This window comes from Nocardia transvalensis, from assembly GCF_015477765.1.
In the GTDB taxonomy this organism is placed as follows: Bacteria; Actinomycetota; Actinomycetes; order Mycobacteriales; family Mycobacteriaceae; genus Nocardia; species Nocardia transvalensis_A.
On sequence record NZ_JADLQQ010000003.1, the window covers coordinates 633,424 to 689,746 of the forward strand.

General features: G+C 68.2%; 53 protein-coding genes and 1 riboswitch (2 of these 54 running past the window's edge). Of the genes, 31 read left to right on the forward strand and 22 right to left on the reverse strand.

Translation table 11 applies throughout. The features are described from left to right. From dnaK to IU452_RS10975, 5 genes are all read left to right on the forward strand, one after another. Window positions 1-491 carry the 3' portion of a molecular chaperone DnaK gene (dnaK, locus tag IU452_RS10955; RefSeq protein ID WP_195108823.1) on the forward strand. Its footprint begins 1,354 nt before the window's first position, so only the last 491 of its 1,845 coding nucleotides appear in the window; the start codon falls outside the window, past its left edge; the stop codon is at window positions 489-491. Next, window positions 488-1,183, forward strand: coding sequence for a nucleotide exchange factor GrpE (gene grpE, locus IU452_RS10960; protein ID WP_195108824.1), 696 nt, complete (start codon window positions 488-490; stop codon window positions 1,181-1,183). Before dnaK ends, grpE begins: the two co-directional genes overlap by 4 nt. Window positions 1,184-1,204: 21 nt before the next feature. After that, window positions 1,205-2,377, forward strand: a complete 1,173-nt coding sequence (dnaJ, locus tag IU452_RS10965; protein ID WP_195108825.1) for a molecular chaperone DnaJ — start codon at window positions 1,205-1,207, stop codon at window positions 2,375-2,377. Continuing rightward, window positions 2,377-2,775 (forward strand): heat shock protein transcriptional repressor HspR, encoded by a 399-nt coding sequence (locus tag IU452_RS10970; protein WP_195108826.1) that lies wholly within the window; start codon window positions 2,377-2,379, stop codon window positions 2,773-2,775. The genes dnaJ and IU452_RS10970 overlap by 1 nt, the downstream gene beginning before the upstream one ends. A 516-nt stretch (window positions 2,776-3,291) precedes the next feature. After that, window positions 3,292-4,461 (forward strand): globin domain-containing protein, encoded by a 1,170-nt coding sequence (locus IU452_RS10975; protein WP_195108827.1) that lies wholly within the window; start codon window positions 3,292-3,294, stop codon window positions 4,459-4,461. Between the two features lie 18 nt (window positions 4,462-4,479). On the opposite strand, the gene IU452_RS10980 is transcribed toward IU452_RS10975, so the two are convergent. The 3 genes from IU452_RS10980 to IU452_RS10990 all read right to left on the reverse strand — a co-directional run bounded on the left by IU452_RS10980 (window position 4,480) and on the right by IU452_RS10990 (window position 7,552). Next, a complete protein-coding gene (locus IU452_RS10980; RefSeq protein ID WP_195108828.1) occupies window positions 4,480-5,262 on the reverse strand; it encodes an FAD-binding oxidoreductase in 783 nt (260 codons plus the stop codon). Between the two features lie 23 nt (window positions 5,263-5,285). Further along, on the reverse strand, window positions 5,286-6,461 hold the full coding sequence (locus tag IU452_RS10985; RefSeq protein WP_195108829.1) for an FAD-binding oxidoreductase: 1,176 nt from the start codon (window positions 6,459-6,461) through the stop codon (window positions 5,286-5,288). 167 nt (window positions 6,462-6,628) lie between these two features. After that, entirely contained in the window at window positions 6,629-7,552 is a 924-nt protein-coding gene (locus IU452_RS10990; protein WP_195108830.1) for an NADP-dependent oxidoreductase, read from the reverse strand. Window positions 7,553-7,858: 306 nt separating this feature from the next. Here IU452_RS10990 and clpB point away from each other — a divergent pair, with 306 nt between their 5' ends. The 7 genes from clpB (at window position 7,859) to IU452_RS11025 (ending at window position 15,869) form a co-directional block, all read left to right on the forward strand. Beyond that, entirely contained in the window at window positions 7,859-10,414 is a 2,556-nt protein-coding gene (gene clpB / locus IU452_RS10995; protein WP_195108831.1) for an ATP-dependent chaperone ClpB, read from the forward strand. Between the two features lie 209 nt (window positions 10,415-10,623). Next, window positions 10,624-11,430, forward strand: coding sequence for a DUF5666 domain-containing protein (locus IU452_RS11000; RefSeq protein ID WP_195108832.1), 807 nt, complete (start codon window positions 10,624-10,626; stop codon window positions 11,428-11,430). 83 nt (window positions 11,431-11,513) lie between these two features. Next, window positions 11,514-12,623, forward strand: a complete 1,110-nt coding sequence (locus tag IU452_RS11005) for a hypothetical protein (RefSeq protein WP_324192548.1) — start codon at window positions 11,514-11,516, stop codon at window positions 12,621-12,623. Window positions 12,624-12,642: 19 nt separating this feature from the next. Further along, complete coding sequence (locus tag IU452_RS11010) at window positions 12,643-13,455, forward strand: SDR family NAD(P)-dependent oxidoreductase (protein ID WP_195108833.1); 813 nt, start codon at window positions 12,643-12,645, stop codon at window positions 13,453-13,455. A 3-nt stretch (window positions 13,456-13,458) separates the two neighbouring features. Next, window positions 13,459-14,004, forward strand: coding sequence for an orotate phosphoribosyltransferase (pyrE, locus tag IU452_RS11015; protein ID WP_195108834.1), 546 nt, complete (start codon window positions 13,459-13,461; stop codon window positions 14,002-14,004). A 111-nt stretch (window positions 14,005-14,115) separates the two neighbouring features. Further along, a complete protein-coding gene (locus IU452_RS11020) occupies window positions 14,116-15,174 on the forward strand; it encodes a beta-ketoacyl-ACP synthase III (RefSeq protein ID WP_195108835.1) in 1,059 nt (352 codons plus the stop codon). A gap of 5 nt (window positions 15,175-15,179) precedes the next feature. Continuing rightward, window positions 15,180-15,869: a lysoplasmalogenase gene (locus tag IU452_RS11025; RefSeq protein ID WP_324192549.1), complete on the forward strand. Its 690-nt coding sequence runs from the start codon at window positions 15,180-15,182 to the stop codon at window positions 15,867-15,869. A 15-nt stretch (window positions 15,870-15,884) separates the two neighbouring features. On the opposite strand, the gene IU452_RS11030 is transcribed toward IU452_RS11025, so the two are convergent. Genes IU452_RS11030 through IU452_RS11040 form a run of 3 tightly spaced genes read right to left on the reverse strand, consistent with a single transcriptional unit; the run spans window position 15,885 to window position 18,401 of the window. Then, a complete protein-coding gene (locus IU452_RS11030) occupies window positions 15,885-16,331 on the reverse strand; it encodes a hypothetical protein (RefSeq protein ID WP_195108836.1) in 447 nt (148 codons plus the stop codon). A 58-nt stretch (window positions 16,332-16,389) separates the two neighbouring features. After that, complete coding sequence (locus tag IU452_RS11035; RefSeq protein ID WP_195108837.1) at window positions 16,390-17,040, reverse strand: LuxR C-terminal-related transcriptional regulator; 651 nt, start codon at window positions 17,038-17,040, stop codon at window positions 16,390-16,392. Further along, window positions 17,037-18,401, reverse strand: coding sequence for a sensor histidine kinase (locus tag IU452_RS11040; RefSeq protein WP_228817125.1), 1,365 nt, complete (start codon window positions 18,399-18,401; stop codon window positions 17,037-17,039). Before IU452_RS11040 ends, IU452_RS11035 begins: the two co-directional genes overlap by 4 nt. Window positions 18,402-18,596: 195 nt before the next feature. On the opposite strand from IU452_RS11040, the gene IU452_RS11045 reads away from it, so the two are divergent. Continuing rightward, complete coding sequence (locus tag IU452_RS11045; RefSeq protein ID WP_195108839.1) at window positions 18,597-19,280, forward strand: TrmH family RNA methyltransferase; 684 nt, start codon at window positions 18,597-18,599, stop codon at window positions 19,278-19,280. 19 nt (window positions 19,281-19,299) lie between these two features. Here the strand turns inward: IU452_RS11045 and IU452_RS11050 are convergent, their stop codons facing one another. Beyond that, window positions 19,300-21,540, reverse strand: a complete 2,241-nt coding sequence (locus IU452_RS11050) for an ATP-binding cassette domain-containing protein (RefSeq protein WP_195108840.1) — start codon at window positions 21,538-21,540, stop codon at window positions 19,300-19,302. A gap of 62 nt (window positions 21,541-21,602) precedes the next feature. On the opposite strand from IU452_RS11050, the gene IU452_RS11055 reads away from it, so the two are divergent. After that, the gene (locus tag IU452_RS11055; protein ID WP_228817127.1) at window positions 21,603-22,568 is read left to right on the forward strand and encodes a helix-turn-helix transcriptional regulator; all 966 of its coding nucleotides are present in this window, start codon (window positions 21,603-21,605) and stop codon (window positions 22,566-22,568) included. 84 nt (window positions 22,569-22,652) lie between these two features. Then, window positions 22,653-23,813 (forward strand): glycoside hydrolase family 76 protein, encoded by a 1,161-nt coding sequence (locus tag IU452_RS11060; protein WP_228817129.1) that lies wholly within the window; start codon window positions 22,653-22,655, stop codon window positions 23,811-23,813. Here IU452_RS11060 and IU452_RS11065 read toward each other — a convergent pair. Together IU452_RS11065 and IU452_RS11070 are read right to left on the reverse strand one after the other, a co-directional pair. After that, window positions 23,810-24,532, reverse strand: a complete 723-nt coding sequence (locus tag IU452_RS11065) for a DedA family protein (RefSeq protein WP_416382301.1) — start codon at window positions 24,530-24,532, stop codon at window positions 23,810-23,812. The genes IU452_RS11060 and IU452_RS11065 overlap by 4 nt on opposite strands. Window positions 24,533-24,537: 5 nt before the next feature. Further along, window positions 24,538-25,200 carry a DedA family protein gene (locus IU452_RS11070; protein WP_195109027.1) on the reverse strand — a complete coding sequence of 221 codons (663 nt, stop codon included), beginning with the start codon at window positions 25,198-25,200 and terminating at the stop codon, window positions 24,538-24,540. 203 nt (window positions 25,201-25,403) lie between these two features. On the opposite strand from IU452_RS11070, the gene fbaA reads away from it, so the two are divergent. Both fbaA and IU452_RS11080 read left to right on the forward strand, forming a co-directional pair. Continuing rightward, complete coding sequence (gene fbaA / locus IU452_RS11075) at window positions 25,404-26,441, forward strand: class II fructose-bisphosphate aldolase (RefSeq protein WP_195108841.1); 1,038 nt, start codon at window positions 25,404-25,406, stop codon at window positions 26,439-26,441. A 221-nt stretch (window positions 26,442-26,662) separates the two neighbouring features. Beyond that, entirely contained in the window at window positions 26,663-27,766 is a 1,104-nt protein-coding gene (locus tag IU452_RS11080; protein WP_324192550.1) for a BTAD domain-containing putative transcriptional regulator, read from the forward strand. Between the two features lie 3 nt (window positions 27,767-27,769). On the opposite strand, the gene IU452_RS38870 is transcribed toward IU452_RS11080, so the two are convergent. Then, the gene (locus IU452_RS38870; protein ID WP_195108843.1) at window positions 27,770-28,099 is read right to left on the reverse strand and encodes an excalibur calcium-binding domain-containing protein; all 330 of its coding nucleotides are present in this window, start codon (window positions 28,097-28,099) and stop codon (window positions 27,770-27,772) included. Window positions 28,100-28,325: 226 nt separating this feature from the next. On the opposite strand from IU452_RS38870, the gene IU452_RS11090 reads away from it, so the two are divergent. After that, entirely contained in the window at window positions 28,326-29,789 is a 1,464-nt protein-coding gene (locus IU452_RS11090; protein WP_195108844.1) for a DUF4185 domain-containing protein, read from the forward strand. A 108-nt stretch (window positions 29,790-29,897) separates the two neighbouring features. Here the strand turns inward: IU452_RS11090 and IU452_RS11095 are convergent, their stop codons facing one another. Continuing rightward, entirely contained in the window at window positions 29,898-30,089 is a 192-nt protein-coding gene (locus tag IU452_RS11095) for a hypothetical protein (RefSeq protein WP_195108845.1), read from the reverse strand. A 204-nt stretch (window positions 30,090-30,293) separates the two neighbouring features. Between IU452_RS11095 and IU452_RS11100 the strand changes: the two genes are divergently transcribed. Further along, window positions 30,294-31,238, forward strand: a complete 945-nt coding sequence (locus IU452_RS11100) for a hypothetical protein (RefSeq protein ID WP_195108846.1) — start codon at window positions 30,294-30,296, stop codon at window positions 31,236-31,238. Window positions 31,239-31,244: 6 nt separating this feature from the next. Here the strand turns inward: IU452_RS11100 and IU452_RS11105 are convergent, their stop codons facing one another. The 3 genes from IU452_RS11105 to IU452_RS11115 form a co-directional block, all read right to left on the reverse strand. Next, a complete protein-coding gene (locus IU452_RS11105) occupies window positions 31,245-31,925 on the reverse strand; it encodes a class I SAM-dependent methyltransferase (RefSeq protein ID WP_195108847.1) in 681 nt (226 codons plus the stop codon). A gap of 183 nt (window positions 31,926-32,108) precedes the next feature. Beyond that, window positions 32,109-33,149, reverse strand: coding sequence for a fused (3R)-hydroxyacyl-ACP dehydratase subunits HadA/HadB (locus IU452_RS11110; RefSeq protein WP_195108848.1), 1,041 nt, complete (start codon window positions 33,147-33,149; stop codon window positions 32,109-32,111). Window positions 33,150-33,349: 200 nt separating this feature from the next. Next, window positions 33,350-34,618 carry a hypothetical protein gene (locus IU452_RS11115; protein WP_228817131.1) on the reverse strand — a complete coding sequence of 423 codons (1,269 nt, stop codon included), beginning with the start codon at window positions 34,616-34,618 and terminating at the stop codon, window positions 33,350-33,352. Window positions 34,619-37,256: 2,638 nt separating this feature from the next. On the opposite strand from IU452_RS11115, the gene IU452_RS11120 reads away from it, so the two are divergent. Both IU452_RS11120 and IU452_RS11125 read left to right on the forward strand, forming a co-directional pair. Next, on the forward strand, window positions 37,257-37,712 hold the full coding sequence (locus IU452_RS11120; RefSeq protein ID WP_195108849.1) for a DUF3151 domain-containing protein: 456 nt from the start codon (window positions 37,257-37,259) through the stop codon (window positions 37,710-37,712). Window positions 37,713-37,726: 14 nt separating this feature from the next. Next, entirely contained in the window at window positions 37,727-38,878 is a 1,152-nt protein-coding gene (locus IU452_RS11125; RefSeq protein ID WP_416382302.1) for an FUSC family protein, read from the forward strand. 276 nt (window positions 38,879-39,154) lie between these two features. Here IU452_RS11125 and IU452_RS11130 read toward each other — a convergent pair whose 3' ends face one another. After that, window positions 39,155-39,952 (reverse strand): site-2 protease family protein, encoded by a 798-nt coding sequence (locus IU452_RS11130; protein WP_195108850.1) that lies wholly within the window; start codon window positions 39,950-39,952, stop codon window positions 39,155-39,157. Then, window positions 39,949-40,572: a hypothetical protein gene (locus IU452_RS11135; protein ID WP_324192551.1), complete on the reverse strand. Its 624-nt coding sequence runs from the start codon at window positions 40,570-40,572 to the stop codon at window positions 39,949-39,951. The genes IU452_RS11130 and IU452_RS11135 overlap by 4 nt, the downstream gene beginning before the upstream one ends. 316 nt (window positions 40,573-40,888) lie before the next feature. Here IU452_RS11135 and IU452_RS11140 point away from each other — a divergent pair, with 316 nt between their 5' ends. Next, the gene (locus IU452_RS11140; protein ID WP_195108852.1) at window positions 40,889-42,178 is read left to right on the forward strand and encodes an adenylosuccinate synthase; all 1,290 of its coding nucleotides are present in this window, start codon (window positions 40,889-40,891) and stop codon (window positions 42,176-42,178) included. Window positions 42,179-42,263: 85 nt separating this feature from the next. Here IU452_RS11140 and IU452_RS11145 read toward each other — a convergent pair whose 3' ends face one another. Continuing rightward, window positions 42,264-43,766 carry a PLP-dependent aminotransferase family protein gene (locus IU452_RS11145; RefSeq protein ID WP_195108853.1) on the reverse strand — a complete coding sequence of 501 codons (1,503 nt, stop codon included), beginning with the start codon at window positions 43,764-43,766 and terminating at the stop codon, window positions 42,264-42,266. Between the two features lie 61 nt (window positions 43,767-43,827). Here IU452_RS11145 and IU452_RS11150 point away from each other — a divergent pair, with 61 nt between their 5' ends. From IU452_RS11150 to IU452_RS11160, 3 genes are all read left to right on the forward strand, one after another. After that, window positions 43,828-44,001: a hypothetical protein gene (locus IU452_RS11150; RefSeq protein ID WP_195108854.1), complete on the forward strand. Its 174-nt coding sequence runs from the start codon at window positions 43,828-43,830 to the stop codon at window positions 43,999-44,001. An 88-nt stretch (window positions 44,002-44,089) separates the two neighbouring features. Then, window positions 44,090-44,419, forward strand: coding sequence for a hypothetical protein (locus IU452_RS11155; protein WP_195108855.1), 330 nt, complete (start codon window positions 44,090-44,092; stop codon window positions 44,417-44,419). A gap of 4 nt (window positions 44,420-44,423) precedes the next feature. Continuing rightward, on the forward strand, window positions 44,424-44,984 hold the full coding sequence (locus tag IU452_RS11160; protein WP_195108856.1) for a methylated-DNA--[protein]-cysteine S-methyltransferase: 561 nt from the start codon (window positions 44,424-44,426) through the stop codon (window positions 44,982-44,984). Between the two features lie 31 nt (window positions 44,985-45,015). Here IU452_RS11160 and IU452_RS11165 read toward each other — a convergent pair whose 3' ends face one another. The 3 genes from IU452_RS11165 to IU452_RS11175 form a co-directional block, all read right to left on the reverse strand. After that, window positions 45,016-45,384 (reverse strand): hypothetical protein, encoded by a 369-nt coding sequence (locus IU452_RS11165; protein ID WP_195108857.1) that lies wholly within the window; start codon window positions 45,382-45,384, stop codon window positions 45,016-45,018. Window positions 45,385-45,516: 132 nt separating this feature from the next. Then, window positions 45,517-48,132, reverse strand: a complete 2,616-nt coding sequence (locus IU452_RS11170) for a helix-turn-helix transcriptional regulator (protein ID WP_195108858.1) — start codon at window positions 48,130-48,132, stop codon at window positions 45,517-45,519. Between the two features lie 159 nt (window positions 48,133-48,291). After that, the gene (locus tag IU452_RS11175) at window positions 48,292-49,392 is read right to left on the reverse strand and encodes a CaiB/BaiF CoA transferase family protein (RefSeq protein WP_195108859.1); all 1,101 of its coding nucleotides are present in this window, start codon (window positions 49,390-49,392) and stop codon (window positions 48,292-48,294) included. Window positions 49,393-49,543: 151 nt separating this feature from the next. Here IU452_RS11175 and IU452_RS11180 point away from each other — a divergent pair, with 151 nt between their 5' ends. Further along, a complete protein-coding gene (locus IU452_RS11180) occupies window positions 49,544-50,503 on the forward strand; it encodes a purine-nucleoside phosphorylase (protein ID WP_195108860.1) in 960 nt (319 codons plus the stop codon). 81 nt (window positions 50,504-50,584) lie between these two features. Here IU452_RS11180 and IU452_RS11185 read toward each other — a convergent pair whose 3' ends face one another. Then, complete coding sequence (locus IU452_RS11185) at window positions 50,585-51,448, reverse strand: amidohydrolase family protein (protein WP_195108861.1); 864 nt, start codon at window positions 51,446-51,448, stop codon at window positions 50,585-50,587. A gap of 35 nt (window positions 51,449-51,483) precedes the next feature. Continuing rightward, window positions 51,484-52,872: an FAD-dependent oxidoreductase gene (locus IU452_RS11190; protein ID WP_195108862.1), complete on the reverse strand. Its 1,389-nt coding sequence runs from the start codon at window positions 52,870-52,872 to the stop codon at window positions 51,484-51,486. 272 nt (window positions 52,873-53,144) lie between these two features. Between IU452_RS11190 and IU452_RS11195 the strand changes: the two genes are divergently transcribed. From IU452_RS11195 to IU452_RS11215, 5 genes are all read left to right on the forward strand, one after another. Continuing rightward, window positions 53,145-53,579 carry a hypothetical protein gene (locus tag IU452_RS11195; protein WP_195108863.1) on the forward strand — a complete coding sequence of 145 codons (435 nt, stop codon included), beginning with the start codon at window positions 53,145-53,147 and terminating at the stop codon, window positions 53,577-53,579. A 56-nt stretch (window positions 53,580-53,635) separates the two neighbouring features. Continuing rightward, window positions 53,636-53,750: riboswitch (SAM riboswitch) on the forward strand. Window positions 53,751-53,801: 51 nt separating this feature from the next. Further along, on the forward strand, window positions 53,802-54,224 hold the full coding sequence (locus IU452_RS11200) for a rhodanese-like domain-containing protein (protein ID WP_195108864.1): 423 nt from the start codon (window positions 53,802-53,804) through the stop codon (window positions 54,222-54,224). After that, the gene (locus tag IU452_RS11205; RefSeq protein WP_195108865.1) at window positions 54,221-55,441 is read left to right on the forward strand and encodes an O-succinylhomoserine sulfhydrylase; all 1,221 of its coding nucleotides are present in this window, start codon (window positions 54,221-54,223) and stop codon (window positions 55,439-55,441) included. The genes IU452_RS11200 and IU452_RS11205 overlap by 4 nt, the downstream gene beginning before the upstream one ends. A 124-nt stretch (window positions 55,442-55,565) precedes the next feature. Next, a complete protein-coding gene (locus IU452_RS11210) occupies window positions 55,566-56,204 on the forward strand; it encodes a type 1 glutamine amidotransferase family protein (protein WP_195108866.1) in 639 nt (212 codons plus the stop codon). After that, on the forward strand, window positions 56,204-56,323 hold the 5' portion of the coding sequence (locus IU452_RS11215) for a MarR family winged helix-turn-helix transcriptional regulator (protein WP_195108867.1). The gene runs 333 nt beyond the window's last position; the window shows 120 of its 453 coding nt (coding positions 1-120); the start codon lies at window positions 56,204-56,206; its stop codon lies off the right edge, out of view. The genes IU452_RS11210 and IU452_RS11215 overlap by 1 nt, the downstream gene beginning before the upstream one ends.

Here is a 56,323-nt window from a genome sequence, read left to right on the forward strand (position 1 = left end):
ACATCGACGCCAACGGCATCGTGCACGTGACCGCGAAGGATAAGGGCACGGGTAAAGAGAACACGATCAAGATCCAGGACGGCTCCGGCCTGTCCAAGGAGGAGATCGACCGGATGGTCAAGGATGCCGAGGCGCACGCCGAGGAGGACCGCAAGCGGCGCGAGGAGGCGGAGACCCGCAACCAGGCCGAGTCGCTGGTGCACCAGACCGAGAAGTTCATCAAGGACAACGAGGACAAGGTCCCGGCCGACGTCAAGACCAAGGTCGAGGCGGCTATCGCCGACGCCAACGAGGCGCTGAAGGGCACCGACATCGCGGCCATCAAGTCCGCGGTGGAGAAGCTGGCCACCGAGTCGCAGGCCCTGGGCCAGGCGATCTACGAGGCCAGCGCGTCGGATGCGGCGGCCTCCGGAAACGGTGCGGGCCCGACCCAGAACACCGATGACACCGTTGTCGACGCCGAGGTTGTGGAAGAGCCGGAGAAGAAGTGACGGATAAGAGCCCGGAACAGGAACCGGTCACCATCGTGGACAAGCGAAAGGTCGATCCGGAGACGGGTGAAGTCCGTGAGCCTGCGGCGGCGTCGGATGGCGCCGCCGCGGCTCCGGCCGCCGATTCGGCTGCGGCCCAGGAGCCTTCGGCCCCCGCCGAGGCTCAGGCCCCCGCCGGAGAGAACGGATCCGCCACGCTTGCCGACACCATCAGTACGGAACTCGCCGAGCGCACCGCCGATCTGCAGCGGCTGACCGCCGAATACGCCAACTACCGTCGCCGCGTCGAACGCGACCGCAAGTCCGCGGTGGAGACGGCCAAGGCCGCGGTGGTCACCGAACTGCTCGGCGTGCTCGACGATCTGGATCGCGCTCGTGCGCACGGCGACCTGGAGTCCGGACCGCTGAAGTCGGTCGCGGACAAGCTGGTCGACGCGCTGAAGAAGCAGGGCCTCGAGGAATTCGGCGCCGAGGGCGAGCCCTTCGACCCGACCCTGCACGAGGCCGTGCAGCACGAGGGCGAGGGCCACGATCCGGTGATCGGCGTGGTGATGCGCAAGGGTTACCGCTTCGGTGACCGCGTGCTGCGGCACGCGCTTGTCGGAGTCACCGACGGGGTAACAGATCTGGTGGGCGAGAGCTCATCGGATACGGCGAACGCTGGCTCGGATGCCGGCACAGGCGAGCAGTAAGAAGAAAGGAGGAGATGCCCGGTGAATCGGGAGTGGTTGGAAAAAGACTTCTACAAAGAACTGGGTATTTCCTCCAGCGCCACCCAGGACGAGGTCAAGAAGGCCTACCGCAAGCTGGCCCGTGATCTGCACCCGGACAAGAATCCGGGGGATGTCAAGGCCGAGGAGCGGTTCAAGGCCGTCAGCGAGGCACATGCCGTGCTGTCGGATCCCGAGAAGCGCAAGGAGTACGACGAGGCGCGGCGGCTGTTCGCCAGCGGCGGCTTCGGTCGTGGCGGATTCTCGCCGGGTGGTGGCTACGCCGGACAGGGCGGCTTCAGCGAGTTCAACCTGGGCGACATCTTCGGCGGCGCGGCCGCTGCCGGGGATGGTGGCCTGGGTGACCTGCTGGGCGGCCTGTTCAATCGCGGCGGCGCCGGGACGCGCGCATCGTCGCGGCCCCGGCGCGGCAGCGATGTGGAGACCGAGACGACCCTCGGCTTCCGCGAGGCCGCGCAGGGTGTGACCGTCCCGCTGCGCATGACCAGTCCGTCGCCGTGCACCACCTGTCACGGCAGCGGCGCCAAGCTGGGCACGAGCCCGCGAGTCTGCCCGCACTGCAATGGAACCGGCGTGATCAGCCGCAACCAGGGTGCGTTCGGATTCAGCGAGCCGTGCGACGACTGCCGCGGGACCGGGTCGATCATCGACGACCCGTGCTCGGACTGCCGCGGCACCGGCATTCAGAACCGGACCCGCACCATCACGGTGCGGATTCCGCCGGGTGTGCGCGACGGTCAGCGAATTCGGTTGGCGGGCCAGGGCGAAGCGGGCCTGCGGGGCGCCCCGGCGGGCGACCTGTATGTCACCGTGCACGTCAGCCAGGACAAGGTCTTCGGCCGCAACGGCGACGACCTGACCCTGGTGCTGCCCGTCAGCTATGCCGAATTGGTGCTGGGCACAACGGTTTCCGTGCCGACGCTGGACGGCCGGGTGGGCGTGAAGGTGCCGCCGGGCACCGCCGACGGCCGGACCCTGCGGGTGCGCGGGCGCGGTGTGCCCAAGCGCGGCGGTGGCGCCGGTGACCTGCTGGTGACCGTGAAGGTCGCGGTGCCGCAGAAGCTGGACGACAATGCCTCCGAGGCGCTGCGGCGCTATGCGGAGGCAGAGAAGGCCAGCGGGTTCGACCCGCGTGCCGGATGGGCAGGTGCGTGATGAACGGTGATCCGAAGAAGGGAACGGGTAGTAGCACCGAGTACTTCATGATCTCGGTGGCGGCTCAGCTGGCGGGTATGCACGCGCAGACGCTGCGTACCTACGACCGGCTGGGTCTGGTGACGCCGCAACGCACTTCGGGCGGCGGCCGGCGCTACTCGGCGCGGGATGTGGAGCTGCTGCGCGAGGTGCAGCGACTGTCCCAGGACGAGGGCGTGAACCTGGCCGGTATCAAACGGATCATCGAACTCACCAATCAGGTCGAGGAGCTGCAGCAGCGGGTCCGCGATCTGACCGCCGAGGTCGAGCGCCTGCGCTCGCGCTATCTGCCCGAGTTGTCGCCACCCCAGCGCAGTACGGCGCTGGTGGTGTGGCAGCCGCGCAACAAGCGCCGGTAGGTTCGATCGAGAACATCTGCGAGACAGCACCTCTGGAAGCAGGGGTGCTGTTTCTTTTTCTCCTTCGCCCGAGTGCGTTTTGTTGCGAGGTATGTGCTGCGATTACATTCGTATCGAACGGATTTGGGGGAGTGGGACGTTCGTGCCGATATGGCGGTGGTGATGGCGCGAGTGTTGCCAGAAGGTCCGTTTCGGTGCCATTGTCCGGTTGTGGCACCGCCATTTTGGTAGCTAACGGATAGCTGCAAATCCGAGTTTTTCAAATAGAACCGTGCAGAACTACTGAGCCGCAGCACAAAAGAAACGGCGTGTCGTTTGACGGACGGTCTGTTTCCTGGGGGCTTCACGCTCCGGCGCCTGGTTTAGAAGGAATTACACACGTGTTGTTTAAACATCACGTTCCGTAGCTGGCAAACCTCGCTTACACTCGTCTGCATCGGCTGCTGTCGAGTGTCCCGCAGCACCTCACTCGCCGGCACGGACCGTGTTCTCGTGCGAAATGGGGTTGTGAGACAAATGGATTCGCGGACCGTCGCATTGATAAGAACGACGTTCAAGGCGGTTGCTGCGGAGGAGGGGGGACCGGAGAGGCTGGCACGATCGTTCTACGCCGTTCTGTTCACCGAACATCCGCAAGTTCGCGACTTCTTTCCGGCCGCCCTCGACGCGCAGCGTGACCGCTTGGTCAAGGCCATCGCCTATACGGTCGATCGGCTGGAGGAGCCGAACAAACTGCTCCCCTTCCTGGCTCAGCTCGGGCGTGACCACCGCAAGTACGGTGTCTCCGCGGAACACTATGTGGCGGTGTCGAAGACGCTGAAGACGGCCATGTGCGCCTACGCGGGTACCGAACTGTGGACCGACGAGGTGGATCGCGCGTGGGACGAGGGGCTCGGCGTCATTACGCAGACCATGGCCGGGGCCGCGGAGCAGGAGGACACGCCCCCGTACTGGACCGGCACCGTGATCGAACATCGTGAGGTGCTCCGCAATCTGGTCGTGGTGCGGCTGAAGCTGGATCAGCCTATGCAGTATGCCGCCGGGCAGTACACGAGTGTGCAGATCCCCGCCCGGCCGCGCATGTGGCGGTATCTCTCGCCCGCCATTCCCGCGAATGCCAATGCAGAGATCGAATTTCATATCCGCAGCGTCACCGGCGGCTGGGTGAGCCCGGCGATGGTCGGGCATACCGGAGTCGGCGATCAATGGTTGCTCGGTTCACCGCTGGGCGGACTCGGCGTCCCCCGCAACACGCGGCGCAAAATGCTGATGGTCGGCTGCGGCACCGGCATCGCGCCGCTGCGTGCTCAACTGATGGCGATGACGCGGCGGCGATCCAATCCGAAGGTGCATCTGTTCGTCGGCGGCCACCACCCCTGCGACCTCTACGACCTGCAGACCCTCAGCGAACTGGCCGTCGCCAACAAATGGCTCACCGTCACCCCCGTCGTAGAGACCACCGAAAACCCGTGGTGGTACTACGATCCCGGCGACCACCAACCGGAATACCCGGGCCTGGAACCCCGCCGCGTCGGACAGATAGGCAAAGTGGTCGCCGGTTGCGGCCCCTGGAAGGACCACGACGTCCAAATAGTCGGCTCCCCGTCGATGGTGCAGACCACCAAGTTCCGCCTGATGGCCGCAGGCACACCAACGAAGAACATCCGCCACGATCCGCTTTTTTGACCCTGCTTTCGGCCGGGATCAAACCCCTTCGTAGCGAATGGCTTCCGCGGGGGTGCCGGTCTGGATGAGCCGGTCCACCGTCGCGCGGGTCATGCCCGGCGAGCCGCACACGAGTACTTGGTGATTCAGCAGTGGCCCCATATCGCCGATGACGTCGGGCAGGGTGCCCTCGAGCATTTCGTCGACCTCGAAACCCACGTCCACGCGGCAGTTTTCGTACCACTCGTCGACCCAGTTGGGGTCGTCGGCGCTGTCCACCACGGGAACCACGGTCAGCCAGGGTAATTCGCCCGCCAGCAGGTACAGCATGTCCGAGGCGTAGAGGTCGCGGGGGGAGCGGCCGCCGATGAACAGGTGGGTGCGGGGCGGTTCGGGGCGGCGGGACAGATCCAGCAGCAGCGAGCGCATGGGAGCCAAACCCGTTCCGCCCGCGATCATCACGACGTCGGTGGCCCAGTCGTCGACGGCCAGCCAGCCCGCCGGTTCGCTGATCCGCCACTCGTCACCCGGGCGGGTGTCGGCCACGATCGAGCCGCTGCACCAGCCGCCCGGGACCGTGCGCACATGGAACTCCAGCTTGCCGTCGAGCGAGGGCGGCAGCGCGGGGGACAACCGGCGACGCAGGCCGGGGTGTTGCGGCACCTGCACTTCCACCGACTGGCCCGCGGTGAACGGCACGAATTCCCCGATCAGCCGGATCACCGCGATATCGTGGCGCAGCCGGTGATGGCCCACCACGGTCGAGCTCCACTCCTGGGCCCCGAGGCCGAGTTCCCCTGTCTCGTCGGGGCCGATGGTCACTGAAATCCCCTCTCGCCGTGGACCTACACCGGATCCGTCATGATGATCTGCTCCGGCGTCCCGACCGCCAACAGCGCGCGCTTGGTATCGGCGATCATGCGTGCCGAACCCGCGATCTGAATCTGCCGGTCGGCCCAGGCGCCGAAACTGGCCACCACCGCGCCCAGGTTACCGATAAGCCGCCGATGCATGCCGAACGGCGGATCGGCGGGCGGATGCGGATGCCACCAGGGGTTGGATTCGTTCTCGCACACCGGAACCACGGTCAGCCACGGGTTGCTCAGCGACAGCTGCCACATGTTCTCCACGTCGTACAGATCACAGGGATAGCGCCCGCCGATGAAGAAGTGCACCCGCGGGTTCATGCCGCGCCGCCCCATCTCGATCAACTGGGCGCGCAGCGGTGCGATCCCGGTACCCGACCCGATCATGAGCACATCGCGGCCGCTGTCCCGGTCCACATGCAGCCCGCCCAGCGGTCCCGCGATCAGCCACTTGTCCCCGACCTGCGTCTCGTTCACGATGCCCGGGCTCACCCACCCGGTGCGCACCTTGCGGACATGGAATTCGATCTCCCCGTACGGATTCGTCGGAATCGCCGGGGACAGATAGCGCCACATCTTCGGCCGCTGCGGAATCGACACCGGCACATACTGTCCGGCCTGATACGGAATCGGGCTCTCCGACTGCAGCCGCACGATCGCCAGATCGTCCAGGACGCGGCGGTGCCCGACCACCGTGGCCTCCCAATACGGTTGCGATTTGTCCGAATTGGCGCCGATCGCCATCGAGGCCGAGATCAGGATGCCGATATCGCGCCAGCCCTCCTCCAGCTCGCGACTCCAGGTCATGCCGTTGACCCCGCCCGCCCCGTGATAGGTGCGGAAGGCGGCGACCAGCGCGCGCCCGGCGATGTCGTAGTGGGCCGCTTCGACACCGTATTTGCGGTGATCGCGGGCCAGCTGCTCGAGAAAGCGCTGGGCCCGATCCCAGTCCTCGAGGTGATCGAGCACGAACTGGATCGCGGTGACCACCTTCTTGGGCATCATGTCCATCGCGGGCGGGAACAATTCGCGCAGCGCCGGGTTCTCGGCGAACATGTGACCGAAGAACGCGCTGATCAACCGTTCGGGGCCGTTCGGCGCCTCGAGTATCGACCGGAAGTTGGCGCGGACCAGCGCTGCCGAACGCGCATCCACGACGTCGAGCTCCCTTTCTGCATGTACCTGCCCGGGGACCGCACGCCGACCGGCGGTCCTTTCGCGGTCAAGTATCCCCGAAAAAACCGTGGTCGCACGGTTATGAGGGGATTGCCATACCCACAACTACCGGTAGCCAAACGCGGACGAGCCGTCGCCGGTTCCCGTCAGATGATCAGCACGGCCTTGCCGCGATCCTCCGCGTCGAGCATCTCGGGAAGATCGATCAGCGGGCGGGCCACATCGACGGGGACCACCATGTCACCGTCCACCACTCGTTGCAGTACCCGGCGCAGCTCGGCGGCGTCGCCGGTGGGTTCGATATTGCCACCCCGCAGGCCGTGTGTGTGCAGGACGGTCGCATCGGCGGAGCCGAGGGTGCTGTAAACCTTGCCGCCGGTCCGCACCACGCGGCAGAGATAGGTCAGGGTCGCGGGCGCGGAGACCGGGTCGAACAGCACGTCCACGCCGTCGGGATGGCTGGCGTGCATCTGGTCCACGACGCGTGCCTGGATGTAGTCGACGACCTCGGCCGCGCCCAGGCGGATCATCCGGTCGGTGTCCTCGGGCCGGGCGATGGCGATCACGTGGGCACCGGCCGCGGCGGCCAACTGCATCGCGAACGAGCCGACGTCGCCGGCCGCGCCGTTGACGAGAACCCGCTGTCCCGGAGTGAGTCCCGCGGCGTCGACGAGGCGCTGCGCGGTGAGCCCGGCCGTCGGCAGCGCGGCGGCCTGCACCGTGGCGATCTGGTCCGGAATGCGGGCGACGGTGCCGTCGGCGGGCGTGGTGGTGTATTCGGCGAAGGTGCCGTGGCCGACGGGTGGGGTCAGGAACGCGCCGACCACCCGGTCGCCGACGGCGAAGGAGGTCACGTCCGCGCCGATGGCCGACACCGTTCCGGCGCCGTCGACGCCAGGGATCATCGGGAAGTCGTGCGGGTACCGGTCCTTCAGCAGGCCGTCCATGATCAGCCGGTCGTACCCGGTCAGCCCGGCGGCGGCGAGGCGGATGAGCAGGTGGCCCGAGCCGGTGTCCGGAATCGGCATGTCCGCGGGTTCCGGGATGTCGCCGAACTCGTGTACCACCATCGCGCGCATCGTCGCTCCGTTCGTTCCGGACGGAATTTGCTGGTCAGAGGGTGTAGTAGAAGTTTGGACGGTCCGAGTCATCCTAGGCGGATTCGACCGTTTCGTTACGTAACCGAGGGTTGTGCGGTTCGGTTCGGCGCGTAGCGTCGGCCGTGGACGACTCGGACGATTGCTATTCGCGCCGAAATTCCCCAAACTTGAGCGGAACAGACTCAACTCCTGCTGCGTTGGATCTGTCGGAGGTAGTGCCCGATCGCCAGCGAAAGATGCCGGCACTGCCGTGAAACGACTAGTAGGAAGGTGACAGTGGACTCGTTCAATCCCACCACCAAGACCCAGGCGGCGCTGACCGCCGCCCTGCAGGCGGCCTCCGCCGCAGGTAATCCGGAGATCCGTCCGGGGCACTTGTTGGTGGCGTTGCTGGATCAGACCGACGGCATCGCCGCCCCCCTGCTGAAGGCCGTCGGCGTCGACCCGGCAACGGTGCGACGCGAGGCCCAGGACATCGTCGACCGGCTGCCCCGGGCGACCGGTGCCACCACCACCCCGCAGCTGGGCCGCGAGGCGCTGGCCGCGATCACCGCCGCGCAGCGGCTGGCCACCGAACTCGGTGACGAGTACGTCTCCACCGAACATCTGATGGTCGGCCTGGCCGAGGGGGATTCGGATGTCTCCCAGCTGCTGCTGAAGTACGGCGCGACCACGGACGCGCTGCGCGAGGCGTTCACCGCCGTACGCGGCAACGCCCGGGTCACCTCGCCCGATCCGGAGGGCACCTATCAGGCACTGGAGAAGTACTCCACCGATCTGACCGCCGCCGCCCGCGAGGGCAAACTCGATCCGGTCATCGGCCGCGACACCGAGATCCGCCGCGTCGTGCAGGTGCTGAGCCGCCGCACCAAGAACAATCCGGTGCTGATCGGCGAGCCCGGCGTCGGTAAGACCGCCATCGTCGAGGGCCTGGCTCAGCGCATCGTGGCCGGTGACGTGCCCGAGTCGCTGCGCGGCAAGCGACTGATCGCACTGGATCTGGGTGCGATGGTCGCCGGTGCGAAGTATCGCGGCGAGTTCGAGGAACGGCTCAAGGCGGTGCTGGAGGAGATCAAGTCCAGTGCCGGGCAGATCATCACCTTCATCGACGAGCTGCACACCATCGTCGGCGCCGGCGCCACCGGCGAATCGGCCATGGACGCGGGCAATATGATCAAGCCGATGCTGGCCCGCGGTGAGCTGCGCCTGGTCGGCGCGACCACGCTCGACGAGTACCGCAAGCACATCGAGAAGGATCCGGCCCTGGAGCGGCGCTTCCAGCAGGTGCTGGTCGGCGAGCCGTCGGTCGAGGACACCATCGGCATCCTGCGCGGTCTCAAGGAGCGCTACGAGGTGCACCACGGCGTGCGCATCACCGACTCCGCGCTGGTGGCCGCGGCCACGCTCTCGGATCGCTACATCACCTCACGGTTCCTGCCGGACAAGGCGATTGATTTGGTCGACGAGTCGGCCTCGCGGCTGCGCATGGAGATCGACTCGCGGCCGGTGGAGATCGATGAGATCGAGCGCGCGGTGCGCCGCCTCGAGATCGAGGAGATGGCACTGGCCAAGGAGACCGACGAGGCCTCCAAGCAGCGTCTGGAGAAGCTGCGCCAAGAGCTCGCCGACGACCGCGAGAAGTTGAACCAGCTGATGACCCGCTGGCAGAACGAGAAGCAGGCCATCGACTCGGTGCGCGTCATCAAGGAGCAGCTGGAATCGCTGAAGGGCGAATCCGAACGCGCCGAACGCGACGGTGATCTGGGCAAGGCCGCCGAGCTGCGCTACGGGCGCATCCCGAAGCTGGAGAAGGAGCTCGCCGAGGCCGAGAAGAAGGCCGGTGCGGCGCCGGACGGGCAGGTCATGCTCAAGGAGGAGGTCGGCCCGGACGATATCGCCGAGGTGGTCTCGTCGTGGACCGGTGTCCCCGTGGGCCGCATGCTCGAGGGGGAGACCCAGAAGCTGCTGCGCATGGAGGAGGAGCTGGGCAAGCGGGTCGTCGGTCAGACCGATGCCGTGCAGGCGGTGTCGGACGCGGTGCGCCGCGCCCGCGCCGGGGTCGCGGACCCGAACCGGCCGACCGGCTCGTTCATGTTCGTCGGCCCGACCGGTGTGGGTAAGACCGAGCTGGCGAAGGCGTTGGCGGACTTCCTGTTCGACGACGAGCGCGCCATGATCCGCATCGATATGAGCGAGTACTCCGAGAAGCATTCGGTGGCTCGGCTGGTCGGCGCCCCGCCCGGATACGTCGGTTACGACCAGGGCGGTCAGCTGACCGAGGCGGTGCGGCGGCGGCCGTACACGGTGGTGCTGTTCGACGAGATCGAGAAGGCCCACCCGGACGTGTTCGACGTCCTGCTGCAGGTGCTCGACGAGGGCCGGTTGACCGACGGCCAGGGCCGCACGGTCGACTTCCGGAACACGATTCTGATCCTGACCTCCAACCTGGGTGCGGGCGGCGACAAGGACCACGTCATGAACGCGGTGCGCTCGGCGTTCAAGCCCGAGTTCCTCAACCGCCTCGACGACGTGGTCATGTTCCACGCCCTCGATGAGGAACAGCTGGAGGAGATCGTCGACATCCAGCTGGCCCAGCTGCAGAAGCGCCTCGCCCAGCGCCGCCTGAAGCTGGACGTGAGCGATTCGGCCCGCTTCTGGCTGGCCGTCCGCGGCTACGACCCGGTCTACGGCGCCCGCCCGCTCCGCAGGCTGATCCAGCAGGCCATCGGCGATTCGCTGGCCAAGGAACTGTTGGCCGGTGAGGTCAAAGATGGTGACCTGGTGAAGGTCGGTGTCGCGCCGGATGGTGACGGCTTGATCGTCGGGCGGTGACCGCAGGCCCCGTCATCTCGGCCCTAGGGGGGCCGAGATGACGGGGATGTGGGGGGCTGGCGCCGGGGATGTGGGGGGTGGCTGGTGCCGGGGATGTGGGGGGTGGCTGGCGTCGGGATGCGGTGGTCGACGATGTGGGGGATGTGGGACGGCCCAGCGTCTGGGCTACTTCCCTGACCTATTCGGCGACAGCACCTACGCTGGTCTTCATGACGAATCCGAGCGACCCGTGGGCGCAGCGACCGGATTCGCCCGATGCGCCGACCGAGCAGGTCGGGGTGCCGGGGCGACCGGGTGAGCCGCGACTGCACACGACGGAATACTCGGAGGCGTACGGCTACGGGGCCACTGCGACGGAACCGTATCAGTACTTCGATCAGCCGCCCGGGCCCAACGCCACCCGGGTGCTGCCGCCGTACGAAAACCAGTGGGGCGCCTACGAGTCGCAGGCCTACGACACCCAGTGGGACACCTCCGCCGCGCCGCCACCGGGTGGGCCCGGCGGGCCCTACGGCCCCACCGGCCTGCCGCCGCAGCCGCCGCGCCGTAACCGCACGGGTCTGTGGATCGCCCTCACCCTCGGCATTTTCGTCCTGGTCGTGCTGGGTGGGGTCGCGGTCGGGATGTTGATGTCGGGGAACGACTCGTCCTCGTCAACGGCTTCCGCCACCACCACCCGTTCGGCGCCGACCGCCATCCCGGTGATCCCGCCCCGCTCCACCGGCGGACCGCAGTCCAGCCTGCCGCCGCTGCCCGGTCTCGGCGATATCGACGGCATCGGCGCCACCATGGGCACGATCAAGACCAACGACGGCGCCACCCTGACCATCGATTCGCTGCTCGGCTCGACCGTCACCGTGCACACCGACGACAAGACCCAGGTGATCGCCTCGGGCGCGAGCAAGGTCGCCGATCTGCACCCCGGCGACATGGTTGTGGTGCAGGGCGACAAGGGCTCCGACGGTTCGATCAAGGCCGAGATCATCATCTCCACCATGCTGACCGGCCCGCGGTGACCCCATAAAGCCGCCCGACAGCACGCCGGAATGACGGGGCGCACGCGCCGGATTCCGAGCACACAGCACTAGACTCGACACCGATGGCGATGACGGCGATGTGGTTCGGGCTTGCGGCGATCGCACTGGTGGGTGCGATCGTGCTGCTGTATTTCGATCGGCTCCAGCGGCAGCGGACCGGTCACGTGCGTCAGGTGTGGGCGAAATCGCAGGGCTACACCTACGTCTCGGTCGAGCCCTCGCTGGCATCGACCTGGCGGCGCGGGGCGATGGCCAAGCTGGGCTATCTCTCCGCGGTCGACGTGGTCTCCGGCAACCGTCGCGGCGAGAAATTCGTGCTGTTCGATCTCGAGGACGCCGCGACGCTGGTGGCCGTGCGCCGCCAGATCGGCTCCGACATCGATATCGACCTGCGCCTGAAGACGGCCTCGCCGCCCAAGGACGCCGACCTGGAACTGCTCGGCGCGATCGGCGATCGCGTCGTCTTCGCCACCAATCCCGATATCGCCCGGCACGCCGTCGATCAGCGCATGGTCGCCTTCATCGAAACCCTGCCCGACACCGTGCAGCAGCTGTGGAGTGAGGGCAATTGGACCCTGGGCATGCTGCCGGTGGGCACCGCCTCGCGCGACTGGGAAGCCGCGATCGATGCGGTGCTGCGCCTATCCGGGCTGTTGCACGTCCTGCCGCCGGTGGCCGGCGGGGAACACGGCCGGGTCGACTCCGACACGCACGACCCGGGTCGCCCGCAGCCCCGGAATCCGGAGGCCGCGGAGGACGACGAACCGTCGTCGGATCGCCCCGCCGCCGCACGCGTGCTGCCGCCGCAGCCGGAGCAGGACTACGACGACCGGTACGAGCCCGAACCCTTCGAACGCGCGCCCTACGACGATCGCCCCCAGGACCGGTACGAGTACCGCGACGAGGATTCCGACGACTACGCCCCGCTCGTCAAAGACATTGCGGGAGAAACGGATTCGGAGCCGCCGCGCCGCCCGGCGCTGGCCGTCGTGCCCGACCCGCGCAACCGGGTCCGGCGCAACTGGCCGCCCGCGGAGGAACTGCCGGAGGACGAGGACGAGCCCGCCGCAGAGGATTTCGAGGACACGTTCGCCGAGGACGAGATGCCCGAGCGTCCCGGCGGCCCGTTCCATCCCGGATTCCGCCCGTATCAGGGCCCAGCGCCCCGATGACGGGCGAGATGATGACTCGATGACCGATACCCCCGCCGCCGCGCGTCTGCCCGGCGCCACCCGTCCCGTGGCCGTGGTCACCGGTCCCACTTCCGGTATCGGGCAGGGTTATGCGGTGCGGTTGGCCTCACTCGGCTACGACCTGGTGCTGGTTGCCCGCGACGAACAGCGCCTGAATGCGCTGGCCGAGGACGTCTCGCGGCGCTTCGCCACCCGCGCGCAGGTGCTGCGCGCCGATCTGACCGACGCTGCCGACCGTGAACGAGTGGCCGCGCGGATCGCCGAGGGTGTCGATTTCCTGGTCAACAGTGCGGGCACCGGGCTGGCGGGTGATTTCTGGACCGTCGATCCGGCGGACCTGCAACGACTGCTCGACCTCAACGTCACCGCCCTGGTCCAGCTGACCCGTGCGGCGCTGCCGCCGATGATCGCCGCCGCGAAGGGGACGGTGGTGAACGTGGCCGGCGTGGCGGGCCTGCTCCCCGGACGTGGATCGGCCTACTCGGCCTCCAAGGCCTACGTCATATCCTTATCCGAAGGTTTGGCCGGCGGGCTGGTGGGTACCGGGGTCCGGGTGCAGGCGCTGTGCCCGGGATTCGTGCAGACAGAATTTCATCGGCGTGCCGGGCTCGACGTGTCGTCGTTGCCGAAGCCACTGTGGCTCGAGGTGGATCGGGTCGTGGCGGGTTCGCTGCGCGATCTGGAGAAGGACCGGGTGATCAGCGTGCCCGGTGTGCAGTACAAAGCGCTGGCGGCGGTCGCCGGGCTGCTCCCGCGGTCCCTGCAGGGCCGCCTCAACCGAGGCATGTTCAACGCACGCGGAAGGACGTAAAACATGATCGAGTCGACCACTGACCGAGATAGATTGGCCGAGCTCGTCCGCGAGCTCGCCGTCGTGCACGGCAAGGTCATCCTGTCTTCGGGCAAGGAGGCCGACTACTACGTGGACCTGCGGCGGGCGACCCTGCATCACCAGGCCGCCCCGCTGATCGGCACATTGCTGCGGGAACTGGTATCGGACTGGGAGTTCGACGCGGTGGGCGGGCTCACCATGGGCGCCGATCCGGTCGCACTGGCGATGTTGCACGCGCCGGGCCGCCCACTGGATGCGTTCGTGGTGCGCAAGGCCGCCAAGACGCACGGCATGCAGCGCCAGATCGAGGGTCCGGACGTGGCCGGTAAGCGGGTGCTGGTGGTGGAAGACACCACCACGACCGGCAATTCGCCGCTGACCGCCGTGCGGGCGCTCCGCAACGCCGGAGCAACCGTGGTCGGCGTGGCCACCGTGGTGGATCGGGAGACCGGGGCCGACCAGGTGATCGCGGCCGAGGGCCTGGAGTACCGGTCCATTCTCGGTCTGAAGGATCTGGCGCTGGGCTGAGCGCCCGCGCCGCGCGCTGGACGTGCTGCATCTTACGCTGGGCGTTCCCAGCTGGCTGGGTTAGCCTTGACGCTGTTGGTCCGTCAGTGGTGAAGGGTCGTGTGAGGCACCGTGGTGAGCATTGCAGTCAACAGGGGTCGCGAAAATGTAGCGATGCTCGGCATCGGCGCCTACCGACCCAAGCGCATCGTCAGCAACGCCGAGGTGTGCGAGGTTCTCGACTCCACGCCCGAGTGGATCTTCGAGCGCACCGGGATCCGCAACCGCCGCTGGATCAGTGGCGAGGAGACGCTGCGGTCGATCGCGGCGGCCGCGGGTGAGCGGGCGCTCGTCAACAGCGGGATCGATCGCGCGAAGGTCGGCACCTTGATCCTGGCCACCTCGAGCTGGCTGAAACTGACCCCGCACGGCGCGCCCACCGTCGCCTACGACCTGGGGATCAACGGTATTCCGGCATTCGACCTCACCTCCGGCTGCGGCGGATTCGGCTATGCCCTCGGCGTGGCCGCCGATCTGATCCGCGCCGGTTCGTCCGAATACGTGCTTGTGATCGGCGCGGAGACGATGACCGTGGGCCTGGACCCGACCGATCGCGGCACCGCGATGATCTTCGGTGACGGCGCGGGCGCGGTCGTGGTGGGCCCCAGCGAGGAGAACGGCATCTCCCCGACGGTGTGGGGCAGCGACGGCGAGAATGCCGAGGCCATCTCCCAGGACGTCGACTTCCTCGAATTCATGAACAAGGCGCAGGCCATGCAGGGGACCGATCCGGCGGTCGATCCGGTGGGCCGGATGTCGCTGCGCATGGAGGGCCAGCGGGTGTTCCGCTGGGCGGCGGTCACGCTGCCGCGGGCGCTGTCCACCGCACTCGAGGTGTCCGGGGTGGCCAAGGAGGACATCGAGGTCTTCATCCCGCATCAGGCCAACGCCCGCATCAACGAGCTGATGAAGAAGAACCTGGGCCTGGCCGACGACATCCCGATGGCCGGTGACATCGAGAACACGGGCAATACCTCCGCCGCCTCCATCCCGCTGGCGATGGAGGAGATGCTGGTGACGGGGAAGGCCAAGGGTGGTCAGCTGGCGCTGGTGCTCGGCTTCGGTGCCGGGCTGAGCTACGCCGGTCAGGTGGTCACGCTGCCGCCCGCCCCGGCCGAGCCGAGCTTCTGAGACAAGTGCCCCGCCCATTCCGCGCGGCCTATGTGGGTGCCGCCGCGGCAACAGTGTTCGGCGCCGTGACCGGACGTGATCGCGTGCAGTGGGTGGCGAAGCCGCTGCTGATGCCGTTGCTGGCCGCCGATGTGCTGCACAGCGGCCGCGGGCTCGCGGCCGCCGATCGGGCGCTGCTGCTCGGGTCGCTGGCCGCCGCCACGGCCGGTGATGTGCTGCTCATCGATCCCGACGACGATCGGCGGCTGGTCGCGGGCGCGTCGGCATTCGCGGTGATGCAGACGGGTTATTCGGTGCTGTGGTGGCGCCACGGCGCTCGCCCTCGCGGGGCGGTGGCCCTTCCGCGCGTACTGGCCTGGCTCGGTGCGGGTGCGCTGCTGCGGGCACAGGCGCCGAATCTCGCCGGGCCTCTGACCGGTTACGGTGCGACCCTCGGCACCGCCGCGGTCCTCGCCTCCGACCCGCAGCTGGCTCCGGAGGCGAAAACCGTTGCGGGAATGAATATTCCGGCACGCAGCCCGCGCAGCCGTCTCGGCCTGGGCGCCCTGCTGTTCACCGTCTCCGACGGCCTGATCGTGCTCCGCCGCCTGTTCGCCCGCACTGCCCGCTCCCGGCGCGTGAGCGAGGGCGTGATCCTATCGACTTACGCTGCCGCGCAGTACCTTCTGACAGATCTGCGCGTGCACCGAGGGTAGCTTCCACGCGCACGTTCACATGCACACGATGATCCGGTCCCGGTCCATCGGATCCACCCTGATCGAAAGCTTCTCTCCCACAGCGATTTTCGACCGATCGACCGGCGCGACATCGAAAACGATCCGGCCGTGATAGGGCTCCGTCCCCGGCACGGTCAGCTCGAGGTCCAACTCCGTCAGCTCCGTGTAATGGTCGGTGCGCTCGAGCGGGTGCACGGCCTCGATGGTCGCCCACCCCTCCAGCCCGTGCCGCAGCAGCCGTCGATCGGCCCGCGAGGGCCGCTGGGCCAGCAGCATCCCCAGCCCGACGCACGAACCGAACATCCCCACCAGCGCCACGACCTGATACGGCAGCGTTCCCGGCGGCGTGCGCTCGAGCACCCAACCCAGCCAGAGCCCGAGCAGGATCAGGTACCCGACGGTCACGCCGAGCACGGTGCGAAGAATGCGCGCGTGGTCCATGGCTGCCTCCACCACCGCTGCCGTCTTTCCAGGATAGGTGGGGAGTAGCCCGGTTCGCTCAGGACTTGAGCCGCAGGACGGCCAGCACCCTGCGGTGATGCATATCCGACGGCGGCAGCTCCAGCTTCAGGAAGATATTGCCGATGTGCTTCTCGACGGCGCGTTCGGTGACGGTGAGCGCCTGCGCGATCGCGGCATTCGACAATCCCTGGGCCATCAGTTCCAGCACCTCGCGCTCGCGCGGGGTCAGGCGGGTCAGCGAATCCTGCTGGCGCGCGGCACCCATCAACTGGCTCACCACCTCCGGGTCCAGGGCGGTGCCGCCGGTCGCGACCCGCTGCAGGGCGTCCACGAATTCGCGCACGTCGGCCACTCGATCCTTGAGCAGATAGCCGACCCCGTTGGCGCCACCGGCGAGAAGTTCGGTGGCATACCGGGTTTCGACCCACTGGGAGAACACCAGCACGCCGGTGCCGGGGAATTTGCGGCGCAGTTCGATGGCGGCCAGCAGACCCTCGTCGGTGAAGGTGGGCGGCATGCGCACATCCACCACCGCCACATCGGGCCGGTGCTCGGCGACCACCTCGTTGAGCCGGGTGGCGTCGCCGACCATGGCGACCACCTCGTGGCCGCGTTCGGTGAGCAATCCGGCCAGCCCGTCGCGCAGGATGGCGCTGTCCTCGGCGATCACGATGCGCAGCGTGCTCATCGTGGCCCCGCACTCGGCAGCGTGAGAGTGACGACGGTGGGTCCGCCGACCGGGCTGTCCACGGTGAGCGCGCCGTCCACCGACCGCGCCCGCGCCGCCAGACCCGACAGTCCGCCGCCGATGGCGGCCTCCCCGTTCGGCACGGCCGGCTGCAGCACTCCGCCGCGGCCGTTGTCGCGCACGCTGACCGCGATGGTTCCCCCGGCCGACGGCACCACCGACACCCAGGCCCGATCGGCTCCGGAATGTTTGACCACATTGGTGAGCAGTTCGGCGACGGAGAAGTAGGCGATGGCCTCGATCGCCGGCGACGGCCGCTGCGGCAGCGCGACACGCAGTTCGACCGGGACCGAACAGCGCGCGGCCAGCGTCTCGAGCGCGGGTTCGAGACCCAGTTCGAGGGCGGGCGGATGAATGCCGCGCACCAGTTCCCGCAGTTCGGTCAGCGCCTCCTTGGAGCTGGCCCGGGCGTCGGCGATCAGGTCGGTGGCATCGGTGCCCGCGGTGATCCGCTCTTCGGCGCGGCCCAGGGTCATCGCGATCGTCACCAGTCGCGCTTGGGTGCCGTCGTGCAGGTCGCGCTCGAGGCGGCGCAGGGTGGCGGCCGAATCCTCGACGGCGACGCGGCGGCTCTCCTGCAGCTCCGCCACGCGGCGGTCCGCGCCGGTCGGGGTGAGCAGCGCCAACGCCAACAGCCGGTGCAGCTGGCATACCCCGCGGATCAGCCACGGCAGCGCGAAGCAGGCGATCACGCCGAGGGCGGACAGTCCGAGGGCGCGGGGCCAGGTGTCGATGTAGAAGTCGCCGAACTGGGCAATCGAATGACGTTCGTTCCCTTGGGCATCCACATTGATCGGGTGGAACAGTGCCCACGGGATCACCGAGATCGCGGTGAACACCGTCATCGCGATGAGGACGAGGACGAAGTAGCCGCCGAACAGACCGAGCGCCACCTCACCCACCAGGAACGCCAGCGCCCGCCATGAGGTGACGTCGGTGAGCACGCTGCGGAACCAGCCGAACAATCCCGGCCGGGGCGAGAACGCCGGTGGCGCGGGCATCGGCGTGGCCAGCAGCTTGGCATTGAGCATGCGATAGATCCGACCCCAGACCCGTCCGCTCAACAACACCAGCGCTGTGGGAGCGCCGAGCAGAAAGATCGAGGGCGCGAGACTTGCCGGATACGCGACCAAGACATACACCATGGCGATGAAGCCGAGCGGTGCGGCTACGATGAGAAAGGCCAGTTCCCGCCAGGTCCGGGCCTCGAACGGCGCCCGCAGGACGGCGCGCGCTACCCGCGTCGCGGTGGGCTCGGTCGGCTCGAGCACGACGGTCGGTTGGATCGAGGTCTCGGTCATAGCTTTCATGCTGGTCGTTGCGGTGGTCGGAGGCGATGGAGCAGCCCACCGAATCGGTGGTGTAGCCAGCCCCACCTACCGCCCGGCCATGCCAGACTATCCGGCACAGAGGTCGCGGCACCGGCGTGGACACCGCTGCACGGCTACGATGTCGCGCGTGAGTTATCCCCCCGTCGTCCTGTTCTTCGCGGTGGCATGAGTCCGACAGTGCCCCCGGAGGAACAGCAGCTGCCCGGCCCCACCGAATGGGGGGAGCACCCGCACGGTGTGGGTCCGTGGCTGGCCGAATTCGGCACACCGCCGCCGGACGACCCGCGGCTGGATCCGGAACTGCTGGCGCACGGCGATCGCCGCAATGTGGTCGACGCCTACCGGTACTGGCGGCGCGAGGCGATCGTCGCCGATATCGATCGCCGTCGGCATCCGTTCCATGTGGCCATCGAGAACTTCGGGCACGACGCGAATATCGGAACGGTCGTCCGCACCGCGAATGCCTTTGCCGCGGCCGCCGTGCACATCGTCGGTCGGCGGCGGTGGAATCGGCGTGGCGCCATGGTCACCGACCGCTACCAGCACATCGTGCATCACCCCGGCGTAGCCGATCTGCTGGAGTTCGCCGAGCGCGAGGAGTTGACCGTGGTCGCGGTCGACAACGTCCCCGGTGCGATGCCCTTGGAAACCGCGCGCCTGCCCCGCAATTGCCTGCTGCTGTTCGGCCAGGAGGGCCCCGGCGTCACCGACGAGGCGAAACAGGGCGCGGTCATGACTGTCTCGATCGCCCAGTTCGGTTCGACCCGCAGCATCAATGCCGGTGTTGCGGCGGGTATCGCCATGCACGCGTGGATACAACAGCATGCTGATTTGACGACGGCTTGGTAGGCCCCCGCCGCCCGGCCCGTCAGTGCATTGCCTCGCGCAATGCTGCGCCGGTCGGTGAATCCTTGCATTGCGCAATCTGTTCCGGCGTTCCCTCACCGACAACACAGCCGCCGTGGCGGCCTGCGCCGGGGCCCAGGTCGATGATCCAGTCGGCGGCGCGGATGACGTCCAGGTTGTGTTCGATGACGACCAGGGAGTTGCCCTGGTCGACCAGGCTGTCCAGCACTCCCAGCAGGGTGCCGATATCCGTCAGGTGCAGGCCCGTGGTCGGTTCGTCGAGGACGTACAGGCTGTGACGGTCCGGGCGGGCCAGCTCCTTGGCGATCTTCAGGCGCTGGCATTCGCCGCCGGACAGGGAGGTCAGCGATTGGCCCAGCCGCAGATAGCCGAGGCCGACCTCACCGAGGTGGTGCAGCGCGCGAGCGATGGCCGGATCCGATAGCCGGCGGATCGCCTCGTCCACGGTGAGGTCGTCGATATCGGCGATGCTCAGGCCGTCGACGGTGTAGGCGAGAACCTCCGGGGTGAACCGCCGACCGCCGCAGGCCTCGCACACCGTCTCCTGCCCCTCCATGAAGGCGAGATCGGTGTAGATCACCCCCGCGCCCTTGCACACCGGGCAGGCACCGGAGGAATTGGCGCTGAACAGTTGCGCACTCACTCCGTTGTGCCGCGCGAAAAGCTTTCGGACGGACGTCGCGATCCCCGAATAGGTGAGCAGGGTCGACCGGCGGATGGTGCTCACCGGCCGCTGATCGACCACCGTCGCCGGATGCTGGTCGACGAGTTCGCCGACCAGACTCGACTTGCCCGATCCCGCGACGCCGGTCAGCACGGTCAGCACCCCGGTCGGAATATCGGCGCTCACGCCCCGCAGGTTGTTGCGGGTGGCGTTCTCGATCCGCAGTTTCCCGGTCGGTGTCCGCGGCGTCCGACGGACGTGCCGGGCACGCAACCCGCGTCCGGTCGGGGTATCGGCGGTCAGCAGCGTATCGAAGCTGCCCTCGAATACGATCCGCCCGCCGTCGGACCCGGCGGCGGGGCCCACCTCCACGACATGGTCGGCCAATCGCATCACATCCGGATCGTGCTCCACGACCAGCACGGTATTGCCCTTGTCCCGCAACAGCTTCAGTAGCTCGGTCATGGCACGCACGTCGTACGGGTGCAGTCCGACGGTCGGCTCGTCGAAGACGTAGAGCATCTCGATGAGGCTGCTGCCGAGATGCCGAATGGTCTTGATGCGCTGCGATTCTCCGCCGGACAGCGTGGTCGTCGGCCGCGCCAGCGACAGATAGCCCAGCCCGATCGCGACCATGGCGGTGAGCTTTTCGTGCAGGGCCGCCACCACGGGTGCGACCTCGCGATTGCGCACCTCGACGATCAGCTCGGCCAGCTCGGCGATCTCCATGCGGCTCATCTCGACGATCGTGTGCCCGAGCACCCGCGCCGCGCGGGCGGCGGCGCCGAGCCGGTCGCCGCGACAGTCGGGGCAGGTGGCCGAGTGCGTGAACTGGTGCAGCACAGACTGTTTGCGCTCGGACATGCTGTCGGAGGTGTGCAGATAAATGCGTTCGAACCGGTCCACGACGCCCTCGTAGTCGGCCGGGAGCCGCACCCCGGGCCGCTCGGTGGCCGCCGCGGTGTACAGCAGCGCCTGCCGGTCGTCCTCGGTCCACTCCCGCAGCGGGACGGTCGGATCGAACGAGCCGATCTCGGCGTACTGCCGATACCAGTACTGCCCGTCCCCGAATCCGGGCAGCAGGATTCCACCCTGCTCGAGCGACTTGTCCAGGTCGAGGATGCGGTCCACATCGGTGGTCAGGGTTTCGCCCAGTCCCGAGCAGGTGGGGCACATACCGGCCGGGTCGTTGAACGAAAAGTGGTTCGACTCACCGACATACGGCTCGCTCACCCGCGAGAACAGCAGCCGCAGATAGGTGTAGGCGTCGGTGATGGTGCCGACCGTCGAGCGGGCATTGCCGCCCAGCCGTTTCTGATCGATGATCACCACCGGCGACAGGCCCTCGATCAGATCCACCTCGGGCCGGTGATAGCGCGGCAGCCGATTGCGCACGAACGGCGGATAGGTCTCGTTCACCTGATACCCGGCCTCGGCCGCGATGGTGTCGAAGACCAGCGACGACTTACCCGACCCCGAGACGCCCGCGAAGACGACCAGCTGCCCCCGGGGCACGGTGATGTCGATATTGCGCAGGTTGTTCGTCCGCGCGCCGCGGATGCGGATGACACTGTTCATGATCGCGACGGTATGACCGGATGCGGCCGGATCCTGACCGCATTTCGAGAACAATGGTGGTCATGCCCGATGTCACCCGCCGCATGCTCGAACTGCTGGCGTATCTGCAGACCGGCCGCCGATTCAGCGGTCCGGAACTGGCGGCGCGCCTGGGCACCAGCCCGCGGACCGTGCGCCGCGACGTGGACCGTCTGCGTGAATACGGCTACCCGGTGACCACCCAGCCCGGCCCCGGCGGGTTCTATCGCCTGTCGGCCGGGCCGTCCCTGCCACCGATGGTTTTCGACGACGACGAGGCGGTGGCCACGGTCATCGGTCTCGGGATGCTCGCTGCCGCCGATTCCGGCGAGGACGGCTCCGGGGTCGGCGCGGCGGCCCGTCGAGCCTTCGGAAAAATCGACCAGCTGCTGCCGAAGCGCCTGCGCACGCGGGTGACGGCGCTGCGCAAGACCCTCGAGACCGCCGATGTCACGGCCCCGCCGGTCGACGCCGCGGTGCTCGCGACCCTCGCCGCCGCGGCCGCCCGCCACGAACATCTCACCTTCACCTACACCGCCCGCGACGGCGGCACCTCCCGGCGGCGCGTGGAACCGTACCGCCAGGTGTATCGGCATCTGCGCTGGTACCTGCTGGCCTGGGATCGCGACCGGGGCGACTGGCGCACCTTCCGGCTCGATCGGATCTCCGAGATATCGCCCGGCGCAACGTTGTTCACGCCGCGCCCGCTACCTGCCGAATCGGCCGCCGCCTATCTGCACGCCGAGCAGACCGCGCCCCGCCATCGCGCCGTGGTCACCGTCGCCGCCCCGGCCGCGACGGTCGCGGATGTCCTCAAATTCCAGGAGTGCGTCGTCGAGGCGGTCGACCGGGACCGCTGCACCGTGACCACCTGGGTCGACTCCTTCGAATGGCTGCTGGTCAACATCGCACTGATCGACGCCGATTTCGTCATCGAACACCCCGCCGAATTCCGCGATCGATGCCGCCGGCTCGCCGCCCGCCTGAACCGGGCCGCGCACCATTCGTGAGCGGGCGGAAAGATACCGCAACCACGACACATCCAGGTAACAAATCGGGCGCGAACTCGGCCGCCGGGCTGGCACCATTGAGCCATGATTTCGCGGAGACACGATGCGCGTGGGCACGCCGTCGAGCCGACCGCTGCGGTCTGGTCGGAACGGGCGGATATGGCCGAGGCCGCGATCGTGTCCCGCCATCTGCGCCGCGTGTGGGCGACCCCGGGAACCGAACTGGGCGTGGTGGGTTGGCCCGCCACCCGCCGCGAACGCGTCTTCGGCTCCTGGCACTACTGGTGGCAGGCGCACCTGATCGACTGCACGGTCGACGCCGCGACCCGCGAACCGACGCCCGCCCGCACACGCCGCATCGCCGCGGTTGCCCGCGGGCATCGGATGCGCAACCTCACCGGCTGGACCAACAACTACTACGACGATATGGCCTGGCTGGCCATCGCCCTGGAACGGGCGGAACGCATTCAGGGCATCACCGAGGTGCGCGGCGCGCTCATCGCCCTGGAGAAGGAGCTGTCTCTCGGCTGGCGGCCGCAGGTCGGCGCGATGCCGTGGCGGAAGGGGTCGGACTATTTCAACGCGCCCGCCAACGGCCCGGCGGCCATCGCGCTGGCCCGTTTCGGACACTACGAGCGCGCCGCCGAGATCGCCGACTGGCTGGACAAGAATCTGCGGGACCCGGATTCGGGCCTGATCCTCGACGGCATCCACCTGCCCGCCGGGGAGATCGAGCATCCGGTGTTCAGCTACTGCCAGGGCGTGGTGCTGGGCCTGGAAACCGAATTGGCCGTGCACACCGGCGATTTCCGCCATACCGAACGGGTGCAGCGATTGCTGCGCGCGGTCGAGGAGAGATTGACCGAGCGCGGCATCGTGGCCGGTGGGGGCGGCGGAGACGGTGGCCTGTTCAACGGCATCCTCGTGCGGTATCTGGCGCAGGTGGCCCTGATGCTGCCCGGTGACGATGCCGAACAGGTGGCGGCGCGGCGCTCGGCCGCCGCGATCGTCAAGGCCTCGGCTCGCGCGGCGTGGGAGCACCGCCTGGAGGTGGAGGGCGAACCGCTGTTCGGCCACGCGTGGGCCGAACCCGCGCGATTGCCGGTGGGCGCCTCGGGCGCGGGGCGGTTCACGGCGGGCGGATCGGTCACCTCCTCCCGCACCCCCGAGCGCGACCTGTCGGTGCAACTGTCGGGCTGGATGCTCATGGAGGCCGCGCATCTGGTGACGGCTGCCGGCTTCTAGCGACCGTTCATCCCGGCATGCTCTTGGCCGGAATCCGGCACAGCGACGGCGTCCTGCGTCACCTCGAAGTCCTCGGCCGGACGCGACATCTCGATCCGATACTGCCGGATGCCCAGCACGGTCCCGGCGATCAGGCCGATCACCAGGGTGCCGATCACCGACGGCATCAGCCAGGAGACCCGGTCCAGGAAGCTGCCGGCGTAGAACCCGACCAGCAGCAGCACCGGCGCCCAGATCACCGCGCCGATCGAGCTGGCGATCGTGTAGCGGCGGTGATCCATGCCCGCCGCGCCCGCCACCAGCGGGCACAGGGTGCGAACCCACGGGATCCAGCGGGCCACCAGCACGGCCAGGAAGCCGTGCCGGTGCAGCAGTTCGGTCACCCGTTCGAGGTTGTGCGTATTGATGTAGCGGCCGTTCTTGCGCGCCACCAGATGGTGGCCGGTGCGATTGCCGATGACGTAGCCCACCTGATTACCGGCGATCGCGGCGACCATGGTGGCCACCGCCAGGCCCCAGATCTGGGCATGGCCCGTCGCATGGGAGGCCAGCACGATCCCGGCGGTGAGCAGCATCGAGTCGCCGGGCAGGAACAGGCCGATGATCAGCGCGCACTCGAGGAACACGAAGACGATGACAACGGTCCAGACGAGTGCCGGCCCGGCCGACTGCAGCGGATCCAATCCGCCCAGCGCGAGGGGTAGCGGCGTGGTCGACAAGGGCGTCAGTGCGTGGGCTCGTTGGTCGCTACGGGCGTCTGCTGCGGCGTCTGCGGCTCGACGTCCAGGACCGGCTCGTGGTTACGGATCTTCTTCGCGATGGAGATGATGCCGGGCAGGATCGAGACGAAGACGATGAGCAGGAAGATCGCCTCGACGTGGTCGCGGATGAACGCGACATTGCCCAGGAAGTAGCCGAGTATGGTCACGCCGCCGCCCCACAGGACGCCGCCGATGATGTCGAAGGTGACGTACTTGCGGTAGTCCATCTTCGACACGCCCGCCAGCACCGGCATGAAGGTGCGCACGATCGGGACGAACCGGCCCAGGATGATCGTCTTCGGGCCGTACTTCTCGAAGAAGGCATGCGTCTCGGTGACGTAGCGCTGCTTGAAGAAGCGACTGTCCTCCTTGTGGAACAGCGCGGGGCCGATGGCCCGGCCGATCCAGTAGGCGCACTGGTCACCCGCGATCGCGGTGAGCGTGACCGCGGGCACCAGCACCCAGATCGTGACCGGCGGATTGTGGTACGCCGCGAGCATGCCGCCGGTGAACAGCAGCGAATCGCCGGGCAGGATCGGGAACAGCAGCCCGGTTTCGATGAAGACGATGACCAGGATGGCCGGGAGCACGGCATTCTTCAGCCACGTCTCCGTGAGCAGGTGCATGGGGTCGAGTAGCGCTTTGATTCCGGAGCTACTCGCGACAGCATCAGATATGGCCAGCAAGGTCACGGGCACCACAGTACCGGGCCCCGCGCTATCGCACCGAACGTCACCACAACACGGGGTGGGCTTTCGCCGGGTTCGCCCCGGAAATTAGGGTATGACCTACCAAGACGTTCATCGCCGCACATACGGAGGTCACTGCAGTGCCCATCGCGACTCCGGAGGTCTACGCCGAGATGCTCGGTCGGGCCAAAGAGAACTCCTTCGCCTTTCCCGCGATCAACTGCACGTCGTCGGAGACGATCAATGCGGCGATTCGCGGCTTCGCCGAGGCCGGTAGTGACGGCATCATCCAGTTCTCCACCGGCGGTGCCGAATTCGGCTCCGGCCAGGGGGTGAAGGATATGGTGACCGGTGCCGTCGCGCTGGCGGAGTTCGCGCACGTGGTGGCCGCCAAGTACGACGTCACCATCGCCCTGCACACCGACCACTGCCCCAAGGACAAGCTGGACGGTTTCGTCCGCCCGCTGCTGGCCATCTCGCAGGAGCGGGTCAAGGCCGGGCAGCAGCCGCTGTTCCAGTCGCACATGTGGGACGGTTCGGCCATCCCGATCGACGAGAACCTCGAGATCGCGAAGGAACTGCTGAAGCAGACCTCGGCGGCCAACATCATTCTCGAGGTCGAGATCGGTGTCGTCGGCGGCGAGGAGGACGGCGTCGAGAACGCCATCAACGAGAAGCTCTACACCTCGCCGCAGGACTTCGAGAAGACCATCGACGCCCTCGGCGCCGGTGAGAACGGCAAGTACCTGCTGGCCGCCACCTTCGGCAACGTGCACGGTGTCTACAAGCCGGGCAATGTGAAGCTGCGCCCGGAGGTGCTGGCCGAGGGGCAGCGTGTCGCCGCCGCCAAGCTGGGTCTGTCCGAGGGTGCCAAGCCGTTCGATTTCGTCTTCCACGGCGGCTCGGGCTCGCTGAAGTCGGAGATCGAGGATTCGCTGCGCTACGGCGTGGTGAAGATGAACGTCGACACCGACACCCAGTACGCCTTCACCCGCCCGATCGCCGCGCACATGTTCTCCAACTACGACGGCGTGCTGAAGATCGACGGCGAGGTCGGCAACAAGAAGGTCTACGACCCGCGCAGCTACCTGAAGAAGGCCGAGTCCAATATGGCCGCCCGCGTGGTCGAGGCCTGCAACGACCTGAAGTCCGCAGGCAAGTCGGTCAGCGCGAAGTGATGTGAGTGTCCCTGCGGCCGACGAAGTCCCCGTCGGCGCAGGGACCACATATTGCATACGAACGCACCGACTGATTTCGTGGGTACATGGGTAACTCGTCGGGTACGCCCGAAACTGGTCATGCACTGAACGCAGGACCTGAACGCGACCTTCGCGGCACCCAACTGGTACGGCCTGAAGGCGCGGGGAGGCGGGACAGCGACCCGGTTCTGGATGTGCGGGTGCTCGGCCCGGTGCAATTGCTGGTCGGGGATCGACCTGTCCCCGTGGGCGGGCCCAAACCGCGGGCACTGCTGGCCGCGCTCATCGTGAATCGCCGCCGCGCGGTGTCCTCCCCGGCGCTGGCCGACATCGTGTGGAACGAGCAGCCGCCGGACTCCTATCAGGCCAGTCTGCAGGTGTTCGTCTCGAATATCCGCAAGGCCCTGCGCAATTCGGGGGTCGATCCGGCGGCTGTGCTGCGCACCGAGGCCTCCGGGTACCGGCTCGAGATCCCGGACGAGGCCTGCGATCTGGGTCGTTTCGAGGCCGCCCGGCGTGCCGGGGCCGAGGCCGCCGCGGCCGGTGCGCACGAGCAGGCCTCGCGCCTGTTCGCCACGGCATTGGCGGAATGGAACGGGAAGGCGCTCGACGATCTGTCGGGCCTGCAGTTCGCCGACACCTTCGCCACCGCGATGGACGAGGAGCGGCTGCTGGTCGCCTCCGCCCGCATCGATGCCGAAATCGCCTGTGGCCGTGCCTCCTCGGTGGTCGGCGAGCTGACGGCGATGACGACCGAACATCCGCTGCGGGAACCGCTGTGGGCGCAGCTGATCACCGCGCTGTACCTGTCCGGCCGCCAGGCCGACGCCCTGGAGGCGTGCCGCCGCGTGCGTACGGTGCTCGCCGACGAGCTGGGCATCGATCCCGGCCCGGCGCTGATCGAGCTCGAGAAGCGGGTGCTGCGGCAGGAGCCGCTCAACACCATGGAGATCGCCCAGGCCGAGCGGCTGGCCAAGGCGATGACCGAGACCGTGACCGAGGTGCCGCGCTCGGCGCGCGGTGGGCGGCTGCGGCTGCCGGACGGCCGTATCGCGCCGATTCCCAAGGGCGGCATGAAGATCGGCCGCATGACCGATAACGATCTGGTGCTCGACGACCCGAAGGTCAGCCGCTACCACGCGCATATCTGGCCGAGCCGGGCCGGGCTGCTGATCAAGGATCTGCACTCGGCCAACGGCATCTACGTCAACGAGCAGCAGATCGACAGCGGCGCCATGCTCACCGACGGCGACATCGTGCGCATCGGTGCGACGGTGCTGCGCTTCGAGGCCGACAGCGAGTAGGCACTACCCCTCCCAGGGCTCGCAGGCCATGCCGTTGCCGTTGGCGTCCAGTTGCACCCGATATCCCGGCTGGCTGGAATACAGCGGCGCCACACCGGCCGCGATCATATCGGTGCAGGTGGCGTAGTACGGATACGCGGTCGACCGCTCCGAGTCGGCGGGCGGTCTCTGCCACTCACCATCGCTGTCGACCGTCCAGCCGGAACCACCCGCACTGGGTGCCGCGCTGGAATCGGGGGTGGCCGCGGCCATCGGGGCCGCGACGGTGCCGGCGGCCAGCAGCCCGGCGGCGGCAACGGCCGGCCCGAGGCGGCGAATATGTGAAATTTTCACGGCGACAATCCTGTTCGGTCTCTCTCGAACGCCTGCCTCACCGCACGCCGAGGTGAATTCGAACGTTCGTCCCCACTGTAGGCGCGGTATCTGAGAGGGCCCACAGGAATTTCGGTACGCGGCACCCGTGCGAAATGTCACGAGTTGTCGGGTTCGTGCCGGTAGTGTCGGCGCGGGTGGGGTGGCAAGCACAATCCGCAGATCACCGATATCGAAGGGTTGGAGTATGGCCATGCGGCTGCTGGCCGCCGTCGGGGCGGTCGTCGTCGGCGCCGGAGCGCTGACGGGTGCCCAGTATTCGCCCGCGGTCGCCGAACCGGGTTCCGTCACAGCAGTTCCGGGCGTCGGCCCCTGTCCGGCCGATCCGGTGCCGACCCATGCCGCGCTGGTGCCCGAGACACTCGAGGTGCCGGTCCCGTATCCGGTGGTCACCGTCGACCCCGGCCCGCCGCCGTCCACACCCCCGGTGCGCACCCCGGTGGAATTGCCGCTCGACCCGTGCGTCAATCCGTGCCCGGACCTCACCGATGTTCCCGACCCGCCGCCCAGTGTGTTGAATCGACTAGGGCTACCCGAGTTGCTGCTCAATCCCAAGCCGTTCTTCTTCGCACTGCCGCCGGGGCCGTCACCGGACCCGGTTTCCCCGGCGCCGCTGCACGTGGATCCGCCGACCGAGCCCGCCGCGCGCGTCGCCGCCCGGCCCGCGCCGCGCGTGCGCGAGGTGCGCGAGGTCGCCAAGCTCACCGGCGCCAATTCGATCAACCGCACCGACAAGCGCTGGCAGGTGTACGGCACCGACCTCGGCATCATGTGGGAGAGCGCGCCGGGTGAGATCGCCATGGCATTCGGCGATACCGTGGGCGTCGGCTTCCATCCGCCCGGCGGTATGGGCGGGGATTGGCGCAGTAATCTGCTGGCCTTCAGCAGCAATCGCGATCTGAGCCAGGGCGTCGTTTTCGATCGCATGGTGACCGACGACCGCTGTCACGCCGCCGAGGTGCTGCCCAGCCGCAAGATGGACAATATCGAGATCACCACGATTCCGACTTCCGGATTCGCGCTGGGGGACCGGCAATACCTGAGCTATATGTCGATTCGCACCTGGAACAGCATGCCGGGCACATTCTTCACCAATTACGGCGGCATCGCCTATTCCGACGATCACGGCCAAACCTGGACCAAGGATCCGCACGCGCGCTGGGACAATATTTTCGGTGTCTCGAATTTCCAGGTGGGCGCCATGGTTCCGCAGGGCGACTACGTGTACATGTTCGGCACTCCCAATACCCGCCTGGGCTCGGTGGGTCTGGCGCGGGTGCCGAAGGATTCGGTACTCAACACCTCGGCCTACCAGTACTGGCAGAACGGCAGTTGGACTCCGGTCGGCGGTGCCGCCTCGGCGACTCCGATCGTGGACGGGCCCGCCGGCGAACTGTCGGTGCGCTACGACGCGGCGCGCGGGGTGTGGCAGATGACCTATCTCGACACCGCGAAGGCGGCAATCGTCATGCGGGAGGCCGATTCACCGCAGGGCATGTGGTCCGACAGCACCCCGCTGGTGACGGTGGCGCAGTACGCCGAGCTGTACGGCGGCTTCATCCATCCGTGGTCCACCGGATCGGATCTGTATTTCACCATCAGCACCTGGAGCGACTACAACGTCTACCTGATGCACGCCGAGCTGGGCTGAGCGGTACCGACCGGCGCGCCGAGCTTTCCCCTCGATAGCTCGGCGCGCCGTGGGGTTCCGATACCGGGAGCGACCACGTCCAGCTCCCGGTATCGGAAGCTGGAGCGGTCAGCCGGATTCGAAGCCGAGCAGCGTCAATTCGTGCTCGAGGCAGGAGGCGGCGTAGTGGTTGCCTTCGGCGTGCAATCGGGTAATGCGATCGACAACGGCCCCGATGCCGTGGGTCTTGACAACCTGGCGAAGGTCGTGCGGACCTCGTCCTGATATCGCGCTGTCGGGCAGATGCTGCTGTACTTTCATCGCTGATGACCCTCCACCATGCACAACCGAAAGCCACCCTGAAATGGGGATTTCTGCTTCCGGGCGTGGGAGTCGCTCACCAGCCGGTGCAAGTGGAAGTTTATCACGCGGCATCCAAGCCGCGTAGCTGCCCCCAAAACTATTGGGGCGCAGCATATGCCGTGCGCTTTATCGGTCGAACTCGGAGTGACTAGGCTTTCGGTTATGCATCTGCCGCGATGTTGGGTCGGCATCGACGTTGTCGGAACCCGACTGCACGGGGAGATCTTCGTCCATTCCGCGGGGGCACAGCGAGTGGCCCGGCCGCTGCGCCGGGTCGCTTCCCGGCTGGGGTTCGACCGGGAGGGCGAGCGGCTGTTCACCCACATCGCCGAGCGAGCGCTGGCGGGCGGCGCAGTGGAGGGCACCTGCTCCGAGTCGGGAATCGAGTGCCGTGTGCACTGGATCATGGCAGCCGACGACACGCCGGTCGGCCTGATTCTGTGGGTTGCGCCGCCGCCGATCGCGCCGCGCCCCGTCTACAACTGCGGGATGCTGGACGTTGAGCGCGTCACCACCCGCACCACCGGCGACGGCGTCGGCCTCATCGGCGACGGCCGCCGCCCGGGGGAGGAACGGCCCGTCCGGGATCTGCTGCGCTGGATGAATCCGGACGACGCTCCGCATTTCGTCAGCATGTACTACGACGTGCTGACCGGGGAGGAGGGCACTGTCGCGGAGGCGTACTGGTCCGTGCAACCGGCTGGGAAGGACTGGATCCACTTCTGGACGGCCGCCGTTCTCGGCCCACCCGGCCCCGATCGCCGCATCGTCTACGCACTCACCGTGCAGCTGCCCCATCGCGACTTCGACACCAGGCTGGGCAATCTCGTTCGCTATACGAATGCGACCCTGGTGCTGGTCGAGGCGAGCAACAAGATCACCGTGACCTCCGCCGGTGAGCTCGCACCGCTGGACGAGGACCGTCTCGCCCAGGTGCTCGCTCAGATCGATATCGACGGCATCGCGGCCGCTCCCTCCGGAGCCCCGGTCGAGCACGCCATCACGATCGATCAGGATCCCTTCCTGGCAGCGGCATTCCCCCTGTCGAACGTCCAGAAACGCCCCGCCCCGGTGGTGATCCTGCTGGTCCCTCGGCCGGCCGGCTGAGCGGGCTCAGGTCCGCTTGGGTGTGCGGGCCGTCCACAGCGCGACCGAGCCCACGGTGTCGACCTGGACCGTGCCGAATGACCGTTCGAGGGCGGCGATCAGGCCGTCGAGGTCGTCGTCCCGATTGTGGAAGACGCCGCGGTCGTTGAACGATGCCTGGACGGCACGGCTGAGGCGCGTATGGGGAACCCCGTGGGCCAGGATGGTCGCCCCGAAGAACACCCCGTCGTCGGCCGTGGCGTCGGCGATGTGCCGGAAGGCGACACCCTTGCTGTCCCAGCCGCCGGGCACACAGTGCATGAGCAGGCTGGTCGCTACCGAGGTGTAGCGGCGATCGACCGGCAGCGGATGCAGCACGCTGCCCACCCGGGTCACCGCTTCGATGCCGCGGCGGCGTAGGCGGCGGCTCGCCATATCGAGTGGATGCGGATTCAGATCCGCCAGCGTCACCTTCGGATGGGCGACCGGGTAGCAGGCGTGCCGCAGATGCCAGCCGGTGCCGGGCCCGATGTCGAGATGGTCGGCCGAGACGTTGCCATCGTAGAGCCGCCGCAGATTTCTTGTGGGACAACGCCATACGAAGCTGTTGTTGAATCCCAGCACGCAAATGTCATAGGCCCTGAGGAGAAGAGGGGAGTACGCGCGTGCGCCGTCGAACTCGTCCTTGCTGATATCGATCGATCCCATTACCGGTGACTCCGTGTGAGGCGAGTATGGCCGAAACCCCCGCACACTGCTTGGGGGTGACCGGACGAGAAGCCGGTCGGCATCTGCATCCGGCGCGGGAGTCGCTCACCGACCGGTGCGGCTCTCGAAGCATACCGGCGATGGGTAGTCCCCGCCCCCCGAACGGCGAACGAGACCCCGCGGCTAGGACAACCGAACCTGAGCTATGGCGCGTCCGAACAGCTTCTTGCCGACCGAGGTTCCGCCCAGCAGGACGGTGGCGGTGCGGCGCTCGGGATCGAGTGATTTGATCCGGGCGTTGAATTCGATCTCCGCCGGGCTCATCGGCTCGACCGGAACGAATCCGGCGAAACGCACGCTGTAGGTTTCGATGGCCGTCGGATCGCCCAGCCAGGACGTGAGATAGTCCGCGCCCAGGCCCATGGTCAGCATGCCGTGCGCCACCACCGTCGGCAGGCCCGCCAATTCGGCGGCGCGATCGCTGAAGTGGATCGGGTTCGCGTCGCCGGAGACTCCGGCGTAGTTCACCAGATCACCGCGGGTGAGCGTGCGGGTGGCGGCGGGCAGCTGGTCGCCGACCGACACATCGTCGAAGTCCGGCATCGTGTGAACCACTGTGTCCCTGCGTGATTCGGCCAGATCCGGGGCGTCGGTGGCCTGCTCGGCCGAGATCGGGATCAGCACCTCGGGATCGTGCGTGGCTTCCCGTCGATGCATGACCAGGCCCTCGACCAGCCGCACGATATCCGGGTCGACCTCCTGGCCCAGCCGCGCCACGATCGTGGTGGTGGCCACCTGGATCACCGCGCCCTGCTCATCGGTGAGAGTGGCCTTCACGGCGATGAAGTCGTTGCCGCGCATCCGGCGAATCGACTCGATCTCCGCCTCCATGTTGATCCGGTCCCCGGCCAGGATGGGGCGGTGGATCTCGAAAACCTGGTCGGTCTGCAGGATCTGGGACAGGTCGTAGTCGGTGAGCACCGTATCGAGTAGCGCCTGGGTGGTGATCCCGCCGATCACCGACGCGAAGGTCGGGGGTGCGACGATGGCGTCGCAGCCGAGTTTGCCCGCATCGGGCTCGTAACGGTGTGCCGGATGGTTGTTCTGTACCGCCCGCGCAAATTCGCGGATCTTTTCCCGCCCGACCTCGTAGTGGTCATGGACCCGGTAATGCCGACCGGCCAGTGCCGTGGATGCCGGCGCATCGGGTGCCAGCTCCGGCATATCCCTTGCTCCCTGCTCAAGCTCTTACTGTGTAAACCCCGGCGCGGCCAGGTTCGCCCGATAGTTCCGAACGGAATGATTTGGCCCGCGAGTCCGGGACATGCTACCGACGGTCCCGGACCGGTGACCAGCTGTCTGTGATGTTCATCGCGCGGCGGGCCGTGGGTGTGACACCCCTGGCGATGAACATCACATCGGCCTCACCGTCCCGCGTTCGGCGGATTGCACACCTTCCAGCCGTCGGGAGTGTGCTGCAGATCGAAGGTGCGGGCGACTCGGGTCGGATCGGCGTCGGTGTAGACGCTGGCCTGTGCGACGGCCTTGTCGCCGGTGATCTGGACGGAGTCGACGCCGTCCACCTTCGGAATCTTCCGCTGGTCCACCGCCAGCTTGTGCACGCCGGCGTACTGATCGGCGCCGATGTTCTGGTAGAAGTCGTGCAGCGTGCCGCACGTGACCGAACGCAGCTCGGTCAGATTGCCGCCCGCCAGCGCATCGGCGTAGCTGCTGATGGCGCCGCGTACCCGAGCCTCGGGGGAGTTGTCCGGGCGGGTCGCCACCAAACCCACGACGATGGCGATGATCGCGATCACCACGACCGCGGCCGCTCCGCCGAGGAGCAGACGACGATCGATGCGCCCGCCTCGGGCTGCAGGCGTATCGGGCTTCGCCGGGGTCTTCGCGGGCCCCGTCGGCGTCACCCGCTTGGGCTGCGCGATCGGTCGCGGTTCCGCCCCGCGCTGGCCCTGCGCCTGTGGCCGCGCCGAGAGCGGTTGCGCCGGAACCGTCGGCTGAACGTCCGCCGGCGACGGCGCGCTGCCCGCCTGCCGCGGCTTGGCCGCGGGCCGAACCGACCCTGGCCGTGTCTGATCTCCGGATGGCGCGGCCTGCCCGGGTCCTGAGGCCCCGTGCTGTCCCGGCTTTTTCGGCCCGGCCCCCGGCCGCGGCGTAACGGGCGGTTTCGTCACCGGTCCGGGCCCACCCGTCGGAGGCATCACCCGATCGGTGCCCTGCTGCCCCGAACCGCCGCGCCGCTGATCCACCGCCCGCTCTCCGGGCTGCTGAATCGGCAACACCGTGGTGGCCTGATCCGAAGGGTTGGAAACCATCGGCAGCGCCACAGTTTTCGCATCATCCGCCCCTACACCGCCGGACGGCGAAGCCACCTCCTCAGGCTGCTGCTTCACCTCCCCGACCGGCGTCCTGGGCAACGCCACGGTCTCCGCCTCGTCCCCCACACCCGCCTGCGGGGAACCCTCGCGCGCCGCAGCAGATTCCGCCGACTGCGCGGATGAGTCTCCGGCCTCTGGTGCGGCCGTTTCCGACTCCGAACCACCACGCGCTGCCGGCCCACCGGTCACGGACGGTCCCTGCGCCGTGTCCGAGGTTCCCGTCACCGACTCGGGCCGCCGGTCGTCGTCCTGCCCCGACGTCTCGGCGCCGCGGTCCGTGCGCGGCCCGAACGCCATAGCCGCCGAACCCGTTTCCGGCCGTTGCCCTCGCGTCACCCCAGCCCTGCCGCCACCTTCGGCCGCATCGGGACGCTGTCCTTGCCCAGGCGCGGGCTCGGCCCGGCCGACGCCGGTTCGTCCGGCCACCTTGGGGCTGGACTCCGTCCGTGGTCGGAAGGCCGCAGTGGCCGAGCCGGTTTCGGATCCGGTCGAATCCTGTCCCGGCCCGTTGCCGCCTTCGCCCGCCGCCTGTCCGGGCTCCTTGGTGCCGGACCCCGCCCTCGATTCGTATGCCGCGGCCGCCGAGCCTTTTTCGGCCCTGGTCGAATCCGGGCTGCCCGAGGCGGACGGCCGCTGTGTTCGTGCGGGTTCGGATCCCGACCCACCGGTGCCGGATTCCGTCGGTCCGGCGGCAGTTCGTTCGGGTGGGGGTGTTGCCCCGGGGCGCTGTCCTTGCCCAGGAGAGGATTCGGCTCCCGTCCGTGGTCCGAACGCTGCCGTGGCCGGGCCTGTTTCGGTCCCAGTGGAACCTGATCCGCCCGGGGTGGACGGCCGCTGTGTGCGTGTGGGTTCCGATCCCGACCTCCCAGTTCCGGGCCCCGTCGAGTCGGCGAAGGGTTGTCCGGACGGCGTCGTCTCGGACCTGCCGCCTTCGGTCGCGCCGGGCTGTTGCCGTTGCCCCAGCGCGGATTCGGTCCGTCCGCCGCTGGGCTGTTCGGGGTTGGCGCCCGTCCGTGGTCCGAAGGCTGCGGTGGCCGAGCCTTTTTCGGTTCCGGTCGAGCTCTGGCCACCCGGGGTTTGCGTGGGTTCCGATCCCGGCCTATCGGTGCCGGAGGGCACCGATCCGGCGGAGGTTCGTCCGGAGGACGGTATTTCCCCAGGCCTGTTGGCGCCTTCGGTCGTGCCGGGCTGCTGTCGTTGTCCGAGCGCGGATTCGGTACGCCCGCCGGCCAATCGTCCGGGCAGCTTGGGGTCGGCCCCCGGGCGTGGTCCGAATGCCGCCGTGGCTGCGCCTGTTTCGGCGCCCGGTGAGCCTGGACCGGCCGGGGCGTCCGGCCGCTGTCCTTGTGCGGGGGTCGATCCCGGGTGGGCGGTGCCTCCGGCGCCTTGTTCCGGTGTCTCGGGGTCGGTCCCGGTATGCGGGCCGAATGCTGCCGTGGCCGCGCCTGTCGGTGCGGGGGCGCCGAGCCGTCCCGGCGCGGCCGGTCGGTTCGACTGGCCGGGGGAGCCAGTGGTGCCCTCGCCCCGGGGCGGATCCGATTCGGCCGTGCCGGGCGTCCGTGTGAACGTTGAACGGATGGGCTCGAATACCGATCCGGGGCGGCCGAGACCGGCGCGTTCGGAGTTCGCTCCCGTGGCGCCTTCGGCCGCGGTCTTCGAACCCGGAGCGGCATCCGGGCTATCGGACTTGGCGGACTCCCCCGGCCTCGCCTGCTCGGGCGCGGTGGGATTCGTGCCCGGACCGGACACCGAAGGAGCCGCAGGCGAACCGGTCCCGGTGACAGGGCCCAACCGGCCCGGCCGGACCTGCGGCGCCGGAGAGGTCGAACCAGGCTGTCCCGCGGCGACTCCCGCCCCACCCGGTGCGCCGATGCCGCCTTGCGGTTGTGGTTGCGCCGCCGGTCGCTGTCCGGGTGTGCCCGGACCACCCGGGACTCGCCCCGTATTCGAGCTGGGCTCGCCGGAGGCCGAGGATGCCGCCCCGGGACGGGCCCTGGCCGAACCTGCCTGCCCTGCAGGGGATTCGGTGCGGTCGGGTGTGCTGGTGTCGGCTTGCGGTTGGGTCGGCAGTCGCTGACCGGGTGTGCCCTGCTGTCCCGCAGCGGATCCCGTGCCGCCGGATGCGCCGCCTGGCGGCACCGGCAGACGTTGTGCGGGCGCGCCTGGTCGGCCCGGGGCAGGTGCCGTTCCGGAACTGGTCGGATCTGCCTGTCCCGCAGGGGAGTCTGCGCTACCCGGCCTTGCGGTGGAGCCCTTCGATTGTGGCTGCGCCGGTGACGGAATCGGTCGGGTGGGCGCGGGCGCCGCGGATTCCGGCTGAGGGCGGCCTGTCGACGAGCCCTGAGAGGTTGGTGCGGCGAATCGGCCCGGGGTCGGCGGCTGCGCGCCACCGGATTGTGGTGAGTTCTGCCCGGCCGAACCGCCGCTGCTCGAGCCCGATGCGGTGGTCGGGCCCGGCCGGCCGGTTCCGAAGTGCGGCGGACGAGACTGCGGGCCCGGGGTGGGGCCGGGGCGGCCGGTGGCGGGCATGCCGGGCCGAGGAGTTGCGGACGGACCCTGCGCGCCGGGTCGGATCGGCGCGGTGGGTGCATTCCCGGGCCGAGGCGGGGCGGGCGGGGGAGCGACGGGTGGCCGCCCGCTCGGCCCCTGCTTCTGCTCGGGCTTACCGATGAACCGAGTCGGCGACCCGCTCTCGCGCGTGATGCGGTCGGTCGCGGCCTGCTCGCGCGAGATGCGCTGGGTCTGTCCGGCGTCGGAGGTCGTGGGTTCGGGGCCTGCGGAGGGACGCTGCTCGGCACCGGCGGAGCCCGATTGCGGCTGCCGGTCGGGCTTCTGGTCGTTCGGGTCGGTCACGCGCTACCCCTCGCTCAACGTCAACAGTGAACTCCGACGGCCAGCCTAACGAGCATTTCCGGCATCGGTGCACAATGAGCCCATGACCTCCTTCGGTGATCTGCTCGGACCGCAGCCGGTATTGCTTCCCGAAAACTCCGAAGCGGAGGAGGCGCTGCTCGACAATCAGGACCCCGTGCAGGTGGCCGCCGCACACCCGACGGCCTCGATCGCGTGGGCCCAGCTTGCCGAGGATGCGCTGGCCCGCGCCGAGGCCGACGCCTCGGTGACCGAAGCCACCGTGAGCTACGACGTCATCGCCGCCTACGCCTTCGCCCGCACCGGTTACCACCGCGGCCTGGACCTGCTACGCCGCAACGGCTGGAAGGGCTTCGGCCCGGTGCCGTGGAGCCACGAGCCCAATCGCGGCTTCCTGCGCAGCGTCGGCGCACTGGCTCGCGCCGCGAAAGCCGTCGGTGAGAACGACGAGTACGCCCGCTGCCTGGACCTGCTCGAGGATTGCGATCCGCGGGCCGCGGCCGAACTCGGCCTGGACTGAGCCGACAGGTCGACTTGGCTCTCCCCACCACGATCAGCGTCGAGGCGGTCCGCGAAGGCGGTAAACAGCGCGTGCGCAACGGCCTGGGTCGCCTGCGCAGATCCGCGCTCCCCATAGTCCAGTGCGCGGTGGGCGCGGCGCTCGCCTGGTTCGTCGCGCATCGCCTGATCGGCCATCCGCAGCCGTTCTTCGCGCCCATGGCGGCGATCATCTCGATCGGTGTCTCGTTCGGAGCACGGCTGCGCCGCTCGGTGGAGCTGGTGGCGGGCGTCGCAGTCGGCATCGGCATCGGCGATCTGTTCATCTCCCGGGTCGGCACCGGCGCCTGGCAGATCGCCCTGGTGGTCGCGGTCGCCATGGCGACGGCCGTCTTCCTCGACGGCGGCGCGGTCATTCCCATGCAGTCGGCCAGTTCGGCGGTCCTGGTGGCCACGCTCATGCCCCCGCACAGCGGCGGCGGCACCAACCGCATGATCGATGCGCTCGTCGGTGGTCTGGTCGGCATCGTGGTGGTGGCCGTCATCCCCTTGCATCCGGTGCGCCGGGCCCGCCAGCAGGCCGCCGACATCCTCGCGGTGGTGAGCAAGGCGCTGCTCGAATGCGCCGACGGGCTGCACGAGCAGGACCCCGAAAAGATCCGGCGCGCCCTGGAATCCGCGCGCGGCACCCAACCGCAGATCGACGGGCTGCGCAGTGCACTAGAGGGCGGCCGCGAGGTCAGCCGCCTGTCCCCGCTGTACTGGAACTCCCGATCGAGGCTGGAACTGATCCGGGTCGCGGCCGATCCGCTGGACAACGCCGTGCGCAACACCCGCGTGCTGCTGCGGCGCGCGCTCACCCTGGTGCGCGACGACGAGATCCTCCATCCCCAACTTGTCGAGGAGGTGGAGGCGCTCGGCAAGGCCGCCGACGTGGTGCGCCGCTATATGCTCGCCGATCCGGGGGAACAGCCCGACGCCGCGGAGGCGACGCGGGTGCTGCGCCGAGTCGCCAAGGGCGCCACGAAGGATCTCGTCGACGGCGCGGGATTGTCGGCGCATGTGGTGTTCGCGCAGCTGCGTTCGATCGTGGTGGATCTGATGCAGGTCTGCGGCGTGAAGCGGTTGTCGGCGATCGCGCTGCTTCCGCCCACCGTCGCACATCCGTATGTGACTCCCCAGGATTGAGTCCGCGCGCAGGCCCTGAGTAGGAGCCCCGCGTGATCTTCGGGTAGTTCACTACTCGTGTTCCCGGCCCGCGCCGTCCGTAGGTTCAATGGTGACCGCGCCGACGAGGGGTGGTGCGGTTGAACTTCGCGGGGGCAGCGGATGCCTGTCGGCCATGGGGTGTGATGGCCGGTACCGGGTCCGGCGTTCGCGCCCACGCGAAGCCGGGCCGCTCGGTTTCAGCCGAGTAGATCGAGCGGCCCACCTTCCATCGGGCGGACTACCGGTCGGTCGGGGCTACTGGTACAGCGAGGTCCAGAACGCAACGAGGCGATACCCCGCACCGACCCATCCCGAATCCACGCCGGACAGGTCGAACAGCCCGTTCACGAGGCCGTAGAAGGCATCCCGCGCCGGCGGCAAGCCCCACAGGAGTGCGAACAGCAGCAGCACGCCGAACGGTTTGATCTGATCGAGCGAACGCCGGGTCTGATAGCTCAGCGACGGCTCGATAATCCCGTATCCGTCCGTGCCCGGAATGGGGATCAGATTCAGCACGGTCGCCGTGACCTGCAGAAACGCCAGGAAGGTCAGCCCGTACCAGAACGCGGAATGCGTGTCGTCCGAGCCGAACAGCCGCACGATGACCAGCAGCACCACCGCGCACACCGCATTCACGGCCGGTCCCGCCGCGCTGATCACCCGCTGGGTGCGGGGTGAGAACAGATGGGGATGCACGTACACCGCACCGCCCGGCAGGGCGAACCCGCCCAGCGCGATGAACAGCATCGGCAACCCGATCGACAGCAGCGGGTGACTGTATTTCAACGGGTTCAGCGTCAGATACCCGCGCAGCTCCACCTCGCGGTCACCGGCCCGCCAGGCACTGTAGGCATGCCCGAATTCGTGCAGGCACACGCTGACGATCCAGCCGAACACCACCATGACGAAGACGCCCAATTTCGCCTGCGCCGAGGCTCGCTCGGCATACCAGGCGAGCACCGCGCCGCCCGCCGTGATCGCCACGATCAACAGGAACACCGGGCTGGGGCGTACCGCGCCCCTCATGCGGCGGGCGTCGAACGAGCGGTTCATCGCACCAGCATCCAGGTTTCGTGATGGCGGTAGAAGCTCGACCGCGGCACCGTACGGTCACCGGCGATACCGTCGCGGGTCACCACCGCACCCGGGGTGCCGAGCTGGACCGCGCGTCCGGCCACCCACCGCCTCTTGCGCAATCCGCGCTGCACCGACGCGCGAATCCCGGGCAGCTCCAGGGTCGGCGAAACATGCAGTGCCGTAACCCTTCCCGTGAACAACCGCACATCGTCGACGTAGGCTTCGCCCTCGAGTTTCTCGCCGTCGCCCCCGGTGATCGTGGCGCGGCCGACCAGCACCTTGCCGGTGTCGTCGCGGATCAGCGGCGTCGGCGTGGGCTTACCCTCCAGCGCGCGCTTGGCGGCCGACGATCCCGTGCCGAGCTGATAGGCCCGCGAGCCGTAGGTGCGGTCGACGGGCACGTACCCGATCTCGACATTGAGCCGTTCGGTGCGCAGCAGATGAGTGAGCACCGCGGCCAGGCCCGCGTCCTCGCCGAGCACGATCAGCCGCGGCAGGCTGTCGGCGGCCAGCACCGGCAGCAGTTCGTCCAGTTCGACCGGATCCGGAATGGCCGCGGTCTGTGTGGTCGGCAGCGATGCGAGCGCGATCGGCACCGGAGCACCGTTGCAGCGGAGAACATGGGTACTCAACTGCGGTACACCCTCCTCGGAACAGACAACCTCATCGTCCTCGCTGCGCTCGGCGAACCCTGCCGGGCCCACCTCCGGCTGCCACCATAGCTCTGTTTATTAGGGCTCGCTCCGCTCGACGCGAGGAACCCCCCGGTTGTCGGGTCCGCCACAAACAGGACATGTGCACTCCGAACGGCAGGTCACCCATCCATTAGACTGTGCTCCCGGCCACCGCCTCGGAAACGGCAGGTAGCTGCAGCATGCCTGTGCTGCGCGTCGAACCGTAGGAGACTCGAACATGCCGGCAATCGTCCTGATCGGCGCCCAATGGGGCGACGAGGGTAAGGGCAAAGCTACCGATCTGCTGGGTGAACGCGTCCAATGGGTGGTTCGCTACCAGGGCGGTAACAATGCCGGACATACCGTGGTGCTGCCCAACGGCGACAACTTCGCGCTGCATCTGATCCCCTCCGGCATTCTGACCCCCGGCGTGACCAATGTCATCGGCAACGGCGTGGTCGTCGACCCGGGCGTGCTGCTGGACGAGCTGGCCGGGCTGGAGGAGCGCGGGGTGGACACCTCGCGGCTGCTGCTGTCGGCCGACGCGCACCTGATCATGCCGTATCACGTGGCCATCGATAAGGTCACCGAGCGATTCCTCGGCAACAAGAAGATCGGCACGACCGGCCGCGGTATCGGCCCCTGCTATCAGGACAAGGTGGCCCGCGTCGGCGTGCGCATCGCCGATCTGCTGGACGAGAAGATCCTCACCCAGAAGGTCGAGGCCGCACTGGAATTCAAGAACCAGGTGCTGGTGAAGATCTACAACCGGCGCGCGTTGGACCCGCAGCAGGTGGTCGACGAGGTGCTCACCAAGGCGGAGGGGTTCAAGCACCGCATCAGCGACACTCGCCTGCTGCTGAACCAGGCCCTGGAGAGCGGTCAGACCGTGCTGCTGGAGGGTTCCCAGGGCACCCTGCTCGACGTGGATCACGGCACCTATCCGTACGTGACCTCGTCCAACCCCACCTCGGGCGGTGCGGCCGTGGGCTCCGGCATCGGGCCCAACAAGATCACCACCGTGCTGGGCATTCTCAAGGCCTACACCACCCGCGTCGGCTCCGGCCCGTTCCCGACCGAACTGTTCGACCAGGCGGGCGAATACCTCGCCAAGACCGGCGGCGAGGTGGGCGTGACCACCGGGCGGGCCCGCCGCACCGGCTGGTTCGATGCGGTCATCGCCCGCTACGCGACCCGCGTGAACGGCATCACCGACTACTTCCTCACCAAGCTGGACGTGCTGTCCAGCCTGGACCGGGTGCCGATCTGCGTTGCCTACGAGATCGACGGCGAGCGCGTGGAGCAGATGCCCACCACGCAGACCGAATTCCACCACGCCAGGCCCATCTACGAGGAGATGCCCGGCTGGTGGGAGGACATCTCCCACGCCCGCACCTTCGACGACCTCCCCGCCAACGCCCGCGCCTACGTCGAACGCCTCGAGGAACTCTCCGGCGCCCGGATGTCCTGCATCGGCGTCGGCCCCGGCCGCGACCAAACCATCGTCCGCCACGACGTCCTGAGCTGACACAGCCGCACCCCGCGCCGACATCCGCACCCTGTGCAGGCCCTGGACGGGGTGCGGGTGCGGATAAGGGGTGCGGCTGCTGGTGTCAGTAGCAGGTCAACGGCGCCAGCGGGTTTGCGGCGTGGGGGGTGAGCGCGGCGTAGGCGGCGGCTATCGACTTGACCGCCAGGCGGAGGTCGGGTTCCTCGACGGTGTAGGGGAGGCGGAGGAAGCGTTCGAAGGCGCCCTGGACGCCGAAGCGGGGACCGGCGGCGAGGAGGACGCCGTGGTTGGGGGCCGTGGCGGCCAGCGCGCTCGACACCGGGGCGGGGAGTTGGACCCACAGCGACATGCCACCGGCCCCGGGAACCGCACGCCAGTCGGGGAGCTCCTCGGCAAGGGCGTCGAGCAGTGTGGCTCGGCGACTGCGCAATTGGTCGCGGCGGCGGGCCAGGATGGTGTCGGCGTGCTCGAGCAGATATCCGGTGGCCAGCTGATCCATCACCGGGGTGCCCAGATCCATGCTGGACCGGCTGCCCAGCAGCTTGGTGATCAGCGACTGGTTGGTCCGGATCCAGCCGACCCGCAGGCCGCCCCAGAACGACTTCGACGCCGAGCCGATCGTCACGATCTCCGCGCCGCGCGCGAAAGCCGCTGCGGGCGGGGGATCGTCGCCGTCGAGCTGCTGATCCACCATGGATTCGTCGACGATCACCGTCATACGGGTCTCGCGGGCGATGGCGGCCAGTTCGGCACGGCCGTCGGCATCCATCAGCAACCCTGTCGGATTGTTGAAGTCGGGCACCAGATATGCCGTACTCGCCGCGGTTTGCCGTGCGGCACTGCGGATTCCGTCCAGATCCCACCCGACGTCGGGATGCTCCGGCCGCAGCGGCACCGGCACGGGCCGGGCGCCCACATCGCGAATCGCCTCGATGGCATTGGGGTAGGTGGGGTGATCGATCAGGACCCGCTCGGCCGGTGCGGTGAGCACATTGAGCAGCAGCCGCAGCCCGTGTTGGGCGCCGAGGGTGACCAGGATCTGATCGGGATCGGTGGGCAGCCCGCGCTCGGTGTAGCGCCGCGCGATAGCCTCGCGCAGGGTCAGCACACCGACCGGGTCCATGCCGTGGGTACCGAGATAGATCGGAAGTCCTTGTAGCGCAAAGGAATACGCATCCGTCATCTCCGGCGGCGCGGACATGGCGGCATAGGTCAGGTCGATGGTGGGCAGTTCACCCGGTGACATCATCGCGAGGATGCTGCGGGTCGGCTTGGTGCCGTCGTGCTTCACGCTGGCCGGTAGCGCCACCGTGCTGCGCGAGCCCTGCCGGCTGAGCAGATAGCCATGTTCGCGCAGCAGCGTATAGGCGGAGGTCACCGTCGTGCGGCTGACGCCGAGTGTCGTGGCCAGATCGCGTTCGCTGGGCAGGGCGACCCCGAGCGGGGCGCGGCCGTCGTGGATCAGCAGCCGAATGCCCTCGGCCAGAGCCAGATACGCGGGTCGAGCCGACCGGCGGGCGGCCCCGTCCTCCGCGCCGGTGTCGTCGTGGCGCCACCGGCCGAGGTCTCGGGTCAGGGTCGCCGCGCTGATCACTCGTGTCGCCATGCAGGCCAGTATTGTCTCGGTGGATATGTATTTCAAGTCCAGCTGACTGAACGATGAGCCCATGCTCGCACTTCTGCTTATCGGGGTGGTCATCACCGTGGCGGTCGCGGTCGTCCGCGACTACGCGCCGAGACCCGGGGAACGCACGGCCTTTCGCAGTGCGAGCCTGCGTGTGCGCCACTCGCTCACGGACTGGGGTGCCGCTCGTATGGTCGAGGGCGAAGAGGTCCAGTAGGAAAAACTGGACCTGTGAGGGGTGACCCCAGGCCAGTATCGGGCCAGTGGATATTTGATCACAGTCCAGCCGGCCGCAGGCTGGGATCATGGTCTCCCTCCTCGCCTCCCTCCTGGTCGTCGCGGCCTTCGCCGCGATCGTGTACCGGTATGCACCCACGCGCGAACAGCGGGCCGCCGAACTGCTCGAACGGTATCGACCGCACGCGCCGATGTCGGACTGGTCGCTGTCGTATCACGACGAGCAGCGGCAGTACGCCGACCTGACCGCGATCAGCGCACGCCGGGAGTCCGAGCGCGGCGTGGACCGGATGCCGGTGCGGTCAGGCCGCCGACTCCCTTGTTTCGTCCGGAAGCGGTCCAGTTCGGGCGGATTGGACTGGCATTTCCGGGTGTGTCGGTGCGGTGATGCACACTGACCGTATGCCCGAACCGGACCGGCCGCCGCTTTCGGCCGCGCTCTTCGACACCGCGATCGGCACCTGTGCCCTCGCCTGGACCGACGCCGGTATGGCGCGGTTCCTGCTGCCCGAGTCCACCGTTGCCGCCACCCGGACCGGTATCATGCGCCGCCATCGCGGCATGGATGTGCACGAGGTCGAGCCGACCGGAGTGATGGCGGAGGCCATTGCGCACATTCGGTCCCACCTCACCGGCACGCTCGACGATCTGCGTTGGATCCCCTTGGACCACAAGGGAATCCCGGAGTTCGATCGCGCGGTGTACGAGGTCACCCGTGCCATCGCTCCAGGCCACACGCTCAGCTACGGTCAGGTCGCCGCCCGCATCGGCGCTCCCGGCGCCGCCCAGGCTGTCGGACAAACCCTGGGCCGCAACCCGATCCCCCTCATCGTGCCCTGTCACCGCGTGCTGGCCGCCGACCACGCCCTGCACGGCTTCTCCGCCCCCGGCGGCCTCACCACCAAACAGCGCCTGCTGGAAATCGAACGCACCCCGGGCTTCGGCGAGCCCACGCTGTTCTGAAAGGCGCCGGAATGCCTGGACCCCGAAGGGATTACGGCTTGGGCTGCGGGGCGTTCGGGTCGATCGCGTTCTGAATGCCCTGCACGACCTCGTCGGGCACGCCCTCGGGGACGGGCGCGGAGAATTCACCGATGCGCACGCTGCGCGGAGGCGGCGGTGCGGGAGTCTCGGTCTTGTCCGGTGTGGCAGGGCGCGGCCGAGGCGCCGGTGCGGCGTTCTGCGGTGTGGCAGCGCGCAATTCGGCGGGCTCTTCGTCTTCCGGCGGAGCGGGGGAGGTGACGCCCGGCTGTACGCGATCGGGTTCGGCGAGCGCGGTTCCGGCGAACAGTGCGGCGACCGCCATCGGCAGCGCGACGAGCCCGACCCGAATCGCCGCCGTTACCTTCCGATTTCGACGCATCACGTCGAGACCACCACCCTCCCCGGGAATCTGCCGAAGTTCACGAGCGGCCCGGTGCCGCTCGCCCCAGCATCGTAGCGGCCGCTCGGTCCCCTAGCCATCCCCTCCGCGGTCGCGAATCGGCGGGCTCGGTCAAGAACGCTGCTTACCGCTGGGCGGCTCGCCCCGCATGAGTTCGGCCAGCGCCTCCCGGTCGGTGACGTCGAGCTTGATGCACGCCCGGTACAGATGGCCCTCGACCGTCCGCACCGACACCGTGAGCCGGTCGGCGATCTGCCGATTGCTCAACCCGGCCGCCACCAGATTGGCGATCTCCCGCTCCCGCGCGGTCAGCGGCAGCGGCTGTGCGGACTGCCGCAGTGCCGGGGTGCTGGCACCACCGCAGGCCGCGGCCAGCCGGTTCGCGGTCGCGGCCGATTCGAGCAGTCGGCGCCGATCGCCGGAGCGTTCGTGCGCCGAGGCAGCCTGTGCTGCCGCGTCGGCCGCCGAGAGCAGTACCCCGATGCTCTCGAATTCCGCTGCGGCAGCGTCCAATCCGGGCCCATCGTTGGAGGCGACGGCCACCGCGTGCCGCGCCTGCACCTGGACCAGTCGGCCGTCGATCCGGGCCGCGATATCGGCCAGCCGACCGGCCACCGAGTGATCGCCGAAGCGGGCCGCGGTGTGCAGGGCCATCGCCTCGATGGCGTGCTGGTGGGCGCGCGCCGCGGCATCGGCGGCGCCGATGGCCAGCCGCACGGCAGGGGTCACGGTCCCCTCGGCGGCCGCCTGCCAGGCTCGCGCGATCTCGAGTTGCGGTTCGTAGACCGCGCTGTGGCGGCCTCCGCGCGAGGTGGCCTCGGCGATCGTTTCGGCCGCCTCGGCGGCCCGGCCCAGCGCCGAATACGCCTCGGCCAGACGGATTCTCGCGGGGAACATCCATGCGGCGGCACCCTCGGCGTGCAGGGCGGCCAGGGCCTGCTCCAGATTCTCGATACCGTCCGGGAATCGGCCCTGCGCCACATCGACGGTGCCCTGCAGGATGCGCGAAAATCCCCACGCCAGATACTGTCCGGGCGCGGAATAGCCGAAATATCCCGTGGCGCGCCGCCGCGCGGCATCCAACTCGCCGGTGAAGGTGAGCGCCAGCACCTCGGCGTGGGTGGACATGAACCGGTTGAGCCCGTCGATATGCGATTCGACCTCGTGCCCGCGTTCGGCGAAGCCGCGCGCCGCCTCGCCGCGACCCATCAATGCCAGCGCCAGCCCGCCGCCGAACGACGCCCACCACACCGCCCAGGGCGGCGCATCCTGCGTCTCCATCACCTGTTCGGCATCGCGGAACGCGGCCTCCAACCGGTTTTCGTTGACCGCACACGCAGAAGCCAAGCCCTGCAACGTCGATGCGATCTTCGGATGCTCGACCTTGTCGCGGACCAAGGTCAGGACCTCGTCGGCGTGATCGGCATCGCCCATGGCCCACAGCAGATTCGACACCCGGGTGCTGCCCCAGCGGGCCAGCTGCACCTCGTTCAGCTCGTCGGGATCGAAACTGGCCAGGGTGCGTTCGGCCTCGATGCGATGTCCCTGCCACAGCAGGGCGCGGGCCAGCAGATCGGCCGCCTCGACGCCGCCGCCGCGTTCCACCGCCGCCCGGGCGAAGCGCTCACCGAGCGGAATGTTGGCCAGTCCGATGGCTTCCTCGGCCGCCGTCTCGAACAGCTCTAAATCTGCGGATTTATCGCTGTCCAAGGCCAATTCGGCCAGGCGGATGCGATCGGAGGCGGATTTGATCGGCCGCTCCTTCAGCGACGAGTACAGCCGCCCGCGCAGCCGCCGCGCCGACGCGATGCCGAGCCGGCGGCGGATCACCTCGCCGAACAGCGGATGGTTGTAGCGCACCAGCAGCTGATGGCTGTTCTCGACGATCCGGATGACACCGCGGGATTCGGCCGATTCGACCGCCTCCTCCCCGGCCAGTTCGGCCAGGACGTCGAGATCGATGGGTTCGCAGAAGGTGAGCAGTTCCAGCACGCGCAGCACCGGCTCGGGCAGCTGTTCGACCCGATCCTCCAGCAGCGCAGCCAATTCCGAGGTGACCGCCGCCCGCCCGCGCAGCTGCCAGACCCCGTTGACCTGACGCAGCGTCCCGGCCTCCAGCGCACCTTCCACCAAATGCCGCAGGAACAGGGCATTTCCGCCCGACGACTCCCACATCAGGTTGGCGGTGAAGCCCTCCAACTGCCCGCCCAGCATGGATTCGACCAGCTCCACGCTCTGCCGCTCGGTGAACGGCAGCAGATCGATGCGCAGCAGATGACCGTCCTTCCACAGCGAGGTCACCGCGTCCGGGACCGGCACCCCGCTGCGCACCGTGCACACGATGCGCGCCGCCTTGTCGATGGCCAGCTGCAGCAGCAGCGTCGCCGACAGCTGATCCAGCAGATGGGCGTCGTCGACGCCGATGATGGTGTCGCCGTCGGCGAGCAGGGCCTCCCGCGCGGCGGCCATGAAGGTCACCGGATCGTGGGCGGTGTAGACCCCCACCATGTGCGCGAAGACGCCGAGTGGAATGCTGCGCGCCGATTCGGTCCCGGCGACCCACCGGACGTTGCCGCCCACCGCGGCCGTGGCCTGGCGGGCCAGCGTCGTCTTGCCCACCCCGGCATCGCCGGTGAGGACCGCGCCGACGAACTCGGTGCCGGTGAGGGCCGCGCGGAGCGCGTCGAGTTCGCCGCCGCGCTCGATCATCGGCCAGTTGCGAGCCATGCAAATCACTCTAATGCCCTGGCGGATCATGAGCGGGACGAACGAACACCTAAGGGAACCAAGCAGATCCAGCAAAGATGCTCATGCGCTATGACACGAAACGATAACTGATAACGCTTCTGTCACACCGGTACGCCGCCATGGCCCTCCCGGCCGGAATTAGTCCGCCCACACCTCCTCGATCGCCACGGCCTCCGCGGGCGGTGGCGTGGGTACCCCACCGGGCGTGCGGGAGAACCGCGGTGCGGGCGCGTGCTGTACCACCCCGTCGATCTCGATCAGGCCGTTGCGGGCGACGATGTGGGGGTTCTGCTCGGCCTCGCTCAGCGTCAGCACCGGCGTGCAGCAGGCGTCGGTCCCCTCGAAGACGGCCGTCCACTCGTCGCGGGTCTTGGTCCTGAACTTCTCGGCGAAGAGCTTCCTCAACCGGTCCTGGCCGGTGGGGTCGATCTGGTGCGGCAGCCCCTCGGGATCGATCTCGAGGCCCTGCAGCAGTTCGGCGTAGAACTGCGGTTCGATGGCGCCGACCGCCATGTACTTACCGTCGGCGGTCTCGTAGGTGTCGTAGAAGGCCATGCCCGTGTCGAGCAGGTTGGTGCCGCGCTCGTCCGACCACAGGCCCATCCCCTTCATGCCCCAGATCATGTGCGACAGCGCCAGCGCGCCGTCGATCATGGCGGCGTCGATGACCTGCCCCTGCCCGGAGCTCTGCCGTTCGACCAGGGCTGCCAGGATGCCGAACACCAGGAACATCGAGCCGCCGCCGAAGTCGCCGACCATATTCAGCGGCGGCACCGGACGCTCACCCTTGTGCCCGATGGCGTTGAGTACACCGGTGAGGGAGATGTAGTTGATGTCGTGCCCGGCCCGGTCGGCCAGCGGCCCGTACTGGCCCCAGCCGGTCATGCGCCCGTAGATCAGCCGGGGGTTGCGTTCGAGGGCCACGTCCGGCCCCAGTCCCATCCGCTCGGTGACGCCGGGGCGGAAGCCCTCGATGAGCACGTCGGCCTTGTCGATCAGACCCAGCACCTTCTCGACGGCGGCCGGATCCTTCAGATTCGCCTCGACGATCGTGCGCCCCCGCCACTGCGGCCGCTCCATGTAGCCGGGCAGCAGGCCGGGCCGCTGCACCCGCACCACATCCGCGCCCAGATCGGCGAGCAACAGCGCCGCATGCGGGCCGGGACCGATACCGGCCAGTTCGACAACCCGAATGCCCGCGAGCGGGCCCTGCCTGGTGGCGGTGGATGAAGTGCTCACGCCCTACCTCGGTTCGCGCTAGGTGCCTTGTTGTCACCTCGACAATAAGCGCTGACGGGCTGTCCGCACCACCCACGGCCCGTCTCCCCCGGATTCGTACTGACTATGCGGTATCCCTATCGTTGGTGCATTCGTCGAGACAGGAGGGCTGATGTTCAGCAGGGCGCTGGGTGTGCTGCTGTCGATGCTCGGTCTGGTGTTCGTCGCCGGGTGCGGCTCCCATTCCGACAGCGAGCGAATCGGGGTGCGGGCCATGGTGATCACCATGTTCGACCCCGAAGCCAAACCGTGGCTCGAGCGGCGGCAGTGGACCCACGAGATCTCGGTGCCCGGTGTGCGAACGCCGGTGCGCTGCAACGATTCCGGGCTGTGCATGATGGTGACGGATATGGGCAAGACCAATGCCGCGCTGTCCACCTCGGCCGTGCTCGCCAGTCCGCGCCTGAACTTCGACGATGCCTATTTCATCACCGCCGGGATCGCGGGAACGCCGCCGGAGGCGGGCACCCTCGGGTTCGCGGCCTGGGCGCGCTGGGTGGTCGACGTCGATCTCGGCCATCACGTACTGCCGCAGGACGATTCGACCGTGCCGAACGGCTACCTGTCGATGCCCAAGGCCGGCACCGAGGTCTACGAACTCGACGGACATCTCGTCGACGCGGTGTACCGCAATACGAAGGATGTGGCGCTGTCCGACAGCCCCGCCGCGGCCGAGCTCCGGGCCGCCTTCGGCCAGGCCGATCGCAAACCCGTTGTCACCCAGTGCGATACGGCCACCGGCGATAATTTCTGGTCCGGCGCCCAATCCTCCGCGCAGACCGCGGCGATCGTCTCCGGCCAGACCGACGGCCGGGCCCGCTACTGCACCTCCCAGATGGAGGACAACGCCACCGCGGCCGCCCTGGCCCGCGCCGGCAAACTCAACCGCTACGTCTGCCTCCGCACCGCCAGCAACTTCGACCGCCCCCGCCCCGGCGAATCCGTCACCGAAACCCTGACGGCCATCGACTCCGGCGCAGCCTCCCCCGGCTTCCCCCTCGCCGTCGACAACGCCTACCGCGTAGCCTCCGCCGCCGCGGACTACCTGACCCAACACCCCGACCTGACCTAACCCAGCCGCACCCCTTATTCACAAACGCACCCCCTCCAGGCCCTGGAGAGGGTGCGTTTGGCAATAAAGGGTGCGGCTGGGTTACTCGATCACCGGCAGGGGGAGGGTGTCGCCCGGGGGGAGGTCGGCGCGGTGTAGGCGGAGGGTGGGGGACTCGGTGGTGGGGATGGGCAGGGTGGGGAGCGGGTCCTCGTGGAGGGGGCGGATTTTGACCGGCAGGCGGTAGAAGGCGCGGGCGTTGTCCTCGAGGACCTTGTACATGTCGGTGCCCACCGCGTCGGCGATCAGCTCGATATCGGAGTCCTGGAACGGCCGTCCCGCCCGGGTGCCCGGCAGATCGGAGCCGAACATCAGCGCCTCCGGATTCACCGCGTGGATGCGCCGCAGCGCCGCGGCCACATCCATCGTCACCCGGCCGAATCCGGACGCCTTCACCTTCGCGCCCCTGTCGACGAGGTTCAGCAGGTACGGCAGGCATTCGTCGGACATGCCCATATGGTCGATCGACAGGGCCGGCAGCTTGGAGATCACCGGCTCCAGCGAACCGAGCATCGAACCGTCGATATACAGCTCCACATGCCAGCCGACCAGATCGTAGGCCCGCACCGCCTGGATGGTCGACGACACTATGTCACCGGCGGCCCGCTTGAGGTTGAACCGCATCGCCCGCACCCCGGCCCGGTCCAGATCGATGATCTCCTCGTCACCGGCGTCGGGATCCAGATTGATGACCCCGACCCAGTTGCGGCCCAACTCGGCCAGCGCGGCCTTCATGAACGCGGCGTCGGTGCCCTGGAACGACGCGCTGACCACGGCCCCACCGTCGACATCGAAGCGCGACATGCGCTTTCGATAATCGGCGATGGTGTAGGGCTGCGGGAGGTAGCCCTCGTTCTCGATCAGCGGGAACCGCGGATCGATGATGTGGACATGGGCATCGAACACGTGATCAGAATGCCTCAGGATTGCGTTCCCGGCACCTAGACCTTGTGCGGTTCGCTGGCGCGCAGCATGTCCTCACGCTCGACGACCTTGACCCGCTCGCGGCCCTGCGGTTCGCCCAGCGACCGCTCGTGCGCGTCGAGGCGGTACCAGCCGGCCCAGGTGGTGAACGGAATGCCCTTGTCCTCCAGCCAGGTGGTGACCGCCTCCGGATCCGGTTCGGCGGCCGGGGCGAAGGACGGGGCATCGTCGAGCAGGCAGGCGATGGTCTCGTTGGCGTCGCCCTTGGTGTGGCCGATCAGGCCCACCGGACCGCGCTTGATCCAGCCGGTGACGTAGGTGGCGGGCAGGTAGCGGGCCGCGCCGTCTGCGTCCTCGTCGACCAGTACGCGACCGGCCTCGTTCGGCACGGTCCCGGCCTGCTCGTCGAAGGGCAGCTGCGGAATGTTCTGCGACAGATAGCCGACGGCCCGGTAGATCGCCTGCACGTCCCAGTCGGTGAATTTGCCGGTCGGCTTGCAGTTGCCCGTGCCGTCGAGCTGGGTCCGCTCGGTGCGCAGCCCGATCACCTTGCCGCTCTCATCGCCCAGCACCTCGGCGGGCGACTCGAAGAAGTGCAGGAACAGCTTGTGCGGCCGGTCGCCCACGTCGCGAATCGCCCACTGCTCCAAGGTGTTGCAGACCATGTCGACCTGCTTCGAATGACGGCGTGCCGCTTCCGATCCCTCGTCGTAGTCGATGTCCTCGGGATCGACGATGACCTCGATATTCGGCGAGTGGTCCAGCTCGCGCAGCTCGAGCGGGGTGAACTTGGCCTGCGCCGGGCCGCGGCGGCCGAACACGTGCACCTCGAGCGCCTTGTTGTTCTTCAGGCCCTCGTAGACGTTCGGCGGAATCTCGGTGGGCAGCAGCTCATCACCGGTCTTGGCCAGCACCCGCGCCACGTCCAGCGCCACGTTGCCGACGCCGAGCACCGCGACCTTCTCCGCGTCCAGCGGCCAGGTGCGCGGCACGTCGGGATGTCCGTCGTACCAGGACACGAAGTCGGCCGCGCCGTAGGAGCCGTCCAGCTCGATACCCGGGACGCGCAGCTCGCGGTCGGCGTTCGCGCCGGTCGAGAAGATCACCGCATCGTAGAAGCGCCGCAGCTCCTCGAGCGTGATGTCGGTGCCGTAGTCGATATTGCCGAGCAGCCGCACCTGAGGCTTGTCGAGCACCTTGTGCAGCGCGGTGATGATGCCCTTGATGCGCGGATGATCGGGCGCGACACCGTATCGGATCAGGCCGAAGGGCGCGGGCATCCGCTCGTACAGGTCGATGCTCACCTCGGCATCGGACTTCATCAAGGCGTCGGCGGCGTAGATTCCGGCCGGTCCGGCGCCCACGATCGCGATGCGCAGTGGGCGGGTCGCTGCATGTTCGGTCATCTTTACGCGCACCCTCTGGTCGAGAACTCTGTCGTCAATGTCTTAGCCGTCTTTCTTAGCTTAGGCTAAGTTGACGTGCGGACCGGGGCCTTGCCCGGCTGTCGGCATCCCTGTCGATGCTGCCTCGTTGCTGCGCCGGGATGCTGTTCCTACCGGCCGGGGCCGGAGTTCCAGTGATTCTATCGGTGACAGCTATGGCCGATATTCCCGGTCTCCGGCGGGAAATACGAGTGTGATTCGAATTACCCCGGGCGACCAGCGATGATGAGTCCATGACTGATGCCGACGAACCGACTCCGATCGACCAGCGCGAGGCCACGCGATCGGCTGCCCCGTTCATCGCCGCCGCCGTGGTGGCGTTGCTGGTGATAATCGGCGTCGTGGTGCTCGCGCTGACGCGACCGGCTGAGAAGAATGTCACAGAGGCCGACCGGATAGCCGTCGCGGTTCGCAACTTCGCCACCGCCCAAGGTGATGACGACGCGGCCCGGCGTGCCACTACCGCATGCGGCGGCTTCGAGGCCGCCAAGTCCCCGCTGGGCCCGGATGCCGTCGGCAAAAAGGTCGAGATCGCGAAGGTGGCCGATACCGAGGTCACCGGCGACCACGCCAAGGCGACGGTTACCGCCGCGATCGGCGGCCGTGAGCAGACCGCGACCTGGAACCTTGTCAAGGCCGACGACCGCTGGTTGGTCTGCAATTCCTGAACCACGCCCGCATCCTGTTTGACAAAAACAACTCTGACCAGGCACTCTCACTCTCAGGTCATGAGTACCAGCGCCAAGCCCCGGCTCGCTGGTCGGCAACCCTCCTCCGCGGTGGGGTGCTCCGGGTGACGACCTGGCCACGCGCCGAAACCGGCGCGGCAAGTGCGGATTCTCGAGGAGGTTCCCCCAGATGAACGACCAGACTTGTTGTGAGGTCCTGCCATGAGCTACGCGGGCGACATCACTCCGCAGCAGGCGTGGGACCTGTTGCGCGACAACCCGGATGCGGTGCTGATCGACGTGCGCACCGAGGCCGAATGGCGGTTCGTCGGAGTGCCCGACACCAGCCCTCTCGGCAGGCCCGCCGCATTGATCGAGTGGGTCGACCTCACCGGATCGCCGAATCCCCGGTTCGTGGATCAGCTGAAGGAGGTCCTCGCCGACCGTGACCCGGACAGCGATGCGCCGGTGATCTTCCTGTGCCGGTCGGGTCAGCGCTCGATCGGTGCGGCGAAGGCGTCGACCGCGGCCGGGTACGCACCCTCGTTCAATGTGCTCGAGGGTTTCGAAGGGCCCCTCGACGCCGACGGGCATCGCGGCGGCGCCGGCTGGCGCGCCCGCGGGCTGCCGTGGAGGCAGTCGTGATCACCGGGGGCGCATTCGACAAGCCGCTGCCCCCGGGTGTCGGCCCGGCGACCCTGGGTGTGCGTGGCGGCCTGCGGCGTTCGGGCTTCGAGGAGACCGCCGAGGCGCTGTATCTGTCCTCGGGTTTCGTCTACGAGAGCGCCGAGGCGGCCGAGGCCGCGTTCACCGGCGATGTCGAACATTTCGTGTACTCGCGCTACGGCAATCCGACCGTCGCCATGTTCGAGGAACGGATGCGGCTGATCGAGGGCGCCGAGGCGTGTTTCGCCACCGCCAGCGGTATGGCGGCCGTATTCGTCTCGCTGGCAGCCCTTTTGGGAAACGGTGATCGGCTGGTGGCCGCGCGCAGCCTGTTCGGATCGTGTTTCGTGGTGTGCAACGAGATCCTGCCGCGCTGGGGCGTGGAGACCGTATTCGTCGACGGCGAGGATCTCGACCAGTGGGAAGCGGCGCTGTCGCAGCCGACCCAGGCGGTGTTCTTCGAGACCCCGTCCAATCCGATGCAGACGCTGGTGGATGTGCGGCGGGTGTCGGAACTGGCGCATGCCGCGGGCGCAAAGGTGGTGCTGGACAACGTCTTCGCCACCCCGCTGCTGCAGCGCAGTCTCGAGCTGGGCGCGGATGTGGTGGTGTATTCCGGGACCAAGCACATCGACGGCCAGGGCCGGGTGCTCGGCGGCGCGATTCTGGGCCCGCAGGACTACATCGACGGCCCGGTGAAAACGCTGATGCGCCACACCGGCCCGGCGCTGAGCCCGTTCAACGCCTGGACGCTGGTGAAGGGCCTGGAGACCATGCCGCTGCGCGTGCGTCAGTCGGTGGAATCCGCGCTGCGGATCGCCGAGTTCTTGGAGCAGCATCCGGCCGTCGCATGGGTGAAATACCCGTTCCTGCAGTCGCATCCGCAGCATGCGCTGGCGCGTGCGCAGATGAAGGGCGGCGGCACCGTCGTCACCTTCGAGCTGGTCGCCGGGAACGAGAACGACGCCGCCAAGAAGCGCGCCTTCGAGGTCCTCAACCGCCTGCGCATCATCGACATCTCCAACAACCTCGGCGACGCCAAAACCCTGGTCACCCACCCCGCCACCACCACCCATCGCGCGATGGGCCCGGAAGGCCGTGCGGCAGTGGGCATCACCGACGGCGTGGTCCGCATCTCCGTCGGCCTCGAGGACGTCGAAGACCTCCTCGGCGACTTGGACCAGGCGCTCGGCTAACCAGCCGCACCCCTTATTCACAAACGCACCCCGCGCAGGCCCTGCACGGGGTGCGTTTGCATGCACGGGGTGCGGCTGCCGGGCGCCTGTTGACAGAATGCTGTCAAGATGACAGGATATTGTCATGACTAAGGCAGTGCACATGGCGGTTTACGACACCTTCTCCGACTGGGAGCTCGGGTATGCGACGGCGCATATCAATCGGGGGATGTGGCAGCGGGAGCCGGGGACTTGGCAGGTTCTGACGGTTGGGGTGAGCAGTGCGCCGGTGACGTCGGCGGGTGGGATGCGGGTGGTGCCCGATGTGGTGCTCTCGGAGTTGTCGGTCGCCGACAGTGCGATGCTGTTGCTACCGGGTGCGGACACCTGGGAAACCGGTGCTCTGGCGGCGTTCGGCGAGAAGGCGCGGGAGTTTCTGGGGGCGGGGGTGCCGGTGGCGGCGATCTGCGGGGCCACGTTCGGGCTGGCGGCCGCGGGGCTGCTCGATGATCGCCCGCACACCAGCAATGACCCGGAATACCTTGCGATGAGCGGATATTCGGGTGCCGGGCACTTCGTGCACCGCCCGGCCGTGACCGACGGTGAACTGATCACGGCCACCGGCACGAAGCCGGTGGATTTCGCCCGGGAGGTGCTCGCCCGCCTGGACATCTACGAGCCGCACATCCTCGACGCCTGGTACGCGCTGTACGGGCACAACGATCCGCAGGGCTTCTACACCCTCGCCGAGTACGAGGCGCAGCGCGCCCCGCGGGAGGTCTGATGCCGGACCCGAAATCGGAAGCGGCACTGTTCAGCACGGCGGCGATCACCTCGTTCAAGCTCAACGGCCAATTCCTCGCGATTGCAGAGGAATTGGCCCGCCCGGCGGGGATCACCGCC

What these genes read in the sequence shown, in the direction of transcription:
- IU452_RS11190 (WP_195108862.1), bottom strand. Translation starts at nt 52,872, where the DNA reads ATGACCGAACATGCAGCGACCCGCCCACTGCGCATCGCGATCGTGGGC.
- IU452_RS11050 (WP_195108840.1), bottom strand. Translation starts at nt 21,540, where the DNA reads ATGAACAGTGTCATCCGCATCCGCGGCGCGCGGACGAACAACCTGCGC.
- IU452_RS11145 (WP_195108853.1), bottom strand. Translation starts at nt 43,766, where the DNA reads ATGGCGACACGAGTGATCAGCGCGGCGACCCTGACCCGAGACCTCGGC.
- IU452_RS11090 (WP_195108844.1), top strand. Translation starts at nt 28,326, where the DNA reads ATGGCCATGCGGCTGCTGGCCGCCGTCGGGGCGGTCGTCGTCGGCGCC.
- IU452_RS11200 (WP_195108864.1), top strand. Translation starts at nt 53,802, where the DNA reads ATGAGCTACGCGGGCGACATCACTCCGCAGCAGGCGTGGGACCTGTTG.
- IU452_RS11160 (WP_195108856.1), top strand. Translation starts at nt 44,424, where the DNA reads ATGCCCGAACCGGACCGGCCGCCGCTTTCGGCCGCGCTCTTCGACACC.
- IU452_RS11105 (WP_195108847.1), bottom strand. Translation starts at nt 31,925, where the DNA reads ATGGGATCGATCGATATCAGCAAGGACGAGTTCGACGGCGCACGCGCG.
- IU452_RS10990 (WP_195108830.1), bottom strand. Translation starts at nt 7,552, where the DNA reads ATGGTGGTACACGAGTTCGGCGACATCCCGGAACCCGCGGACATGCCG.
- IU452_RS11035 (WP_195108837.1), bottom strand. Translation starts at nt 17,040, where the DNA reads ATGAGCACGCTGCGCATCGTGATCGCCGAGGACAGCGCCATCCTGCGC.
- IU452_RS11010 (WP_195108833.1), top strand. Translation starts at nt 12,643, where the DNA reads ATGACCGATACCCCCGCCGCCGCGCGTCTGCCCGGCGCCACCCGTCCC.
- IU452_RS11140 (WP_195108852.1), top strand. Translation starts at nt 40,889, where the DNA reads ATGCCGGCAATCGTCCTGATCGGCGCCCAATGGGGCGACGAGGGTAAG.
- IU452_RS11170 (WP_195108858.1), bottom strand. Translation starts at nt 48,132, where the DNA reads ATGGCTCGCAACTGGCCGATGATCGAGCGCGGCGGCGAACTCGACGCG.
- IU452_RS10970 (WP_195108826.1), top strand. Translation starts at nt 2,377, where the DNA reads ATGAACGGTGATCCGAAGAAGGGAACGGGTAGTAGCACCGAGTACTTC.
- IU452_RS11000 (WP_195108832.1), top strand. Translation starts at nt 10,624, where the DNA reads ATGACGAATCCGAGCGACCCGTGGGCGCAGCGACCGGATTCGCCCGAT.
- IU452_RS11055 (WP_228817127.1), top strand. Translation starts at nt 21,603, where the DNA reads ATGCCCGATGTCACCCGCCGCATGCTCGAACTGCTGGCGTATCTGCAG.
- IU452_RS11030 (WP_195108836.1), bottom strand. Translation starts at nt 16,331, where the DNA reads ATGGACCACGCGCGCATTCTTCGCACCGTGCTCGGCGTGACCGTCGGG.
- IU452_RS11040 (WP_228817125.1), bottom strand. Translation starts at nt 18,401, where the DNA reads ATGACCGAGACCTCGATCCAACCGACCGTCGTGCTCGAGCCGACCGAG.
- IU452_RS11120 (WP_195108849.1), top strand. Translation starts at nt 37,257, where the DNA reads ATGACCTCCTTCGGTGATCTGCTCGGACCGCAGCCGGTATTGCTTCCC.
- pyrE (WP_195108834.1), top strand. Translation starts at nt 13,459, where the DNA reads ATGATCGAGTCGACCACTGACCGAGATAGATTGGCCGAGCTCGTCCGC.
- IU452_RS11165 (WP_195108857.1), bottom strand. Translation starts at nt 45,384, where the DNA reads ATGCGTCGAAATCGGAAGGTAACGGCGGCGATTCGGGTCGGGCTCGTC.
- IU452_RS11210 (WP_195108866.1), top strand. Translation starts at nt 55,566, where the DNA reads ATGACTAAGGCAGTGCACATGGCGGTTTACGACACCTTCTCCGACTGG.
- IU452_RS11060 (WP_228817129.1), top strand. Translation starts at nt 22,653, where the DNA reads ATGATTTCGCGGAGACACGATGCGCGTGGGCACGCCGTCGAGCCGACC.
- IU452_RS11180 (WP_195108860.1), top strand. Translation starts at nt 49,544, where the DNA reads ATGTTCAGCAGGGCGCTGGGTGTGCTGCTGTCGATGCTCGGTCTGGTG.
- IU452_RS11070 (WP_195109027.1), bottom strand. Translation starts at nt 25,200, where the DNA reads ATGCACCTGCTCACGGAGACGTGGCTGAAGAATGCCGTGCTCCCGGCC.
- IU452_RS11110 (WP_195108848.1), bottom strand. Translation starts at nt 33,149, where the DNA reads ATGCCGGAGCTGGCACCCGATGCGCCGGCATCCACGGCACTGGCCGGT.
- IU452_RS11045 (WP_195108839.1), top strand. Translation starts at nt 18,597, where the DNA reads ATGAGTCCGACAGTGCCCCCGGAGGAACAGCAGCTGCCCGGCCCCACC.
- IU452_RS10975 (WP_195108827.1), top strand. Translation starts at nt 3,292, where the DNA reads ATGGATTCGCGGACCGTCGCATTGATAAGAACGACGTTCAAGGCGGTT.
- IU452_RS11095 (WP_195108845.1), bottom strand. Translation starts at nt 30,089, where the DNA reads ATGAAAGTACAGCAGCATCTGCCCGACAGCGCGATATCAGGACGAGGT.
- IU452_RS11115 (WP_228817131.1), bottom strand. Translation starts at nt 34,618, where the DNA reads ATGGCGTTCGGGCCGCGCACGGACCGCGGCGCCGAGACGTCGGGGCAG.
- IU452_RS11150 (WP_195108854.1), top strand. Translation starts at nt 43,828, where the DNA reads ATGCTCGCACTTCTGCTTATCGGGGTGGTCATCACCGTGGCGGTCGCG.
- IU452_RS11155 (WP_195108855.1), top strand. Translation starts at nt 44,090, where the DNA reads ATGGTCTCCCTCCTCGCCTCCCTCCTGGTCGTCGCGGCCTTCGCCGCG.
- IU452_RS11130 (WP_195108850.1), bottom strand. Translation starts at nt 39,952, where the DNA reads ATGAACCGCTCGTTCGACGCCCGCCGCATGAGGGGCGCGGTACGCCCC.
- IU452_RS11195 (WP_195108863.1), top strand. Translation starts at nt 53,145, where the DNA reads ATGACTGATGCCGACGAACCGACTCCGATCGACCAGCGCGAGGCCACG.
- IU452_RS11005 (WP_324192548.1), top strand. Translation starts at nt 11,514, where the DNA reads ATGGCGATGACGGCGATGTGGTTCGGGCTTGCGGCGATCGCACTGGTG.
- IU452_RS11100 (WP_195108846.1), top strand. Translation starts at nt 30,294, where the DNA reads ATGCATCTGCCGCGATGTTGGGTCGGCATCGACGTTGTCGGAACCCGA.